The sequence below is a fragment of the Variovorax sp. Sphag1AA genome (assembly GCF_014192575.1).
In the GTDB taxonomy this organism is placed as follows: domain Bacteria; phylum Pseudomonadota; class Gammaproteobacteria; order Burkholderiales; family Burkholderiaceae_C; genus Variovorax.
Map to the genome: position 1 here is coordinate 281,224 of NZ_JACHYC010000002.1, position 56,835 is coordinate 338,058.

Here is a 56,835-nt window from a genome sequence, read left to right on the forward strand (position 1 = left end):
GAGGATCGCGACTTCGCTTTCGATCCAGCCTGATTCGCGCAACCGCCGCACCCGGCGCAGGCAAGTCGGCGGGGAGATGTTGAAGCGCTCGGCCAGCGACTGGTTGCTCAGCGAGGCGTCGCGTTGCAGGGCATCCAGAAGGCGGAGGTCGGTTTCGTCGATGTTTATTTCTTTCACAAAAGAGGATTGTTACGGAATAAAAGCGCATTCGATAGCGGTTGTGAAATCAATCTTGGTGGACCAATAAAAAATAGACTGCAAATTTCATTTCCATGCTCCTACGATCGGACCAACTTCCAACCGGAGCTTCTCCTATGTGTGGCATCGTCGGCGCCGTTTCAGGGCGCAACATCGTTCCCGTTCTCGTGCAGGGCCTGCAACGCCTCGAATACCGCGGCTATGACTCGTGCGGCGTGGCGGTGCATGCCGATGGGTTGCAGCGCGCGCGCACCACGTCCCGCGTGGCCGATCTGCTCGCGCAAGTGCAGGAAGACCACATCGAGGGACTGACCGGCATCGCGCACACGCGGTGGGCGACGCACGGGGCGCCGGCGGTCCACAACGCGCACCCGCACTTCAGCCATGGCCCCGGCGCGGATGCCGCAACGGCCCGGCCCGGCCGCATCGCGCTGGTCCACAACGGCATCATCGAGAACCACGAGACGCTGCGCGAGGCGCTGCAGGCCAAGGGCTATGTCTTCGTGAGCCAGACCGACACCGAAGTCATCGCGCACCTCATCGACAGCCACTACGACGGCGATCTCTTCGAAGCCGTGAAGGCGAGCGTCAAGCAATTGCATGGGGCTTATGCGATCGCCGCGATCTGCCGCGACGAACCGCACCGCGTGGTCGGCGCGCGAGCGGGTTCGCCGCTGATCCTCGGCGTGGGCAAGGAGCAGGGCGAGAACTTCCTCGCAAGCGATGCCATGGCACTGGCCGGCGTGACCGACCAGATCGTCTACCTCGAAGAAGGTGACGTGGTCGACATCCAGCCCGGCAAGTACTGGATCGTCGACCGCGCCCACAAGCCGGTGACCCGCCCGGTGCGCACCGTGCAGGCGCACAGCGGCGCGGCCGAACTGGGGCCCTACCGCCACTACATGCAGAAGGAGATCTTCGAGCAGCCGCGCGCGATCGCCGACACGCTCGAAGGCGTGGAAGGCATCGTGCCGGAACTCTTCGACGGCATCTCCAGCGACGGCACGCCCGGCGCAGCAGCCTGGCGCGTCTTCAAGGAGATCGACAAGGTGCTGATCCTCGCCTGCGGCACCAGCTACTACAGCGGTTGCACCGCCAAATATTGGCTGGAGTCCATCGCGAAGATCCCGACGCAGGTCGAGATCGCGAGCGAGTACCGCTATCGCGAATCGGTCCCCGACCCGAAGACGCTGGTGGTGACGATCAGCCAGTCGGGCGAGACCGCCGACACGCTGGCCGCGCTCAAGCACGCGCGTTCGCTGGGCATGGAGCACACGCTCACGATCTGCAATGTCGCGACCAGCGCGATGGTGCGCGAATGCAAGCTGGCCTACATCACGCGCGCCGGTGCGGAGATCGGCGTCGCGTCGACCAAGGCGTTCACCACGCAGCTTGCGGGCCTCTTCCTGCTGACGCTCGCGCTGGCGCAATCGAGAGGCCTGCTGAGCCAGGAGGACGAAGCGCGCTACCTGAAGGAAATGCGCCACCTGCCGGTCGCGCTGCAATCCGTGCTCGCGCTGGAGCCGCAGATCATCAGTTGGTCGGAGGACTTCGCGCGCAAGGAAAACGCGCTCTTCCTCGGCCGCGGACTGCACTTCCCGATCGCGCTCGAAGGCGCGCTCAAGCTCAAGGAAGTGACCTACATCCACGCCGAGGCCTATGCCGCGGGGGAACTGAAGCATGGCCCGCTCGCGCTCGTGACCAGCGAAATGCCCGTCGTCGCGGTCGCGCCCAACGATGCGCTGCTCGAAAAGCTCAAGAGCAACCTGCAGGAAGTGCGCGCGCGCGGCGGCGTGCTGTACGTGCTGGCCGATGGCGACACGCGCATCGACAGCTCCGAAGGCATGCACGTGATCCGCATGCCCGGGCACTACGGCGCGCTGTCACCGCTGCTGCATGTCGTGCCCCTGCAGCTGCTGGCGTATCACACCGCCTGTGCACGCGGAACCGACGTGGACAAGCCCCGGAACCTGGCGAAGAGCGTCACGGTCGAGTGAGTCAGACAACGCCTGCGGCGGCCAAGGCTGCCCAGGCGGTATGCGGATGAGCGATGTCGCTGTGGGCGCCCGAAGGCAGGCCACCGTGAACGATCACCGTGTTGCCATCGAGATTGAGCCACTTGCCCTTGGCGAACGGGTACTTCTGCCCGGGCTGGGAAAGGGGCTGCACCACGGCATTGACTGCCTGGGCGCCGTCGAACCCCATGCCTCCCCATCGCTGCACCTGGTCCTGAGCGGCGGCGGAATCGTCCTGATTCGCAAAGCTTGCGACAGGGTAGGAGCGGCCGACGGCGAGGTCCTTTTGCGAGAAGGTCGTCATGAGCGGACCGTCCACTCGCACGGCCATGCCTTTCAGTGCGCCAGATCGGGCCTGGTCGTGAGGCAACTGGTCGGCGAACGCGAAGTGTGAGAACGCGCCCTGGAGCAGGAACAGCGACTTCACGGGAGAACGGTCCTTCTCTAACGTGGAGGGCATGCCCAGGAGCGAGAACGACACCAGCCGCGCACCGAAGGAGTGGCCCAGCAAGTGCACTCGCGTCCGGCCGGCCTTTGCAGCGATCTGCGCGAGCAACTGGGCGCCAAGCCCCTTTTGCCCGACAACGCCCGCGCGCTCCTTCATCTGCCAGTAGGTGCCGACTCGCAGTGCGTCTTTCGCTCCGGCCCACAGCTTCTTGAAAGGATCGCCGAAGCCCGCGGCACCGCCGGCGGGGGCCTGACCACTCATCGCACGCTCGCCGAGCACTTCGAGCAGTTGGCGCCACTTCATGTCGCTGAGGCCCGCAATCGCACCTTCGGCGTTGTCCGGTTGCTTGCTGTCCAGAGCAGGAGCCGACTCGGACGCCAGAAGCTTGCCGAGCTTCGAGCGAAATTCCTTCAGCGCGTCTTCCGACTTGGGGCTCGCTTCGAGCGCCGCCGTCAACTCGGAAAGCAACGTCAGTTGACCGGGGTCGTCATAGCCCTTGCGCAGCTCCTTCAGAACCTGCGCGGGGGTGGCCTGTGCGGCGGGGACCGGTGGACCACCGCCTATCGAGGCGCTACCGCCACCGCCGGTCATCACATGGTCCATCGAAGCGTTCTGCGCATCGTCGGGCCACAGGATGGACGGCCAGACGATGCCGACAACGCCCATGCGCGTGTCGGCACTCTTGGGAGGCGTTGCGTCCAGAACCTTGCGCACCTCGCCGAAGAAGCGGTCGTACAGCGCCAGCGCCGCCGCGTGGTCGTTGTTCCACCCATGCGAGAAGACGAAGAGATCGGTGATCTGCTGCGAAGCGAGATCGGCTGTCAGTCGATCGATGGCCCCCGCGTCTTCCAGTGCGCCGAGCTTGTCGAAGGCGATCAGCCAGAAGGGGAAGCCTTGCAGTTTGTCGGCCATCCTGTGCTCCTTCAATCGGTTCGGTATCGCTTACACACTCTGGATCGCGCGCATGAGATCCACAAGACCATGTCCTTCGAAGTAGCGCTCGCGTCCCAGGGAGGTTGCGCTCTCCAGGAAGATTCTTTTGACCTCTTCCGGGCGCTGGATGAATTCGCGCCGGATCGACAGGAATGCGGCGATGGCGCCCGACACGTGCGGCGCCGCCATGCTCGTGCCGCTGTCGTCGACATAGGCCGCCACGCCGTCATCGACCTTGATGCCGAGCTTCTCGCATTTGGCCTTGGATGCACACGACGTGATGCGTTCACCGGGGGCGACGAGATCAGGCTTCAGGCGCCCATCGCCCGTGGGCCCCTTCGAAGAGAAGAACGAAACGCCGTAGGTGTGCGGCGCGTCGCGATGCGTACTGCCCACGGTGATGGCGAGCGAGGCATTGCCAGGATCGTTGATGGTGTTCGACAGCCCGACCTTCGCTTGTCGCTCGGCGGCATTGATGCTTCCGTAGCCCGTGTTGCCGGCCGCTGTCACCACCACCACGCCGCTTCTCACGAGCCGGTCGACCTCCACGCAGAGGGGGCTCTGGCCGCACGCGAACATCTGTGCGTCGAAGTCGTAGCCGACGCTCAGGTTGACGCCGTGGATTCGCAGCATCTTCGGATCGTCGTTGAGTTGCTCTCGCACATAGACGAGCGCACGCATGATGTCGCTCACCCGCCCATTGCCATCGGCGTCGAGCACCTTGAGGCTGACGAGCAGACATTTCGGCGCAACGCCATGCAACGCTTCCGGATCCGGGACATAGCGCTGGACGGGTCGCTTGTCGCTCCAAAGGCGATCGCCTTCGATGTTGGCTTCGAACACCTGCTCGAAGGCGCCGAAGCGCAGGCCGTCCGTCGCAGTCGATGTCGAGAAATCGGTCGCTTCCTTGGGAAGCCCTCCGGCGATGATGCCGGCGACGTGCGTTCCGTGCCCCAGACCGTCGACGAGGGCGTTGGCCGCGCTGGCCCGACGCGCTTCCTGCGACTCGCCGGCAAAGCCCGGGCCGACCGCATCGTCCGGCGTGAAGTCGTAATGCAGCTCTTCGACGTTCGGATGGTGAAGCACGCTTCTCAGCCGCTGCTCTTTTGTCAGGTTCGCGCCGAAGTGAGGGTGCGCGCCATCGATGCCGGAGTCGATCACCGCCCAGGTGATCCCGGACCCGGTCGCCGAATAGGACCTGTAGGCAGCATCCGCCTTGACCGTCGCGACCGAGCGATCCATCTGTGCCTTGACCTTGAAGTCCGGCCAGAGCTTGTAGATCACGCGAAGGCCTGAGTCGGCCCGCGCATTCTCTTCATCTTGCCTGAGGAGTTCGCGCCATTCCTTCACGCTGATCCGGAGCTGCATGTAGCTCTTGGAGATTTCGATCGGTTGTCTCTTGACCTTCTCATCCCCGCTCAACATGCCGTCCCACAACGCGCGGAAGGCATCGGCCGCGGCTCGCAACCCGCCGCGGTACAGGATGTTGAGTTCGACCATGTAGCGGCCAAGCTCGTTCTCGTCTGCCGGCAATCCCATGTCGACGCGTCGTTCCGGGTCGTTCAGCAACGGCGGCACGACCCCGCGCCCGATCAGGTGCAACATGTCGGAGTTACCGGGCGCCTGCGATGCCGATGCTGCGCGCGCCTGCTTCGGCTTGCGCGGTGCCTTCTTCGAAACGGTCATGGTCTTCCTCTGTCCGTCGAAAGCATGTACTGCGATCGCCCGGAGTGTCAATCCGCCGTTCGTCGTGTGAGGCTCAGCGGCGTGCCTTGAATCCGCGCAGCAGTCTTCGCCGCAGTTCGTTCACGTACGTGTCCACTTCGTGATCGAGAATTTCCACGCCGCATTGACGCCAGTATTCAATGTTGTCTTTCTTGAGCACGACCGCCCATGACCGCGGGCCGGTGTGCTCGCGATGTGCGAAGCGCACCAGCGACTCCACATCCTGCGCCGCGAGGCCGTGCCCAAGAAAGAGCAGTTGCCGCCCTGTCAGTGTTCGGCGCAAGACGTCGGGAAGGACATCCGGGATCCGGGAGGCAAGGTCCCAGAAATCAAGGCGGGTGGTCACGAAGCTTTCCGGGATGAGCCCCCGTCGGTCCAGGCCGCCGTTGAGCTTGACCAGCACGAAGGCCTCTTCCGAGAGCGATCGAATGTTTTGCGGTCGCTCGATGATGCGCAGCGCCTCGCAGTCCGACTCGTGAAAGAACAACCCTTTGTGAGGCCCATCGGCCTGGTACGTGAAGAGATGGAAGGGCAGTCCCGCCTCACGCAGGTGGTGTTCGAGGATGTCGTCGTAGTTGGTCGTGAAGATCGTGGGATACGGAACCGGCTTGCCCGCCGATGTTCGATAGTGGTTCCATGCGGCGAAGAACTCATGGGTGTGCGTCGGCGCCAATCGCGCGCGGCTGAACTGTTTCTTGATCTCTGCGTCGAGCGTCGCGCGCCCGTGCCGGTCCGCGATGTACTGTGCGACCGCGAATCGCTCATCGGTCATTGCCTCGCATTCGAAGACACGGGCCAGTTCGTTGTAGAACTCCCGGGCCATGAGATTGGCTTGCGTGTGGATCGCCGAGCCGAGAAAGAACGTCAGGCGACCATCCTCGACAAGACGTTCGATGCGATCGAAATGCGCGGTCGGTGCGGTGGGTGGCGGTCCGGCTGGCGGAGGCACTGGCTTCCCTGCCGCTTTGCTGCGCGTGGGTGCGGTGCTCGCGCTCTTCAGTGTCTGCACCGAGCTTCGCTCGACGATCTCGGCGACGAGTCTTTCGACTTGCTGGCCGTGTTCGGATGCTGTCGCTGCGCGATACCAGAGCGGCAGGACCCCGCAGTCGCGCAGGTCGCGTTCCTTCTTTTCGAATGCGTCCCGTGAGTTGGGCGCACTCATGATCGCGAAGTGCTTGACGCCCGCGTGTTTGCCTTGAACCTTCTTTAGCAGGTCGACGGTGCGGTCGGGTCCGAGGCTAGCGCCTATGAACAGAAGCGATCGACTCGAGAACAGCAGGCGCTCCGCACCGGTCAGGAGTTCGCGTTTGCGCTCCGGTTGGGCCTCGCCGTAGTGCGCGTCGTAGTCGGACTTGGCGAAAGTCCGCCCGACCCGGTCCTGCCAATCTCCGTGAAGCTTGATCAGCACGCGCCGATGGCCGTGCAACGCGTCGACGATGAGATCGGGCCTTGGACCGGACACCACCGATTCGAATGGCGCTCCATTGGCCGCAAACGCGCGTTCGAGGATGCGGTCGAAGTTCGTCGTGATCACGGGGCCGCTTGCCAGCTGGGGCAGCAACGACACAGTCCCGGTGGTGAAGTCGAAACGCTCGAGCTGGCGATCGCCAGCCGCGGCGGTCACCATGTTCTGGAAAGCGTCCGGCCCCAGTGCCTGAAGGATCAGTTCCGCTGCCTGCTCATATTTGTTCCTTCCCAGCAGACTCTCGACATCGCCCAGCAGGCTCGGCGGACAGGCTCCGATCAGGAGGCCCTTCCAGTCCTTGAATCCGAAGGACGTCGAAACGCCGGCGCCGATGAACGGGATCAGGCCAAGGGTCGAACGTCCCTGGCGCTCCAGGTGATAGAGGGTCTCGGCATTCGAGCGGTCGACCCACTCGGCGTTCTCATGGTCGTTCATGGTCGGGCGGTAGCTGCAAGGTTTCCCGGCGGGCTTGGCCGGGCGTGCGCGACTTTGACGGGAACGATCTGGAAGGTCAAGAATGCGGCCGATGAACTTCCTGCGTCGCCTGGAGCACTTCTTCTCTCGGCCGCGGTCGCAAATCCCTCCTCTCGATCGTCTGCAATCCATCCTGCCTCGATCCGCCGGATCGTTGGCCTTGCTGGCGGGTGCCGGCATCTCGGTCGATGCCCCTTCCAATCTGCTCGCCGGCTGGCACTTCATGGACGCGATCCTCAGCCGGGTCATGCCAGCCGAAGTCGACTCCGAGATGACGCGATCCTTGATCAGCGTGCCGCGGAATCAGCATTTCCGGCCCGGAGAGTTCATCCGTTTCGAGACGCTGATGATGGAGCTGTCCTCGGGCCTCGATCCGCAGCTGCATGTGCTCGACTGCCTTGACGAATGCGAGCACCCTAACGCGAACCACTACGTCATTGCCGAGCTGATACGTCGCCATGCGGTGGTGATGACGACGAATTTCGACCGGCTCATCGAGGTGGCCTATCACCGTTCCATGAAGCCCGGCGACGCACCGCTACGCGTTGTGCATCTGGACGACGGGTTTGCACTGGACCACGCTCCGGGCCCGGGCACGCCGCCCACCCTCTGGAAGCTCCATGGCAGCCTGTCGGTCGATGGCAGATCGACTCGCGAATCGGTGCAGGCCACGCTGGAGCAGGTGATGTGGCCTTCGATGAGGCGCAACAAACGCGATTTCCTGCGCAGCGTCATCGAGTCGAGGGACATGGTTCTCGTCGGGTACTCGGGCAGCGATGACCTCGATCTCGTGCCGGTGCTTGCCGAAAGCAAGGGTGAGCGTGCAATGGCATGGATCGACCACGCGCCGAACGGGGCCGACACACGGTTCGAAGACGCACACGAGGTGGTGAAACGCCAGAAGGCCCTGACGGAGTACGAACTCGTGGGTCGCGATCGGGTCTTCTTCGTTCGTTGGTCCGGCCAGACGGAAGAGCAGCGCGAGCGGACGGCGCTGGTTCGCGCCAGCACCGCCGACGTCTTGCAACTGATGGGACAACGCTACTGCCCCGGGCTCGCCGTCCCCTCGGACGCCGCGGCCTACGAGTTTGGCGCTTCGCACCCGGACGCGGTTCGTCGTTACTTCGATCATTGGTTCGAACAGTGCGCACCTCGTCCCGCCGCCAGGTGTGGGTTCGCCATCAACCTGCTCACCAATCGGCGCGTTCGCCCCGGCTTCCGCGAGGCCAGGGCGCAGCTGCAGGAACGACATCGAAGCCTCGTATCCGGCGAAGCGGCTACACCCGAGGAGCGCCTGGATGGCTTGATGGAGTCTTTCAATACACGCATCCACGATGGGGCGGGCGCTTCCGACTCATGGACGGCGGACCGCACGTTGTTCGACGAACTGCAGAAGCTGGTGCCACAACTCCAGCCCAGGGCGCAAGGTGGGGCTCACCGGCTCTCTGCCTGTGCCTTGTGGAATCACCAGGAGCACCGCGGCGAGGCCGAAGAACGATTCCGTCTTGCCTGGGAAGTCGACAGGTCGATCGGCCACTTGCGAGGCGAACTGGCGACGCTGACCACATGGCAACGGGCTGCCGGGTCGCTGCGAGACCATCTCTCGGAGAAGGACCACCATGACCACAACGCGTTCGCCAGGATGATGGGCGATCCCATCTTTCCGGACGATGCGTTCTACCGGCTAAGAGCGTTGTCCCAGGAAACCGGATACCAGTTCAATCTCTGGGAGCACCTGCTGGCCACCTTCGACATCGGCTACGTGGAAGAAGACCCTGCGCGACGGCAACTGGTGCGCGTGGAGGCGCGCAACATGGTGCGCGCGGCGGTCGACATGGGTGACATCGTCGGAGAAATGAAATCCCGCCTTCTGCTCGCGGCGTCGTTGCAGGAAAGTGGGGATCTGGATGAAGCGGCGCAACACCTGGTGTGTCTGATCGAACTCGAGAAGGCGTTCGATCTCGACGGTTTCGGCGATTTCGGCCTGCGTGCCCGGGCGATGCTGGCGCAGGTCGATCATGGCGACTTCGCGCGAAGGGTGCGGCCGGCGCTGGCGGCTTCGATGTGGGTGGTGTGATCGGCTTCGATTGGTCGAACTCAGCGGTATTTCCATCGGACCTCGCTGAATTCGATTTGCCCGCGTTCGGATAGCCTAGCTCTCATCGAAAAGCGGGGTCCCCGAGGCAATTGGATGCCGTCGGAACGGACCCCGGAAAAGCTGATGGAGCGAGGTTGCGCATGTTGAATGCTTCTTCTGATACGACACTGGCCGGCCCCCGGAGCCTGCTGAGATTCCTGATGGGCGAGGGATGGCTTTTTTCAAGGCCGTCGCGGGCGTCCCGGGGCACCGTAACGCCGGCGCGTCCGCCGTCCGCGCGCAGCGCCCTGCACGCGCATCTGCTGGCGGGCACCGACTGGCCGCCGACGAAATCGCAGGCGCCGTTCTCGCGCGCGCTGGCTGCAAGCCGCCCGGTGCTGCCGAAGGCCGAAGGGCTCGAAGCGTCCGCCTTCATGGACCGTCTGCTCGAGCTCGACCGCATGCGCGGCAGGGGCAACGCGACCACCGCGAAGCGGCACGAGTTGCTGGACTGGCTCGGGGCCAAGCTCTTCAGCCGCATGCGCATGCATCGCGAACTCTTCCGGCCGCAGTGGCTGGCTGCCGGCAATGGCGAGCACTACGACACGCGGTTCCGGCCGCTCGACCCGACGCGCGACTCGCTCTTTGCCTGCCGCGTCGAGGGCGACGAACTCGTTGCCGTGGTCGAACGCCGGGCGCGCCGCGCGGGTTCGCGCGTCGTCACCCGCACGGTGCGCTTTCCGATGCGCTTCCTGGCCGACGAAGGCGAGAGCCGCATGTGGTCGGATGCCAGCCAGCGCCTGCGCCGGCTGCGCGTGGAGCGCGAGGAGGCGATCGCGCGTTTCGACGAGGTCGAAACCCAGGTCCAGGCACTGCTGGAGCGCTACTCGACCGCCGTGGCCTGAGCGAGCGCCACGGCTCTATCGGAAAGGGATTGCAGCGCGTGTAGTCGATATCGCACGCGGCGCGCGCGGCGGGGTGTTCAACGTGAGAGTTCCGGAGTTCGCTTTCACGGAGAACCGCCATGAACAGTTCCGATCCCTTCCCCTTCCCGACTTCCGAGCGGCATGAACCGCCGCACGTACAGCATGTGCGGCCTGTCGAACAACCGCTGACCGAAGACGCACTCGATCACGGCATCGAGGAGTCCTTTCCCGCGAGCGACCCGGTGTCGGTGAACGTCACCAAGGCCGCACCCGCGCCGAAGCCGGCAGTCAATACGGAAGGCGCAAACCGCGCCGCCGATGACGCGCACACGCATCTGGCGCTGCGAACCGGTCTCGCCACCGGCACCTTCGCGGGCATTGCCTGCTCGATCGCCCTGGCCGCCCTGGGGCGCCGGGATGCGAAACGCTCGATGGCCTGGGTGTGCGGCGCTTTCGCGGCCGGACTCGCGCTCGGTTGCGCGACCGGCGACCGTTCGATCCGCCTTCGTACGCGGAAATCGTAGGAACCGCCCTACGCCACTCAACAACATCGCGCGAATGGCGGCGGCGGGGGCGGCGTGCTATTTTTTTCGGGTCCCCATCGAGGAAAGGACCCGACCTTGTCCCAGCACGACGAACCCCAATCGACAACAACGCCACTTCAGAAGATGGGCGTGCCTGGCCTCGACGATGTGCTGGCCGGCGGACTCACCCCCGAGCGCCTCTATCTGGTGGAAGGCGCGCCCGGCGCCGGGAAGACCACACTGGCCATCCAGTTCCTGCGTGAAGGCGCGAGCCAGGGCGAGCGTTCGCTCTACATCACGCTGTCCGAGACGTCCGTCGAGCTCCTTGAAGTCGCGCGCTCGCACGGGTGGGACATGCGCGGCATCGACGTGCGCGAGATGCTGCCGACCGAGGAGGCGCTGGCACCGGATGACCAGTACACGATGTTCCATCCGTCCGAGGTCGAGCTCAGCGAAACCACGCTGCGCATCCTGGCCGAGGTCGACAAGATCAAGCCGAGCCGGGTGGTCTTCGATTCGCTGTCGGAACTGCGCTTGCTGGCCGGGGGGTCGCTGCGCTATCGGCGGCAGATCCTCGCGCTCAAGCACTTCTTCACCGGCCGGCAGTGCACCGTGCTGCTGCTCGACGATCTCACCGCCACCGAGCAGGACCTGCAGGTGCAGAGCATCGCGCACGCGGTGATCCGGCTGGAGCAGATCAGCCCCGACTATGGCTCCTCGCGGCGCAGGCTTCTGGTCAGCAAGTACCGCGGCAAGGACTTCCGCGCCGGCTATCACGACTACAAGATCGTGCGCGGCGGCCTGCAGGTCTACCCGCGGCTGATTGCGGCCGAACACACGCCTCCGTTGACGCAGACGAGGATCCCCAGTGGCCTGGCCCCGCTCGACGCACTGCTGGGCGGTGGCATCGAGAAGGGCACCAGCACGCTCTTCGTCGGCTCCCCGGGCACCGGCAAATCGAGCATGGCAGTGCAGTTCGCGGTCGCGGCGGCGCGGCGCGGCGAGCACGCGGCGCTCTTCATCTTCGACGAAAGCGTCGGCACGCTGCGAACCCGCTGCGAGGGGCTCGGGATGGACCTCGGGCCCTTCATCGATTCGGGTTCCATCCGCGTCCGGCAGGTGGATCCGGCCGAGCTGTCGCCGGGCGAGTTCGTCCACGAGATACGAACCTCGGTGACCGACTTCCACGCCACGGTGGTGGTGATCGACAGCCTGAATGGCTATCTCAACGCGATGCCGGACGAGCGCTTTCTCATCGTCCAGCTGCACGAGCTGTTGACCTTCCTTGGTCAGTCCGGCGTTGCCACCATGCTCGTCGGCGCACAACAGGGGCTGATCGGCGCACAGATGCAGGCACCGGTCGATGCGAGCTACCTCGCCGACTCGGTGGTGCTCCTGCGCTACTTCGAGGCGCATGGCGAAGTGCGCCAGGCGATATCGGTCGTCAAGAAGCGCGGCGGCGCGCACGAGCGGACGATTCGCAGCTTTGCACTGGGCTCCGATGGCATCCGCATCGGCGAGCCGCTGCGGAACTTCCGCGGCATCCTCACCGGTGTCCCGGTCATGGTGGGCGGGGAGAGCGCTACATCGTGAGCGAAGACGCCTGGGCGCTCGGTGAGCGCATCCTTCTTCGGACTGCGACCACAGGCGATGCGCGCCTGGCGAAGGATGTGCTCCAGCGTGCGCACTTCGTGGCCCACGTGTGCAATGACATGCATGCCCTGGTGCGCGAGCTCCCGCGCGGCGTCGGCGCGATCATGCTGGCCGAAGAAGTGATCGGCGAGATGGCCACATCCGAGCTCGCCAGTGCGTTGGCCTTGCAGCCGCCCTGGTCGGACATACCGGTGTTGGTGCTGGCGCGACGAGGCGCGGACTCGCGGGCGATCACCAACGCCATGGACGAGTTCGCCAACGTCACCGTGATCGAGCGGCCGATGCGCGTTGCGGCGCTGGTGACTGCGCTGCGCGCCGCCCTGCGGGCACGGCACCGGCAGTACGAACTTCGCAGCCTGCTCGACGGCCTGCGCGACGCGGACCAGCGCAAGACCGAGTTCCTCGCCACGCTGGCGCACGAGCTGCGCAATCCGCTTGCGCCACTGAGCACTGCGCTTTCGCTGCTCGCGCGCAAGAAGCCGTCGCCTGCGGAAGCCGGCAAGTACTACGAGCTGATGACGCGGCAGGTCGACCACATGGTGCGCCTGGTCAACGACCTCATGGAGGTGTCGCGCATCACGCGCGGCAAGATCGACCTGCAATTGGGGCAGGTGCTGCTCGATTCGGTGATCGACGAAGCGGTCGAGCTGAGCCGCCCGCTGTTCGAGCGCGGCGGCCACGCGCTGGTGCTCGACCTCCCGTCCGAGCCTCTGGTGGTGCGGGGCGACGCGGTGCGGCTGACGCAGGTGTTCTCGAACCTTCTCAACAACGCGGCGAAGTACTCGCCGCAGCCGGGCAAGGTCAGCGTGGTCGCACGCCACGAGGCGCAGCATGCGGTGGTGCGGATCATCGACACCGGCACAGGCATCGCGCCGGACATGCTGCGGTCCATCTTCGACATGTTCGTGCAGGTGAGCGGCACCGCGAAAGCAGCGCAGGGCGGGCTCGGCATCGGGCTGACGCTCGTCAAGAGCCTTGTGGAACTGCACGGCGGCACTGTCGAGGCGACCAGCGACGGCCCGGGCCGCGGCGCCGTATTTACCGTGCGGCTGCCGCTCGCGCGGCTGATCCATTCGGCCGCCCGGCCGATGTCGCGCGGTGTGCTGGAGACGGAGATCGACGGCACCGTCCTCGTGGTCGACGACAACCACGACGCCGCCGACAGCCTGGTCGAGCTGCTGGCTTCCCTGGGCGCGACGCCCATCGTTGCCTACAGCGGCGAAGAAGCACTGCAGATCGCAAACGAGAAGAAGCCCGCGCTCGCTCTGCTGGACATCGGCATGCCCGGCATGGACGGCTGCGAGCTGGCCCGCCGCCTGCGCGCCGAACCCTGGAGCAGTGCATTGCAACTGATCGCGCTCACCGGCTGGGGACAGCAGGGCCTGCGCGAACGTATAGCCTCCGCAGGGTTCGACCATCACCTGCTCAAGCCGTTGAACCTGCCCGAGTTCATCAGGCTAGTGCGACTCGACCGGCCCGTTCGCGATCGCGAGGCGGCGGCGAACATCATCAACACGCCTGCCCCATGAAGAGAACGATCATGACCGCGCTGGCCGCGACTGCGCTCGGTACGAGCGCCCTGGCCGAACCCATCAAGCTCCCGGTCGACAGCGACGACAAGGGCACTGTCTATGTCGCGCCGAATGTTCAGTCCACCGAGAAGTCGGCCGAGACGAAGGGCGCGTCCATCGGCGTCCAGAAGCCCGACGGCGCCGGCGCCCATGGCGGCGTCGACACCAGCGGCGAGCGTCCGACCTATTCGCTGGGTGCAAGCACCGGCGGCAAGACCTCGTTCTCGGCCGAAGCGACTTCCGACGGCAAGAACAACGCCGGCGTGAAGGCGGGGGTGACCATCAAGTACTAGCCTTTGTTGCCCTGGAGGATTTGATGCGAGGATCGGGCCCATGCGTCTGCGGCTCGCGTTCCTCGTCGTCTTCGTCTGTCTGCTCGCCACCGGCTGTGCATCGCTGCCGCCGGCCAGGGAGACGGCTCCTGTGCACGCGATCGAGGGCACGGCCGCCACGGCCCTCGGCCGTATCGCACGCGATTCACTGCCCTCGGGCGATCCGTCGTTGTCCGGCTTCCGCCTGCTGCCGGAGGCCGAGACCGCCTTCAACACGCGCATCGCGCTCGCGCGCCGTGCGCAGAAGTCGATCGATGCGCAGTACTACCTGATCGGCAACGACAACATCGGCCGCCAGTTCCTGCGCGAGCTGCGTGATGCCGCCGCGCGCGGCGTGCGGGTGCGGCTGATCGTGGACGATCTCTACACCGCGGGCGAGGATCCGCTGCTCACCGGCCTGGCCGCGTTCCCGAACGTGGAAGTGCGTTTGTTCAACCCGCTGCCTTCGCGGTCGGACTGGTTCGCGGGCAGGGTGCTCGCGTCGCTCAACGACTTCGATCGCATCGACCACCGGATGCACAACAAGCTCTTCATCGCGGATGGCGCTTTCGCGGTCGCGGGCGGCCGCAACATGGCCGACGCCTATTTCATGCAGAGCACCGCGCTGAACTTCATCGACTTCGACGTGCTTGGCGCGGGGCCGATCGTGCACGAGATGTCGAAGGCCTTCGACCTCTACTGGAACAGCCCGCATGTGTGGCCGATCGATGTCGTGGCGGGCACCCGGCCCTCGGCCGAAGCGCGTGCGCGCTTCGACGCGCTGATCGCGCAGGCGGGCGAGCGCATCACGGAGCGGTCGCTCGATGTGCTCGGGCAGACGCCGGTGGGGGATCAGCTCGACGCCGGCCGTGTGGCGCTGGTGCCGGCGTCGGCGCAGCTCTTCGTCGACAGCCCCGACAAGGTGGATGCGAACGGCACCGCCGACAAGCAGACGGTCACGACACAGACACTGGGCGTGTTCGCGAAGGCGCGCGAGAGCGTGCGCATCGTCTCGCCGTACTTCATTCCCGGCGAGCGTGGCATGGCGATGATGGAAGCGGTGCATGTGCAGCCGGGCGAAGAAAGCCCGATCACGGTGATCACGAACTCGCTCGGCTCGACGGACGAACCGCTGGTCTATGCCGAATACGCGAAGTACCGCATGCGCATGCTGAAGGCCGGCGTGCGGCTCTACGAGATCGGGCCGCAACTCGCGCCGCGCAGCGAACACCTCGGCAACTTCGGCCACTCGGAAGCTGGGCTGCACGCGAAGATGGCGACCATCGATGACCGCTGGGTCTTCATCGGCTCGATGAACCTCGACGGTCGCTCGGCGGTGAAGAATACCGAGCTGGGTCTGGTGATCGACAGCCCCGAGCTGGTGAAGCCGCTGCGCCGGCTGTTCCACGACGGCGTGGTCGGCGGTGCGTACCGCCTGCAGCTTTCGCCTGATGGCTCGCGCATCGAATGGCAGGAGCATCGAGCCGATGGCCGGGTCATCGTCCACACGCAGGAGCCGCACGACAGCGCCTGGCAGCGCATCAAGTTCTGGCTGATGCTCCCGCTGGTCAACCAGAACGAGCTGTAGCCGGAAGCCGATGAGGACGTTCAACCGCTTCCACCGCCGCCTCGGCACCGATACACCCGTGCCGGGGCAGGCGCGCGCGGCGGCGATCGCGCTCGGCACCGGTGCGCTGATGGCGATCGGCAAGACGGTGGCCGCCATGTACACCGGCTCGGCCTCGATGTCGGCGGAGGCGGTGCATTCGTGGGTCGCGACGGTCACCGAGATCTTCCTCATTGCCGCTTATCTCGCGGCGCGCCGTCCAGCCGACAGCGGGCATCCGCTGGGCTATGGCCGCGAATCGTATGTGTGGTCGCTCTTCGCCTCGATCGGCATGTTCGTGGTGGGTGCGCAGGTGGGCTTCTGGCGCGGCCTGCGGCAGCTCGATCTGCCGGATGCGACCACTGACTATCGCTTCGGCTACATCGTGATCGCGATCTCGTTCGGGCTGCAGTTCGTGTCGTTCATGCAGGCGATCCGCTTCGTGCGCGAACGGGCGGCCGAGCGCGACCTCGGCGTGTTCAAGCATGTGTTCGACACCTCGGACTCGCAACTGCGCGCGGTGGTGACGGGCGACTTCATCGCGCTGGTCGGACTCGCCGTGGCCGGCATGGGCATGGCGCTGCACCAGATCACCGGGCAGGTCGCTTACGACGCGGCGGGCTCGATGCTGATCGGCCTGCTGATGGGCGTTGCGGGCCTGTTCCTCATCAACGTGAACCGGCACTACCTTGCGGGCATGCCGCTCTCGAAAGAGCGCAGTGCGGCCGCGGTGAAAGCGCTCGAGGCGGTGCCGCTGGTGGAGCGCGTGACCTTCTTCTTCGCGGAGTTCGTCGGGCCCGACCGGCTGATCGTGGTGGTGCGGGTGGTGATCGCGGGCGAGCACGACCAGGCGACGCTGTCGCGCATCCTTCATGGTCTGGAGACGCGGATCATGGAGCACAAGTCCGTGGCGCGCGCGATCGTGGCGCTGGCGACTCCGGAGGAAATGGAACGCGTGCGCTGAGTGCGCTGTGCGCTGTGCGCTGGGCGGGGTCAGGACGTTCGCGCGGGCGGCTCGACCGAGGCGAGCTGTTGCTCCAGCCGCTGCCGGTCGGCCAGCAACCGGCCAGCCACCAGCTTCACCACCTCGAAGCCAAAGGCCGGGTTCTGGTAGTAGAGCTGGCGGAAGGTGTTCTCGTCGATCTGCAGCACGGTGCAGGGCGTGACGCAACGTGCGGTGAGGCTGCGGCGCTTGTCGGGCGCGAAGAAGGCGATCTCGCCGAAGAGCCGCCCGGCGTCCATGATTTCGCCGATCTCCACGAACTCGATCTGCCCTTCCGCCAGGAAGTACAGGTGCGTGGCCTCGTCGCCCTTGTGGAAGAGCACGCTGTTCTTGCGCATGCGCTTCTTGCGCATGTAGGGCCGCAGCCAGACGCCGGAGAGATCGCTGGAGTCGGCGGACGCGCGCACCCGCCGCGTGAGGCGCACCATCTCGGCCGTGCGGTAGAGATTGATCGGCAGCATCGTGCCGTGCAGCAGCACCATGATGAACGAGGGATGGAGCGCGCCGTAGATCAGGAAGCCCAGGTTGCCGCCCACCGCCAGGCAGCGCAGCGGGATCATGGTCTTGACGAAGGCGCTCACGATGACGAGCGCCCCGGCAATGCCCGCCGAGCAGAGTGCGACGATGCCGACGGGCGTCTCCAGCGCCTTGTAGAGCGAGGTGATCGCGGTGTCGAGCAGTGCAATGGCGGACATGGGGCTCCTAGTTCAGCCGGGCGAGAGCGTAGCGTATCGAGGGCGCGCCGTGAGGGTAAATCAGGGACATCCCACGCCATGCCGGGAGCAAACTCCGTTCCGGGTCCGGCCCGGGACCCCCGGTACGACAAAGGACAGGCACGATGAAGAACTTCGATCTGGGCGCGCTGGTCGAGCCAGACCGCGTCCACAAGACCGTCTACACCGACCCGGCGATCTTCGATGCCGAGATGGAGAAGATCTGGGAGCGCACCTGGGTCTACTGCGGCCACGTCTCGCAGGTGCCCAATCCCGGCGACTACTACGCAGTGACCATCGGCAGGCAGCCGATGTTCATGGTGCGGCAGCCGGACGGTTCGGTGCGGGTGCTGCACAACCGCTGCCCGCATCGCGGGGTGCAGCTCGTGGGCAACCTCAAGGGCAACACCGGCAGCAGCATCGTGTGCTCCTACCACGCGTGGAGCTTCCATCTCGACGGCAGCGTGCGGGCGATCCCGCTTGCGCAGGGCTACGAAGGCACTCGCATGACGCGCGACAACCCGGACTGCGGCGTGAAGCACGCTGCGCGGGTGGACAGCTACCGGGGCTTCGTCTTCGCGAGCCTCGCGAAGGAGGGGCCGACGCTGCTGGAGTTCCTCGGCGAGGCGAAGGTCGCGTTCGACGACATGTGCGACCGCTCGCCGGTCGGCGAAGTGGAGGTGGTGCCGATCTGCCATCGCGTCATCCAGCATTCGAACTGGAAGTTCTTCATGGAGAACCAGCTCGACGCGCTGCATCCCTCGGTCACGCACCAGTCGACCGGCATTGCGGCGGGGCGCGTGGAGAAGCGCCTGAAAGCGCAGCAGGAGAAGGTGCCGCTCTACTACCACTACCTCTCGGCCTTCGCGTCGAGCTTCGAGCAGTGGGATTCGGTGCAGACCATCAACTTCCCGCACGGCCACGGCATCCTCAAGGCCTACATGGGGCTGCGTCCGCAGGACCCGGACACCCTTGCGCACGAGGCGCTGCTCAAGCAGGCCTATGGCGAAGAGCGCACGGAGGAATACCTGTCGCGCAGCATTCACCACGTTCTGGTCTATCCGTATCTCTCCGTGCAGTCGCCGCTGCAGCAGTTGCGGTGCCTGCGGCCGATCTCGCCGGACAAGACGCTCTCGGAGATCTGGCACTTCCGCCTGAAGGGTGCGCCCGAGGCGATCTACCGCCGCAGCCTCTGGTACTACAACCTCGTGAATTCGCCGGCCACGATGATCAATGCCGACGACCTCGAGAACTGGACCAAGGGCCAATGGGGACTGACGTCGAACGGCGGCGACTGGGTCAGCTTCCACCGCTACTTCGGCGACGACCGGGAGGAGGGCGGCGTGACCTACTCGAACCACGGCACCTCCGAAGCGGTGATGCGAAGCCAGTTCCGCGCATGGTCGACCTACATGTCGGCCGAGTGAGGGGAAGGTCATGACCGCAAGCAAGACGCCCTCCGCGATCCCCGACGCCGGCCCGGACTTCGAACACCTGCTTGCGCAGGACGTAGTGATCGAAGGCGGCCGCAGCGATGCGCCGACGGGCGCGCAGGCGCTGGCGCCCGACCACTCGCCGCGCGCACCCGTGCCCTTGGCCACCGATGTGCCGCGCGCCGGCCTCGTCGCCGGCAACGACCTGCAACGCGAGGTCGAGCAGTTGCTCTACCTGCAGGCCGAACTGCTCGACCGCAAGCTCTGGCAGGCGTGGATGGACCTGTTCGACGAACGCGGCATCTACTGGATGCCGGTCACGCCGGAGCAGACCGAGTGGGAAGGCTCGCCATCCATCTTTGCCGAGGACAAGCTGATGATGGAGATCCGCAAGGGCCGCGTCTCGCATCCCAATGCGTGGTCGCAGGCGCCGATGTGGGAGACGAATCACATCGTCGGCAATGTCGCGATCGAATCGGCGAACGGCGGGACCATCCAGGTTCGTTCGCGCTTCCAGATGATGGAGCTGCGCCGCGATGACGTGCGACACTTCGGCGGCACCTACCGGCACACGCTGGTGCGCGATGCCGGCGGCGCACTGCGCATCTCGCTGCAGCGGGTCGATCTCTTCAACGGGCAGGCGCCGTTCGACTACGTGTTGCAGATCTGGGTGTAGCGCGCTGAAACCCTGAAAGCCTTCATGCAGATCTACTTTTCTCAGTTCTCCCCGTACGTGCGCAAGTGCCTCGTCACCGCGCATGAACTCGGCCTCAACGATCGCGTGCGGCTGTTGCCGTCGAACGCCAACCCGGTCACGCGCGATCGCGAGATCATCGCGAAGAACCCGCTGGGCAAGGTGCCGACCTTCATCACCGACGATGGGTTGGTGCTCTATGACAGCCGGGTGATCTGCGAATACCTCAACGATCTTGCGAAGGGGAGCCTGTTCCCCGCGAGCGGCAACGACCGCTGGCGCACCCTGACGCTGCAGTCGCTCGGCGACGGCATCCTCGACGCTGCGCTGCTGGCCCGCTACGAGGACGTCGCGCGCCCCGAGAACCTGCGCTGGGCGGACTGGCGCGCGGGACAACTCGACAAGGCAACCACGTCGCTCGACCATCTCGAAGCCGAACCGGCGCTGCTCGGCGGCCCGCTCGACATCGGCATCATCGCGGTCGCCTGTGCGCTCTGGTATCTGGACGTGCGTTTCCCCGACTTCAACTGGCGCGCGGGTCGGCCGAAGGTCGCTGCCTGGTACGAGGAAGCGCGCAAGCGTCCTTCGCTGAGCGCGACCTGGGCGCTCTGATCGCTCAGTCCAGCGAGACGTTCGCCTTCTTCGCGAGTGCGGCGTAGCGCGCCGCCTCGCTGCGGAAGAACTTCGCGGCTTCTTCCGGCGAAGTGGGCTTGATCACATTGCCCTGCTTGTTCATCGCTTCGAGGACGTCGGGGCTCTCGAAGGCCTTCACGAAGGCATCGTGCACGCGCTTCGTGTCGGCGGGCGTCATCTTCGCGGGGCCGACGACGGCGAACCAGCCTTCGATGTCGTAGTCAGGCAGGCCCTGTTCCGCGATGGTCGGGATGTCCGGCGCGGCTGGTGAGCGCTTGGCGCCGCAGAGGCCGATCGCCTGCACTGCACCGCTCTTGAGGTGCTGCTGAATGGCCGGAAGCGCCACCACGCCGAACTGCACCTGGCCGCCGATCAGGTCCGTCACCATCGGGCCGGTCCCTTTGTACGGAATGTGGCGTGCCTTGACGTTTGCCTGATCGAGGAACAGCTCTGCAGCCAGATGGATCACCGTGCCGTTGCCTGACGAGGCGTAGTTGTATTCCTCGGGCTTCGCGCGCAGCAGTGCGATGAGCTCCTTGACGTTCTTCGCCGGCAGGCTCTTCGTCGCGACCAGCACCAGCGGCGTTGCGCCGATCACGCTGATCGGCGTGAAGTCGTTGACCGCGTCGAAAGGCATCTTCTTGTAGACCGCCGGGTTGATGACGTGGTTGTTCGAGAACAGGCCGAGCGTCAGTCCATCGGGTGTGGCCTTGGCAACGGCTGCGGCGCCGGTGATGCCGCCTGCTCCGGGCAGGTTGTCGATGATCACCGGCTGGCCCAGGGTCTTCGTCAGCGCCGGGGACGCGGCGCGCGCAATCACATCGACGCCCGAGCCTGCGCTGATCGGCAGGATGATGCGCACCGGTTTCTCCGGCTGCGCGAAAGCGGGAAGGGCGGCGCCAGCCAGTGTCGATGCAGCGAGTCCCAGCAGCGAGCGGCGAGAGATCGAAATCGTGGGGGTCATGTCTTGTCTCCGTGGTCTTGTGTTGTGTCTTCTGTCCGTGTCAGGCCGGCTGTCGTGCCGACGCGAGTCTCGAGAGGATTTCCTCGTTGTGCTCGCCGGGCTTCGGCAGCGGTGATCGCACGCCGGGCCTGCGGCCACCCATCAGCAGCGGCAGCAGCACGACATCGGTGACGCTGCCGTCTTCGGTCGTCATCGGTGCGAGACCGCCGCTGGCCTTCAGATGCGGGTCCTCGACCAGTTGCTCGGGTCGCATGATCGGCGCGTAGGGGATGCCTGCGGCTTCGAGCTTGGGCGTGAGTTCCTCGACGCGATGCTGAACGAGGATCTCGCCCAGCGTCGCAAGCAATGCGGGCCGCACCGCGACGCGCGATGCGTTGTCGACGAACTCCGGGCGCTGCAGCAGGTCGGTCCGCTCCAGCACCTGGCACAGCGTGTTGAACTGCTTGTCGCTCACTGCGCCGATGAAAAGCTGTTCGCCTTCTGCGAGCGTGAAGACGTCGTACACGCTCCAGGCCGACACGCGCGAGGGCATCGGCGGCGGCGGCTCGCCGGTCATCAGGAACTGCTGCATGTGCTGCGAACTCAGGAACACGCAGTTCTCGAACAGCGCGCTCTGCACTTCCTGGCCACGGCCCGTGGCGTCGCGCTCGCGCAGGGCCGCCAGCACACCGATCGCGCCGAACATGCCGCCCATGATGTCGTTGACCGAGGTGCCCGCGCGCAGGGGACGGCCCACCGGGCCGGTCATGTACGAGAGGCCGCCCATCATCTGTACCACCTCATCGAGCGCGAGGCGGTGTTCGTACGGGCCGGGCAGGAAGCCCTTGTGCGTGACGTAGATGAGGCGCGGGTACTTCTTCGACAGCGTCGCGTAGTCGAGGCCCAGCTTTTCCATCAGCCCGGGACGGAAGTTCTCCAGCACCACGTCGCAATCGCCGATCAGCTCCGTCGCAGTGGCGCGGCCTTCCTCGGTGGTGATGTCGAGCACCACGCTCTTCTTGTTGCGGTTGAACGATCTGAAGAAGCCGATGCCGAGCCCCGGCAGCTTGCGCGTCTTGTCGCCGCCGGGCGGCTCGATCTTGATGACTTCGGCGCCGAGGTCGGCCAGGATCATTCCGCAGGTCGGGCCCATGACCATGTGGGTGAATTCGACGACGCGGACGCCGGCCAGCGGCAGGGGAGATGTATCGCTCATGTGGATGCTCTGAAAGGTGGGGCGCGGCTCAAGCGGCCAGCGCTTGCGGGAAGGTCTTCGGCAGATGCGCCTGCCAGAGCGAACCGTGCAGCGTCTCGTTGGAAAGCCAGCCGGCGACGCGTTCGCGCAGCGCGAGAAGACGGCCGATGTCGATGCCGGTGTCGATGTGCATGCTGCCGAGCATGTAGGCAAGGTCCTCGGTGGACACATTGCCGCTTGCGCCCGGTGCATGCGGGCAGCCGCCGATGCCGGCGAGACAGGCGTCGAAGCGGCTTACGCCGACTTCCAGCGCGGCATAGACATTGGCCAGCCCGAGGCCGCGCGTGTCATGGAAGTGGCCGCACCAGAAACGATCGCCGGCGATCTTCATCGCTTCTTCGAACAGCTCCCGGACCATCGCCGGGTCGGCGTAGCCCACCGTGTCGGCGAGGCTCACGCGATCGGCGCCTGCGTCGAGCAAGGCCTGCATCAGCCGCAGCACCTCGGACTTGTCGACATGGCCCTGGATGGTGCAGCCGAAGGCGGTGCCGACGCCGCCTTCGATCAGCGTCCGTGACCCTCCAGAGTCGCGTGCGGCGCGGATGCGCGCCACTTCGGCGACCACCTCGTCGGGCGTCTTGCGCAGGTTCGCGAGGCTGTGTGCGTGGCTTGCGGAAAGCGGCACGATCATCAGGTCGGCTTCGGCCGCGATCGCGTTTTCGGCGCCGCGCAGATTCGGGACGAGCACGGAGACGAAGAGGTCGGGCAACGTCTTCGCGAAGGCGACGAGTTCCGCGGTGTCAGCGAGTTGCGGCAGCAGCCGCGCCGGCACGAAGGAGCCGACCTCGATCTCGCGCTGGCCGGCGGCATGCGCCGCGCGGATCCATTCGCGCTTGTGCTCGGTGGGGAGGATGGTCGCGATGCTTTGCAGGCCGTCGCGCAGGCCGACTTCGCGGATCACCGCGTGCGCCGGCAGGTGGGGGTGTCTCCTGGTCATGGGCGAACTTTAGAGATTCCCGGTCAATCGCTAAAGCGGTATTCTGGAACGCCAGACGTTCCGATCCGGAACGTCACAAAGGACCGCCATGCACGATCTCGACCTCACGACCCTGCGCCTCTTTGTCGCCGTGTGCGAAACGCGGAACATCGCGCGCGCCGCCGAGCAGCACCACATCGTGCCCTCGGCGGTGAGCAAGCGGATCGCGCAGCTCGAAGGCGTGGTGGGCAATGTGCTCGTCGAGCGCAAGCGCCGCGGCGTGGTGCCGACCGGCGCGGGCGAGATCCTGCTGGAACACGCGCGCGCGATGCTCGCGGGGCAGGACCGCGTCTCGCGCGACATGGCGGCCTATGGAAAGGGCATCAAGGGGCAGGTGCGGGTGCTGGCGTCGGTGTCGTCGATCGCGGAGTTCCTGCCGGACGACATCGCGGATTTCCTGCAGATGCCCGCGCATCGCGACATCCGGGTGGACATCGAGGAATCGCTCAGCCGCGACCTGGTGCGCAGCATTCGCGAAGGACTTGCGCCGGTGGGCGTGTGCTGGGATGCGGCCGACCTGGAGGGCCTGCAGACGCGCCTCTATCGCAACGACCACCTCGTCATCGTCGCGCACCCCGAGCATCCGATCGCACGCAGAAAGCGCTGTGCCTTCGAGGACACGCTGGACTTCGATCACGTCGGGCTTCCCGCCAACACGGCGGTGCACACCATGCTCGGGCGGGCGGCGGCCATCATCGGCAAGCCGCTGGGCTACCGCGCAGTGGTGTCGACCTTCGATGCGGCGCTGCGCTGCGTGCGCGCCAATCTCGGCATCGCGGTGGTGCCGCAGGAGGTCGCGCAGCCGATGGCGACAGCCTATGGATTGAAGGTGCTTGCGCTCACCGACCGCTGGGCGCGGCGGAGCTTCACGATCTGCTTCCATGACGAGCGCCAGCTGTCGCCTGCCGCGAAGCTGCTGGTGGCGCATCTGGAGGCCCGCGCAAAGAGCGGACGCCGGCGCGACATGCAACGCGCATAAGATCGGACGCCATCGCCGACCGACGAACAACCCGAGGAGCTGCGCCAAAGATGGATCACCGATTCCAAACCTTCGTGTATGGCACCGCCATTGCGCTGATGATCGGTTGGGTGTTCTACATCGGCCGCGATGTCTTCGTGCCGATCATGTTCAGCGTCTTCGTGGTGTACGTGATCCTCGGCATCGCACGGCTGATCCAGAGCATCCCGGTGGTGGGCCGCAAGCTGCCGCAGTGGGTCATCTCGCTGCTGTCGGTGTTCATCATCGCCTTCGGCCTGTGCATGGTGGTCTACACCATCATCGCCAACAAGGACAGCGTGATCGCACAGGCGCCGCGCTACCAGGAGTCGCTGCTCGCCGCGGTTCAGAAGGTGGCGGTGTGGCTGCGCTTCGAGTCGGAGCCCACCTGGACAACGCTGCGCCGTGACCTGTTTGCCCAGGTGAGCCTGCAGCGCATCGTGGGTTCGGCGCTGTCGTCGGTGTCATCGCTGGTGGCAACGTTCGTCGTTGTGGGGCTCTACGCTTGCTTCCTGCTGGTCGAGCGCGGCCACCTCGAAGCCAAGATCAACGCGATCGCCCAGAGCCCTCAGCACGCGCAGCGCATCAAGCAGGTCATCGCCGACATCAACGCGCGGGTCGGCGCCTATCTGGCGCTCAAGACGCTGCTGGGCGTGCTGCTCGGCGCATTGAGCTGGGTGATCATGCGCATCATGGGGCTGGAGTTCGCGCCGTTCTGGGCGGTGGTCATCGCGCTGCTGAACTACGTGCCCTACATCGGCTCGGTGCTGAGCGTGCTGCTGCCCGGCGCAATGGCGATGGCGCAGTTCGGAGACGCGAACCATGTGCTGTCGATCATGCTGTGGCTCACGGTGGTGCAGTTCGCGATCGGCAACTTCCTTGACCCCTACATCATGGGCAATTCGCTCAACCTGAGCCCCTTCGCGATCCTCGTGAGCCTCGCGGTATGGGTGGCGCTTTGGGGCGTGCCGGGTGCCTTCCTCGCGGTGCCGATCACCGCGATGCTGACGATCATCTTCTCGGAGTTTCCGGGCACGCGGCCCGTCGCTGTCCTGCTGTCGCAGAACGGCAAGCCGTAGCACGCTCTTCTTCGATCGCGTTGCGCGGGTTGCGCGCTGCGTGTTAAATGCAGCGCGTTGGGTGGTGTCGTAAGGCACGAGGAGACATTCGAGATGATCGAAATCCGTACCGTGCACGCGCTGGTCGTGTCGTCCGCGTTGTTCGCGAGCGTTGCCTTTGCGGCAGACCCGGACATCGCTCGCGCGCAGGAACTCGTGCGCAGCGGCAAGTACCAGGACGCCTACAGCCTGCTTTCCCCATTCGAGAGTGCCAGCGCGAGCGACGCCGATTTCAGCTACCTGCTGGGCCGGGCGGCGCTCGGCACGCAGCAGCCGGAGAAGGCCAAGGCGCTCTTCCAACGCAGTCTTGCCGCACGGCCGGACTATGTGCCCGCGCACCTCGGGCTTGGTCGGGCCTACTTTGCGCTCGGCGAGTACGCGGACGCGAAGATCGAGTTCGAGACCGTGCTGCGCTTCGAGAACCTGCCGCCGGATGTGCGCTCGCAGGCGGAGGTCTACGACCAGGCGGCGCGGCAGTCGCTGGACGACGGCAGGCCGCTGTCGGGCTTCGGCTATGCGGAGACGGGCATCGGACAGTACCGGGTGAACAACACCGTCGGCACGAACGCGCTGGGTGGCGGTGATCGTCGCGACACCTTCTACAACGCACGCGGGGGCGGTGGCTTCAACTACGCACTGCAGAACGGCTATGCGGTCGATGGCACGCTGGACTTGCGGTATCGCTACTACGACAACTCGGACAGCCGCAGCGACCAGGACCTTCGATGGCGGCTCGCGGGCAGCAAGGCGCTCGGCGAGAACAACCTCTCCGCAGGCTTCAGGGGACGCACCAGCTACCGCGGCGATGGCAACTACCGCAACGACGTGTCGATCTTCACCGACTACCGGATGCGCTACGACCCGGATAACCAGTTCACCTTCGGTGGCGACATCCGGCGGCGCAGGTACCCCGAAGGCCGCGAGCGTGATCTGAGCCGGACCACTGCGCTGCTGTCTGCCGGCTGGGTGAATTCGTTCATGGATGGCAAGGGCAGCTTCTCGCTCACCGGTCATGCGGGGCGCAACTACGCGACCAGCCGGCCCGATGGCGATTCCAATGTGTTCGGCGCCACTGCCGCGCTGGACTTCACCGTCAGCAAGACCTTGAGCTGGGGTGGCTTCGTCTGGTGGGAGCGCGATCTCTACGCCTCGGACAACATTCACTTTCATCCGGACACAGTCGATAACACCGTGTTCCTCCGGCGGCGCGACAACCTCTACGAAGTCGGTGCCTATCTGGTGTGGGAGTTCATTCCCACATGGAGCCTGCGGCCCGAACTGCTGTGGATCCGCGACCAGAGCAATTCGATCGGCTTCAACTACAGCTCGACCGAGTTCTGGTTGAACGTGCGCAAGAGCTTCTAGCGCGCGTCGAGTCATCGACACGTCATTCGCGCGTCATGCAGGCGCGCGTGCAATGGTGGCCGAATGGCCTATCTCTGCTGATCTCGTGCTGGCTTGACAAGCTTTCACCCCGGTCCGATGCTCAGCCGCGATCAGTCATCGGCTGTGCCTCCTCATAACAACGCAACGGAGCGAGGATTCAATGGCAACAGAACAGAAGATGTCCCGCATGCAGCTCACCGCGATGGTGGTGGGCGGGATGGTGGGCGCGGGGATTTTTTCGCTGCCGCGCACCTTCGCCGGTGCGACGGGGCCGCTGGGTGCGGTCATTGCGTGGATCATCGCGGGCACCGGCATGTACATGCTCGCGCGCGTGTTCCAGGCGCTGGCCGAGCGCAAGCCCGACCTGGACGCGGGCGTGTTTGCCTATGCCAAGGCGGGCTTTGGCGACTACCCGGGCTTCCTGTCGGCCTTCGGCTACTGGATCAGCAGCTGCATCGGCAACGTCTCGTACTGGGTGCTGATCAAGTCCACCCTGGGGGCGTTCTTCCCGGTCTTTGGTGACGGCAACACCGTGGTGGCCATCGTCGTGGCCTCCATCGGCATCTGGCTGTTCCACTTCATGATCCTGAAGGGCGTGCAGCAGGCGGCGTTCATCAACACGGTGGTCACCTTCGCCAAGATCATCCCGATCCTGGTGTTCATCGTGATCCTGATCTTTGCCTTCAGGGTCGACCTCTTCAGCGCCAACCTGTACGGAGGCGACCTCACGGGCAACATCTTCGAGCAGGTGCGCGCGACGATGCTGGTGACCGTGTTCGTCTTCATCGGCATCGAGGGGGCGAGCGTGTATTCGCGCTACGCCAAGGAGCGCTCCGATGTCGGCAAGGCCACCATCATGGGCTTCATCGGTGTCACGGGCCTGATGGTGCTGGTGACCATGCTGCCCTACGCGGTGCTGCAGCGCGCGGACATCGCCGGCATGCGCCAGCCCTCGATGGCGGCGGTGCTGGAGGCGGTGGTGGGGCACTGGGGTGCGGTCTTCGTGAGCGTGGGGCTGATCGTCTCGGTGCTGGGGGCGTATCTGGCCTGGTCGCTGATCTGCGCCGAAGTGATGTTCACGGCGGCCAAGACGCGCGACATGCCGGCGGTCTTTGCGCGCGAGAACGCCAACAAGGTGCCGGCCAATGCGCTGTGGCTGACCAACATCATCGTGCAGCTGATCGTCATCACGACCTACTGGTCGCGCGATGCGTTCGCGCTGATGCTGAACCTGACGAGTGCGATGTCGCTGATCCCGTATCTCTTCGTGGCGGCCTATGGCGTACTGCTGTCCAAGCGCGGCGAGAGCTACCAGGTGCGCCCGCAGGAGCGTGGGCGGGACTTGTTCATCGCGGCGGTGGCGGCGCTGTACACCATCTTCATGATCTGGGCGGGCGGGCTGAAGTTCATCCTGCTGGCCGCCATCCTGTACGCCCCCGGCACGGTTCTGTACGTGTGGGCGCGGCGCGAGCAGGGCAAGCAGGTTTTCAAGCCGATCGACTGGCTCATCCTTCTCGTCGTCGTCATCGGCGCGGTCGTCGGCATCTACGGCCTGGCAACGGGCCTCATCACCATCTGACAGGAGACATACATGGCCAAATCTAGTGCGGCGAGCGACACCAAGACCCCAGCTCTCGGCGTTCACTCCGAAGTCGGGCAACTGCGCAAGGTCATGGTGTGCGCCCCCGGGCGCGCGCATCAGCGACTGACGCCGAGCAACTGCGACGAGCTGCTCTTCGACGACGTGCTGTGGGTAGAGAACGCCAAGCGCGATCATTTCGACTTCGTCACCAAGATGCGCGACCGCGGCGTCGAAGTCGTGGAGATGCACAACCTGCTGGCAGAGACGGTAGCGGTGCCCGAAGGCAAGAAGTGGATCCTCGACAACCAGGTGGTGCCCAATCAGGTGGGCCTGGGCTTTATCGACGAGCTGCGCAGTTACCTCGAAGGTCTGAGCAATCGCGACCTGGCCGAGACGCTGATCGGCGGCCTCTCGACGCATGACTTCCCTGAGTCCCATGGCGGCCAGGCGCTCAAGGTCGCGAAGGAAGCCGCGGGCGGTACCGAGTACCTGCTGCCGCCGTTGCCCAACACGCTCTACACCCGCGACACCACCTGCTGGATCTATGGCGGCGTGACGCTGAACCCGCTCTACTGGCCCGCGCGGCACGAGGAAACCATCCTCACCACCTCCATCTACAAGTTCCATCCCGACTTCGCCGGCAAGGTCAATGTGTGGTGGGGCGACCCGACGCAGGACCATGGCCTCGCCACGCTGGAAGGCGGCGACGTGATGCCGATTGGCAAGGGCGTCGTGCTCATCGGCATGAGCGAGCGCACGTCGCGGCAAGCGATCAGCCAGCTGGCCGCCACGCTGTTCAAGAAGGGCGCGGCGAAGCGCGTGATCGTCGCGGCCATGCCCAAGATACGTGCGGCGATGCACCTCGACACCGTCTTCACCTTCGCCGACCGCGACTGCGTGCTGCTCGCGCCGGACTTCATGAACAAGACCACCACCTTCTCTTACTACCCCAGTGAGCATCCGAGCGGTGTCGAGCTGCGCAACGAGAAGAAGCCCTTCGTCGACGTGGTCACCGAAGCGCTGGGCCTGAAGAAGATGCGCGTCGTGGAAGCCGGCGGCAGCGACTACCAGCGCGAGCGCACCCAGTGGGACAGCGGCGCGAACCTGGTGTGCGCATCGCCGGGCGTGGTTTATGCGTATGACCGCAACACGTACACCAATACGTTGCTGCGCAAGCAGGGCATCGAAGTGATCACCATCGTGGGCGCCGAGCTCGGACGAGGCCGCGGCGGTGGCCACTGCATGACCTGCCCGATCATCCGCGACGCCGTGGACTACTAAGTCGCCCGATCAACCAACGAGAGAGGACGAGTGCCCGTGCCTGAAAAACTTGCCAGCCAGCATTCCGGGTATCTGCCCAGGGTCACGGCGCTCGTCGCGCTCGCCGCGCTCGCCGCGGTTGTTTCGCTCTCGGCCTGCAGGCGCGCCGAGGAGGCACCGGCCGCCGAGATCCGTCCGGTCCGCGTGATGAAGATCGAGACGCGCGCGATCGGCGACGTCGTCACCTTGACCGGCAACGTGCAGGCACAGACGGAGATCAACCAGTCGTTCCGCATCGATGGGCGCCTGATTGAGCGCAGTGTCGATATCGGCGACCGCGTGAAGCAGGGCCAGTTGCTGGCCCGGCTCGATCCTTTGAACGAAGAGACGGCACTGCAGGCGTCCCGTGCGCAACTGGCTGCGGCGCAAGCGCAGAACGTCGAGGCGCGTACCAACCACACGCGGTTGCGCGATCTGCTCGCCGAGAACGCGGTCTCGCGCGCTTCCTTCGACCAGGCCGACTCGTTGCTGAAGGTCACGCAGTCGCAGGTCGAGACCGCGCAGTCGCAGGTGACGCTTGCGCAGAACCGCCTGAACTACACGCGGCTGTATGCGGATGCGAACGGCGTAGTGACCGCTCGTGGCCCCGAAGCCGGCGAAGTGGTGCAGGCCGGCCGCATGGTCGTGCAGGTCGCGCGCGAGGGTGCGCGTGACGCGGTGTTCGACGTGCCGGCGCAGGTCAAGAACAGCACGGCGACGAACCCAGAGATCACTGTCTCGCTGACCGATGACCCGAAGGTCACCGCGAAGGGGCAGGTGCGCGAGGTATCGCCGCGCGCCGATCCGGTGACCGGCACCTTCAACGTGCGCGTGCGGCTCATCGATGCGCCGGCGGCGATGCGCCTCGGCACCACCGTGACCGGACGCATGAAACTCGACAGTTCGCCCGCGATCGACATTCCCGCCGCCGCACTCAATCGCTCGGGCAACAGCGCCTCGGTGTGGGTCGTCGATGCGAAGACGGGCGTCATCGCGGCGCGTCCGATCGAGGTGCGCGCCTTCGACGCCGCGCGCGTTCAGGTCACCTCCGGGCTGTCGCCCGGTGATCTCGTCGTGACGGCCGGCGTGCAGGCGCTGCGCCCCGGCCAGAAGGTCCGCATCCTCGAGGCTACCCAGTGATCGGCCCGAACCTGTCGGAATGGGCGCTCTCGAAGCGCTCGCTGGTGCTGTTCCTGATGATCATCGCGGTGGTCGCGGGGACGCTGTCGTTCCTGCGGCTCGGGCGTGCGGAAGATCCGGCATTCACCTTCCGGACCATGATCGTCGCGGCCGGCTGGCCCGGCGCGACGGTCGACGAAACGCTGGAGCAGGTCACCGAGCGCCTGGAGCGCACGCTGCAGGAGACGCGCCATCTCGATCGCGTGCGCAGCTACACCGTCGCAGGCCAGACCACGATCTTCGTCGACCTCAAGCAGTCCACGCCGCCGGGCGAGATCCCCGACATCTGGTACCAGGTGCGAAAGAACATCGGCGACATGCGGCAGACGCTGCCGCAGGGCGTGGTCGGCCCGTTCTTCAACGACGACTTCGGCGACACCTTCGGGATCATCTACGCCTTCACTTCCGACGGCTTCAACTTCCGTGAGCTGCGCGACTATGTCGAAGCGGCGCGCTCGCGCCTGCTGCAGGTGCCGGACGTCTCGAAGATCGAGGTGCTCGGCGCGCAGGACGAGCAGATCTTCATCGAGTTCTCCACGGAGCGCCTCGCCGGCTTGCGGCTGGACTACCCGAGCATCATCAATGCGCTGCGGGCGCAGAACGTGATTCGCCCCGCGGGCACGATCCAGACCGACCAGGAGCGTGTCTTCATGCGCGTGAGCGGCGCCTTCGATTCCGAGCGCGACATCGAAGCCGTCACGCTGGTGCTCGGCAACCGAATGATCCGCGTCGGCGATATCGCCACCGTGCGACGCGGCTTCGTCGACCCGCCGCAGCCGATGTTCCGCGTCAACGGCAAGCCGGCCATCGGCCTGGCCATCGCGATGCGCGAGGCGGGGGACATCCTTGCGCTCGGCGCCAACATCAAGAAGGAGATGGCGGACTTCACCGCGAACCTGCCGCACGGCATCGAGCCCACGCTGGTCGCCGATCAGGCGGTGACGGTGGACGTGGCGATCAACGACTTCATGTCGTCGCTGTGGCAGGCGATCATCATCATCCTGGTGTGCAGCTTCGTGAGCCTGGGCGTGCGGCCTGGCATGGTCGTGGCGCTGTCGATTCCGCTCACGCTGGCGATCGTGTTCGCGCTGATGGACATCCTGCACATCGACCTGCACCGGATCTCGCTCGGCGCGCTGATCATCGCGCTCACGCTGCTGGTGGACGACGCGATGACCACGGTCGACGCGATGATCAACCGCCTCGCGGCCGGCGACACCAAGGACCAGGCCGCGACCTTCGCCTACAAGACGCTCGCGGCGCCGATGCTGATCGGCACGCTGGTCACCATCTCCAGCTTCGTGCCGATCGGCTTCGCGCGCAGTTCGGCGGGCGAATACACCTTCTCGATCTTCAGCGTGGTGGCGCTGGCACTGCTGGTGTCGTGGCTCGGCGCGGTGATCTTCTCGCCGCTGGTGGGCAAGGCGATCCTGAAGGCACCGAAGGCGGATGCGCCGGCCGCCAAGCCGAGCAAGGTCACGGCGATCTACGGCCGCTTCCTCGAAGGGGCGATCCGCGCGAAGTGGATCACCTTCGCGGTGACGATCGCGGCCTTCGTGGCGACCTTGTTCCTGGTGCGCTTCGTGCCGCAGCAGTTCTTCCCGGCGTCTGATCGGCCGGAGCTCACGGTGGACATGACGCTGCGGCAGAACGCATCGATCCATGCCACGGAAGCGCAGGCCGAGCGCCTGGAACAGTTCCTCAAGAGCGATCCGGACGTGGATCACTTCAGCACCTACGTGGGCCGTGGCGCGATCCGCTTCATCCTCACGCTGAACGTGCAGCTCGCGAACCCGTTCTTCACGCAGTTCGTGATCGTCGCCAAGGACGTCGACGCCCGCGAGCGGCTGCAGCTCAAGCTCGAGAAGGTGCTGGCGGAGCAGTTCCCGGACGTGGTCGCGCGCGTGTCGCCGCTCGAGCTCGGCCCGCCGGTCGGATGGCCGCTGCAGTACCGCGTGAGCGGCCCTGACGCGAACGAGGTCCGCAAGTACTCGCTCGACCTGGCCGGCGTGCTCGGCTCCGACTCACGCGTGCGGCACGTCAACTTCGACTGGATGGAGCCTGCGCGGCAGGTCAAGATCCGCATCAACCAGGAAGAGGCACGGCAGCTCGGCGTGAGCTCCGCGGCGCTCGCGGGCATTCTCAACTCCGCGATCACCGGATCGGTCATCACGCAGGTGCGCGACGACATCTACCTGGTCAACGTGGTGGCCCGCGCCACCGACCAGCAGCGGGTGTCGTTCCAGACCCTGAGTTCGCTGCAGGTGCCCACGCCCGCCGGCCGCAATGTGCCGCTGAGCCAGTTCGCCAGCTTCGACGAAGAGCAGGAGCTTCCGCTGATCTGGCGTCGCAACCGGGTGCCGACGCTGACCGTGCGCGCGGACGTGACCCATGGCGTGCTGCCGGACACGGTGGTGGTGGCCATGGCCGACCGCATCAAGGAATTCAACGCCAAGCTGCCCAAGGGCTACAAGGTCGCGACCGGCGGCCTGTTCGAGGAAAGCGCGGTGTCGAGCGACTCGGTCTTCGCGGTGGTGCCGCTGATGATCGTCCTCATGCTCTTCTGCGTGATGTTGCTGCTCGTGAGCTTCAGGCGGCTGGCGATGGTGGTGGTGATCCTTCCGCTGGGGCTGATCGGCGTGGTGCTTTCGCTGCTCATCTTCAACCGGCCGCTGGGCTTCGTCGCGATCCTCGGCATCCTGGCGCTGATCGGGATGATCGCGAAGAACGCGGTGATCCTCGTGGTGCAGATCGAGACCTACCGCAGTGAAGGCCACAGCGTGTTCGACGCGGTGATGATGTCCGGCACCTCGCGGCTGCGACCGATGATGCTGACCTCGATCTCCACGGTGCTGGGCCTGATCCCCATCGCACCCACTGTCTTCTGGGGTTCGATGGCCTTCGCGATCATGGGCGGCCTGCTGGTGGCGACGCTGCTGACGCTGGTGCTGCTGCCCACGATGTACGTGGCGGTGTTCGGCAAGGAAGACCAGGTGCCGCCCGGGGAGGGCGCGCGACCGGCGATCGACGCCGCCTGAGCGCAAGGAGGCATTGCCTTGACGCTGAACCATGCCTTCGCACCACCCACCGCGCGAGTCGCCGATGGACACGCGGCGGCCGGGCCGCGCGAGGTGCTCGATCTGCATGTCGCGGAGTTGCGGCAGCTCTTCAACTCGATGGACCCGGCGCCCTTCCGGGAGCGTGACCTAGATCCCGAGGCGGAGGCCTACATCGTCGACTGGGCACGCGAACTCAAGGGACGACCGCCGCTGTCGCTGCGCGTGCACATCGACAGCGCCGCCATCCGGCCGGAAGACACGGCGTTGGCGCGCGAGGCCATTGGCGAGTATTTCCGCCGCCGGGCGCAGGCCACCAAGAGCCGCTTGCAGCAACTCTTCAGGGTCGGGCGCGTCAGCCTGCTCATTGGCTTGTCGTTCCTTGCCGTTGCGCTGGGCATCAGCGAAGTGGTGGCCTCGCTGTTCGAGAAGTCGCGTTTCGCAAGGCTGGTGCAGGAAAGCCTGGTGATCGGGGGCTGGGTGGCGTTGTGGCGGCCGATGGAAATCTTTCTCTACGACTGGTGGCCGATCCGCAGTGAGGTGCGTCTGTACGAGCGTCTCGGCGCCATCGAGGTCAGCCTGTTGTCCAGGGCGATGGAAGGGCGCCCCGCCCCATGAAGGCGCCAGCCGCAACGGTCGCCCGCACCGTCCTGAGCCGGGCGGCGCTGTTCTTTGGTCTCTGGCTGGTGCTATTGCCGAGCCTCAAGCCTGCCGACCTCGCGGTCGGCCTGCTCGCGACGGCGGCTGCGACCTGGACCAGTGCACGCCTGATGCCGCCTGAAGTGGGCTACGTGCGATTGCTGCCGCTGCTGGCCTTCGTGCCGCACTTCCTGTGGCAATCGGTGATGGCCGGCGTGGATGTGGCGCGCCGCGCGATGTCGCCGCGCATGCCGCTGAAGCCGGGCTTCGTCACCTGCCCGGTTGGCCTGCCGCCGGGGCTGGCCCGCAACGACTTCGTCTCGATCATGAGCCTCATGCCGGGCTCGGTGCCCGTGGGCGAGTCGCAGGACGCGGTGGTCTATCACTGCCTGGACACCGACCAGCCGCTCGCGCAGACGATGGCGAAGGAAGAGCAACTGCTCATGAGCGCGCTCGTCGTGGTGGAACCGGGCGGGTGAACCATGGATGACTTCCTCCTCAGCGCCTGTGCCTTCGTGCTCCTGATGGTGGCGGTGAGCCTCGTGGTGGTGCTGCGCGGCCCGGGGAGCGTGGAACGCATGATGGCGGCGATGCTCTTCTGCACCGGCGGGATCGCGAGCCTGCTGCTGCTGGGCACGATCCACGGCATGGAGATCGTCATCAACGTGGTGCTCACGCTGGCGGTGCTGGCGCCTTTCGCGACCATCGCATTCGTGCGGGCCGGCTCGGTGCTGGTGCGCGACGAGTCCTCTCCGGATGCGGGAGGAAAGCCATGATGCGCACGATCGCCGACATCTTCACCGTCGTGGCTGTTTGCGCTGGCGCGTTCTTCTTCCTCGCCGGCACCGCGGGGTTGCTGCGCTTTCCAGATGCCTACACCCGGCTGCACGCGCTGACCAAGGCGGACAACCTCGGCATCGGCCTGATCGTGCTTGGGCTTCTGCCGCAAGCGGGCAGCGTGAGCCTCGCGCTCAAGCTGATCGCGATCTGGTTCCTGGTGCTGCTCGCATCGGCCACCGCGTCGCAGATGATCGCGCGCGCGATTCGCGAGACAGAAGAGAAGAGCGGTGCGCCCGCGCAAGGCCCGGGGGAAGCACCATGATGGGCGTCCTGCTGAACGTCGCGCTCGTGCTGCTGTTCATTGGACTCGCAGGGTGGACGGTCTTCGCGCGCGACACCTTCGCGTCGGTCGCCGGTTTCATTCCCTACGGCCTGCTGCTGACCGCGGTGTGGCTCCGGCTGGTCGCGGTCGACGTCGCGATCACCGAGGCTGCGATCGGCGCCGGCCTGACCGGTGCGCTGCTGGTGGGCGCGGCCGCGCGCCTGCGTGCCACCGAGGCGAAGGTGAATCGCGCGCGGCCCGGCGTCACGACACGAATGCTCGCGGCCATTGCCTCCATCGTGGTCGCAGGAATCGTCGCAGTCTGCGTGCTACTGCTGCCCGATGCCACGCCGACGCTCGCGCCGGCCGTGATGGAGAACATCCACACCACCGGCGTCGGCAATCCGATCACGGCCGTACTGCTGTCCTTCCGGGCGATGGACACGCTGCTCGAAGCGATCGTGCTGGCCTTCGGCCTGCTGGGCGTCTGGTCACTTGCCCCCGACCGTGCCTGGGGCGGCCGTCCGAGCCTGCAGCCGATCGCCGCGCCCAACAGCATCCTTGCGCACTTCGCGCGCATGCTGCCGCCGATCGGCATCGTGATCGGCATCTACATCCTCTGGTACGGCGCGGACCACCCGGGCGGCAAGTTCCAGGGCGCCACGATCCTCGCGGCGATGTGGCTGCTCGCGATGATGGCGGGGCTGGCCGACGTGCCACGCGTCGGGCGCATTGCGCTGCGCTTCTGGCTGGTGGCGGGGCCGCTGGTGTTCATCGCCGTCGGCTTCGCGGGTGCGGTGCTGGCGGACGCATTCCTTGCCTATCCGGAAGGCCGCGCCAAGCTCTGGATCGTCGCGATCGAGTTCGCGCTGATGCCTTCGCTCGCACTCACACTCGGGCTCCTGCTGGCCGGCGCGCCACACAGGGCATTGCAGAAATGATGGACCCGACCACGCTCTTCGGGCTCTGCGCGGCGGTGCTGATCGGGCTCGGCCTCTATGGCTTCATCGTCAACCCGCAGCCGCTGCGCAAGATCATCGCGTTCAACCTGATCGGCAACGGCGTGTTCCTCATCTGCGCGGTCATTGCGCGGCGGGGCACCGCGGCGGGGCTGGGCGGGGATCCGGTGCCGCAGGCCTTGCTCATCACCGCGATCGTGGTGGCCTTCGCCGCATCGGCCCTGGCGGTGGCGCTGCTGCTGCGGCTGTACGAGGAGACCGGCGATGCCGCATTGACGACCGAGTCGTCCGCGGGGGATCACTAGGTGCCCGTGGCCGATGCGATGAACACGACCACGCCCGGCGGCCTGCTGCTGGTGCTGTCGGTGCTTTTGCCCTTCGTCGGCACGATGCTGGGCTTCGTGCTCGGCGGGCGAAACGCCCAGCGCGTCGCGTTGATCACCTTGCTGCTCGGGCTTTGCGTCGCGCTCGGCATTGCCGATGCGGTCGTGGGTTCCGGCCAGCCCGTGGTGTATCTGCTGGGCGGCTGGACGCCGCCACTCGGCGTGGCGCTGCGCGCCGATGGGCTGTCGGTGGTGATGATCATCGCGATCGCGGTGGTGATCGGTGTCATCGGCATCTATGCCTGCGGCGACTTCGGCACGCCCGATGGCGTGCACGAGGCACGGGCGCCCTACACCTTCTGGCTGCTGCTCCTCGCGGTGTGGGGTTCGCTCAACCTGGTGTTCGTGAGCGGCGATGTGTTCACGCTCTATGTCGCGCTTGAATTGCTCACCTTCGCGGGCGTGCCGCTGGTGAGTCTCGACGGGCGTGGAGAGACCCTGCAGGCGGCGTTGCGCTATCTGCTCTTCGCGCTGCTCGGGTCGATGTTCTACCTGCTCGGCGTCTTCCTGCTTTACGGCGCCTACGGCACGCTCGACATCGCATTGCTTGCCCAGGGCATCCGCGCCGAGCCGATCACCTGGACTGCCGCGGTGCTGATGACGGTCGGCTTGCTCGCGAAGACCGCGCTCTTCCCGCTGCACCTGTGGTTGCCGCCCGCGCATGCCGGCGCGCCAGCCGCAGCGAGCGCGGTCCTGTCGGCGCTGGTCATCAAGGGCGGATGGTTCCTGGTCGTGCGCCTGTGGCTCGATGTGTTCGCCGACATCGTCACCCTGCCTTCGGCGCAATTGCTCGCCGCATTGGGTGCGGCGGCGATCCTGGTCGGCAACGTGGTCGCGCTGCGGCAGGTGCGGCTCAAGCTGCTGATCGCCTATTCGACGGTGGCGCAGATCGGCTACCTGTTCCTCATGTTCCCGCTGGTCGCGGGCCTGGAAGCCGCGCAGATCGACAGCGCGCCGGCGATCAACGGCGGCATGCTGCAGGCCATCTCGCACGCCACCGCGAAGGCCGCGATGTTCATGGCCGCAGGACTGATCTATTCGACGCTCGGGCACGACCGCGTGGCCGATCTCCGCGGCGCAGGACGTGCGTTGCCGATGACGTTGGTGGCCTTCGCGCTCGGCGGTGCGTCGCTGATCGGCCTGCCGCCTTCGGGTGGCTTTCTCGCGAAATGGCTGCTGCTGTCGTCCGCGATCGCGACTGCGCAGTGGTGGTGGGCGCTGGTGATGCTCGCCGGCGGCCTGCTCACCAGTGCCTACGTGTTCATCGTGGTGGTGCGCGCGATGGCACCTGCCGAACCCGGCTGGATGCCGAAGAAGGTGGTGCCGCGCTACCAGCAGGTTGCGGTGCTGGTGCTTGCGCTGTGCTCGTTCCTGCTAGGCGTCGCGGCGCTGTGCCCCATCGATGTGGCGATGATCGGCCGGCCGCTGCTGGTGTGGGTGGAGGGACCATGATCGCCGCGAGTGCCCTGTTTGCGATCCTGCTCAGTGTGGGCGTGATGGTGCCGCTCGCGATCGGCTTGCCGCTGGTGCTGCTCGTCGCCTGTGCCTCGAAGCGGCTGCGCCGCCACATGCCGCGCGTCTTCGCGATCGCGCCGGTGCCTGCCTTGCTCGCCGCGCTGTTCGACGCCGACGCGGGCAGCTTCGAACTGGGCAACGATCTGTTTTCGCTGAGCTTCTCGCTCGACGCGCCCGGCGCGATGCTGCTTGGCGTGGCGGCGCTGCTGTGGATCCTGTCGGGCCTCTATGCGGCGCGCTTCCTGCGCGACCAGCCCGAGCCCGACGGCTTCATCGTCTGCTGGTTGATGACCTTGACCGGCTGCGTCGGTGTGTTCCTCGCGGCGGACGTCATCGGCTTCTACTTCCTGCTCGCGGTGCTGAGCGTGGGTGCGAGCGGCCTCGTGCTGCAGGGCCAGGGGCCGGACGCGATGCGTGCCGGCGCGCTGTACCTCGCGCTCGCGCTGCTGGCGGAGGCCTTCCTGCTCGCGGGCCTGATCCTCATGGTGAATGCGACACCCGACGGCAGCCTGCTGATCCGCGACGCGGTCGCAGCGTTGCCCGATTCGCCGACGCGCAATCTCACCGTGACCTTGCTGCTCATCGGGCTCGGCATGAAAGCCGGTCTCGTGCCGCTGCATTTCTGGATGCCGCTCGCCTACACCGCCGCGCCGATTCCGGCTGCGGCAGTGATGAGCGGCGCGGTGGTCAAGGCGAGCGTGATCGCACTGGTGCGCTTCCTGCCGCTCGAGGTCGCGATGCCGGACTTCGGCCATGCACTCGCGGTGGTCGGTCTCTTCGGTGCGCTCTACGGCGTGCTGGTCGGCATCACGCAACTCAACCCGAAGACGGTGCTCGCGTATTCGAGCGTGAGCCAGATGGGGTTCGTCGTCGCGGTGATCGGGATGGGGCTCGCGGCAGGCGATGCCGCGACACCGATGGCCGCTGCGTTCTACGCGACGCATCACCTGCTGGTGAAGGGCTCGCTTTTCCTCGCGGTGGGCGTCGTCGCGCTCACCGGCCGGCGACACCTGTGGCCGATGCTCATCCCGGCCGCGGTCATCGCGCTCGGGCTCGGTGGGTTGCCGCTGACGGGCGGATCGCTCGCCAAGTACGCGGCGAAGGACCTGCTCGGCAGTGGGCTCGCGGGCACGGTGGCCGTCGTGTCGTCGGTCGCCTCGACGCTGCTGATGATCCACTTCACCCGCCGCCTCGCCGAGAACAGCGCGAGCAATGCAGACGCACGCGCTCCTGGCACGCTCGTCTTCGCGTGGATCGCCATGGCGCTGGCATCGCTGGTCATTCCATGGCTGCTTTATGTGGACTTCCCGATCGAAGAATTGCCGAAGGCGCTTGCCCCGGCGGCACTCTGGGATGCGCTGTGGCCGGTGCTGGTCGGCGCGGTGCTCGCTTTCCTGCTCGACCGCCTCCGCAGCGTGCCGCGCATTCCCGCCGGCGATGTCGGCATCGCGCTGGGTGGCCTCAAGGGCGTGGCCCTTGCGGCAGGCGCGGGGCTCGAACACGCCGACACCTTCCTGCGGCGCTGGGCAGTGGCCTGCGTCGTGATGCTCGTGGTCTCGCTGCTTTTCGTCTGGGCTCTTCTCTGATGTCTGATCCGATGTCCCACTCCACACTCCTTCCCGCGCGTACGCGCATCCGGACGAGCACGGTGGCCGCGCTGGCCGCCCTGGCCGTCGCACTCGGCGGCTGCACCGTCGGCCCCGACTACAAGCGCCCCGAGGTGCAGGCGCCCGCCGCATGGCGCATCGACTATTCGACCGCCGCCGACGTGGCGAACACCAAATGGTGGGAGCAGTTCGGCGACCCGGTGCTCAACGAACTCGTCGAAACCGCGCTGCGCGACAACCTCGACGTGCGCGTTGCGGCAGCGCGGATCGACCAGTTCATCGGCACGCTGGGCTCGGTGCGCTCGCAGTTCTACCCACAGCTGGCTTACAGCGGTGCGGCGAGCCGCAGCCGTGCGAGCCGCGTCGGGCAGCCTCCGGTGCCGGAGCCGGCCGATCCGTACTTCACGCTCTACCAGGCGGCGCTCGGCGCGAGCTGGCAGATCGATCTCTTCGGCCGTGTGCGGCGGCTCAGCGAAGCCGCGCAGTCGCAGGTCTATGCCAGCGAGCAGGCACAGCGCGGCGTGGTACTCACGCTCGTGTCGGGCGTCGCCACGAGCTACATCACGCTGCGCGGGCTCGACCGGCAGCGCGAGATCGCAGTGGCGACCGCGGGCAACTTCGGCGAGACGGCGCGCATCTTCGATTTGCGCTTCAAGTCCGGCATCGTCTCGAAGACCGAAGTAACGCAGGTGCGTTCGCAATGGCAGCAGGCGCTCGCGTCGATCCCGGTGATCGAGCAGCAGATCGCCGCGGTGGAAGGGCGCATCTCGATCCTCCTCGGGCGCGACCCGGGACCGATCCCGCGCGGCAAGACCATCGACCAGCTGGTCGCGCCGCTGATCCCGGAGGGTCTGCCGTCGAGCCTGCTCGAACGCCGGCCCGACATCCTGCAGGCGGAGCAGAACCTCGTCGCAGCCAACGCCAGCATTGGCGCGGCGAAGGCGCTGTACTACCCGAGCATCTCGCTGACGGGCCTCTACGGCTCCACCAGCACCGCGGCGGGCAGCTTCCTGACCGGTCCTGCGACCGCATGGCAGGCCGCCGCGAGCCTGACCGGGCCGATCTTCACCTTCGGCGCGATCGAAGGGCAGGTCCGCTCCGCCGAAGCGCAGAAGGCGCAGGCCGAGCTTGTCTATCAGTCGACCATCCTCAACGCCTTCCGCGACACGAACGACGCATTGATCGGCACACAGAAGACCATCGAGGGTGCTGCGCTGCAGCGCGAGCGAGTGATCGCTTTGCGCGAGTTCGCCCGGCTGTCGCGGCTCAAGTTCGAAAGCGGCCTGATCGGCTATCTCGAAGTGCTGGTGGCCGACACCGAGCTTTTCGCGGCCGAACTCGCACAGGTCGGGCTGATGACCGACCGCTACACCCAAGTGGTCAACGTCTACCAGGCGATGGGCGGGGGCTGGGTGGATGTCGCCGACTCGATGACGCCACGGCCGGTGGGGTCCGTCAAATAGACGCTCAAAAGTAGCACTCAAGTTTTCCTGCGGACGGCCGATAGCCCTTGTGCGGCAGGCGCTCGCGGATTCCGGCGAGCCTGCCTCGTGAGGAGCGGGTGTGAGTTTGGGAATCGGAATCGCGGGCGCCGGGGTGCATGCGGCGCTATCGGGCTTCAATGCCTTCGAAGTGCTGGCGACCGCAGGGCCCCTGGCGGGGTTGATCGCTGTCGTGCACGTGCGCACGCGGCGACAACGCCAGCGCATGCTGATGGCCGAAGCGGCGTGCCGCGCCACCCGGACGGTCTTCGTCGACGTGCCGGGCACGGGCGTGAACGGGCCTGATTCCGTCAGCTTCGAGCTCACGCCGCAGCTGCTTGGATGGCTTTCGGCGGCCCAGAGCGGCGCGTTGGCCGGCATGGACACGCCCGACGCCGTGATGCTCGCGTTCGACGTCGGCGCCACCTGGCTCGGGCCGGAGGGCGATGTGCAGCCGCACAGCCAGCTCGTCGCGACGCGCGAGCGCTTCTATGTCCGCTGGGTCGAAACCCGCTGCCACAGTGCGGACATCTCCCTGCAGGCGATGCTTGACGCGCACAGGAGCCTGCCGGAGGGCGAGCCGCTGCATTGCGCGATGGACGGCAAGTTCCGGACTGCGCCGCCACGCCGGCTGCGTGCGCCTTCCATGCCGGTGGCCCCGAAGACCTTCTACTGGGTGCGCGCCGGCGGCGGCGAGCAGTGACCCGCGTCGGGCAGGCCCTCTCCAAACAGCGCTAGGATGCGCGGTGCGTCCGGCGCCGCCTGCGGTGGCGCGGCCTCAGCCGGGTTCGATTCGCTCGAACCGGCACACCCCTCTCACCGATTCAAGGACCCAGCATGACTTCAGCCAGTTATCCCGACACGCGCCTGCTCATCGACAACGAATGGTGCGACGCCGTCAGTGGCAAGACTTTGGATGTGATCAATCCCGCGACCGGCAAGCCGATCGGCAAGGTCGCCCACGCGGGCATCGCCGACCTCGACCGTGCGCTGGACGCGGCGCAGCGCGGTTTCCAGGCCTGGCGCAAGGTGCCGGCCAACGAGCGCGCAGCGATCATGCGCAAGGCGGCCGGCCTGGTGCGCGAGCGCGCCGCCGACATCGCCCGCGTGCTCACGCAAGAGCAGGGCAAGCCCTTCGTCGAAGCGCGCGGCGAAGTCCTGGCCGGTGCGGACATCATCGAATGGTTCGCCGACGAAGGCCGCCGCGTCTATGGCCGGATCGTGCCGTCGCGCAACCTGAACGCGCAGCAACTCGTCATCAAGGAGCCGGTCGGCCCGGTGGCGGCTTTCACGCCGTGGAACTTCCCGATCAACCAGATCGTGCGCAAGCTCGGCGCGGCGCTCGCGAGCGGCTGCTCCTTCCTGGTGAAGGCGCCTGAAGAGACGCCCGCATCGCCGGCCGCGCTGCTGCAGGCCTTCGTCGACGCCGGTGTGCCGAAGGGCACCGTCGGTCTGGTGTTCGGCGACCCGGCCGAGATCTCCAGCTACCTCATTCCCCACCCGATCATCCGCAAGGTGACCTTCACCGGCTCCACGCCGGTCGGCAAGCAGCTCGCCGCGATGGCCGGCGCGCACATGAAGCGCGCCACCATGGAGCTGGGTGGCCATGCCCCCGTGATCGTGGCCGAGGACGCCGACGTCGAACTCGCGGTCAAGGCCTCGGGCGGCGCCAAGTTCCGCAACGCCGGCCAGGTCTGCATCTCGCCGACCCGCTTCCTGGTTCACAACAGCATTCGCGACGCCTTCGCGAAGGCGATGGTGAAGCACGCTGAAAGCCTGAAGGTCGGCGACGGCCTTGCAGAAGGCACCACGCTCGGCCCGTTGGCCAACGCACGCCGCCTGACCGCGATGGCCAAGGTGATCGACGACGCCCGCGCCACCGGCGCGACCATCGCGACTGGCGGCGAGCGCGTGGGCTCCGAGGGCAATTTCTTCGCGCCGACCGTGCTGACCAATGTGTCGCTCGAATCCGATGTGTTCAACAACGAACCCTTCGGCCCGATCGCGGCCATTCGCGGCTTCGACAAGATCGAAGAAGCCATCGCCGAAGCCAACCGCCTGCCGTACGGCCTGGCCGGCTATGCCTACACGCAGTCGATCAAGAACCTGCACCTGTTGTCGCATCAGCTCGAAGTGGGCATGCTGTGGGTCAACCAGCCGGCGACGCCGACACCTGAAATGCCCTTTGGCGGCGTGAAGGACTCGGGCTACGGTTCCGAAGGCGGACCCGAAGCCATGGAGGCCTACCTGGTCACCAAGGCAGTGTCGATCACGGCGGTCTGACACTTCGGGACGGAGGGGCCCGCGCTCTTGCACGGCGCGCGGGCTCGTTCCGCTCCGACAGAAGCAGGCGGCACCCGCCTGCGCGCCGAGCTCCCTGCCGTGCGGAAAGAATGCCTTTCATCATGAAGCACTCGATATTCCGCCGCCTGGCGCTCTGGCTGTTCATTCTTTTCGTACCGGCCGCGGCGCTGGCCGCCTCGCAGGCACTCGGCAGTGCCGAGGCGCTGCAGGCCAAGCACGCCGCAGTCAAGCCGCAACTTGCGGAGAACGTTTTCGGGCGCCCCCTGGCACTTGAATCCAAGGAATCGTCCGCGCAACTGAGCGGCAGCATCTTCGCGGTCCTGAACCATCCTTTCAGCGAGGTGAGCGCCTCGTTGAGTCAGCCGGCGGTCTGGTGCGACGTGCTGATGCTGCACCTGAACACCAAGTACTGCGCCGTGCGTCCATCGGGCAATGCCACGCAGCTCGACGTCGCAGAGGGCCGCAAGTTCGACCAGCCGCTGTCGCAAGCACAGCGCATCTATTTCGACTGGCATCCGCCGAAGGTCTCGGCGGACTACCTCGCCGTGTCGCTGACGGCGGAGACGGGGCCGATGTCGACGCGCGACTACGACATCGACCTTGAAGCCACACCGCTCCCGGACGGCAAGACCTTCATCCATCTCGGGTACTCCTACGCCTACGGCACCGCTGCGCGGATCGCGATGTCGGCCTATCTCAAGACGCTCGGTGCCGACAAGGTCGGCTTCACTTCCAGCGGCAAGGATGCGCAGGACCAGCCGCAATACATCGGCGGCATGCTCGGCGTCGTCGAGCGCAACACCATGCGCTACTACCTCGCGATCGACGCCTACCTGGAGCGGCCCGCCAAGGCCCAGCTGGCCGAGCGCCTTGCCCTGTGGTTCGACAGCACCGAGCGTTACGCACGCCAGTTGCACGAGGTCGAGAAGCAGGACTACCTCTCGATGAAGCGGAATGAATACAAACGAATGAGCTCCGAGTAGCCTTCGCGCGCGAACTGCTGGAAATCCCTAGGAATCACCCTTGCGTAATTTTCAGATACACATGTATCCTGATGTGTCTGAAAGGAGGGTGACCTCTTGGACCTCGATTTCCATCTTCACAAGATCCAGGCGCTGAGCCCCAAGGCCGCCAAGATCGCACTACGCACGCTGGATCGCGATCCGCGTGTTCCCACGGAATGGGTGACTGCGCTGCGTCCGGCGCTGGTCGATCGCAGCGGGGATTCGCCCTCGTTCGGCGGCACCGACTGGATGACCCTCGCCGCGATCGAACGGCCGGGCATACGCAAACTCACCGAACGCTTCGAGAGCCGCGAACAACGGCATGCGCGGCTCTGGGTTCTGAGCCTGCGCAGTGCCTCGAAGCGTCACGATCGCGCGTCGTCCGACGAAGGCACCTACGGCGGGCTCTGACCCCGCCGCGGCTACCTCGCCGCCTTGTGCGCGCCGCGCGAGGACTTGAGCAGCGCACTGCGGCTGCTTCGCAATTCATCGAGCTGCTTGATCTGTGCCGGGCAATCCGCCGGTGCGGCCACGAGCACGAACGGACTGCGGCGCAGGGCGGTGATGGTCTTCTCGACATCGGCGGGCGGCCGGTTCTTCGAGACCAGGCCGGCGGCGACTGCGGCCTTTGACTGGTTGAAGAACGCCTTCTCGTAGGCGGGTGTGCCGCAGCGCGCGGCGACCACGCGGTAGTCCGCTTCCTGCTGCTCAGGGGACAGGCTCGCGACCGCCTCCGCGTTCGCCGTCAACGGCACTGCGATGGCCACGGCGGTGAGAAGCGACTCGATCTCGAAACGTGTCTTCATACGGGCCTCCCTGCCTCGATACGCTGGTTGCGCGATTCATCGTAAGGCGCGCTCGACGCACTGCGCTATCGCACTTGTGAACTATTGCGCCTAAAGTGTTGGCGTGCATCAACCGATCCACCGCGACGCGTCGCTGCCCGCCAACGCCGAAGCTGACATGTTCAACGGCGGCCCGCCGTTGCGCCTGTTGTCCTTGTGGGGGCGGTTCGATCCGACGCACCAGCATGTGCTGCGGCGCGCGACGATCGTGGTGTGCGTCGGCTGGCTGCCCCTGCTGTTGCTGGCCGTCGTGTCCTACGTGAACGGGCACGAGGATGTCTGGCGGGCGTTCTGGAGCGATGCATCGGTGCATGCGCGCTCGCTGATCGTCGCGCCGTTGTTGATCCTGGCCGAGGCGATCTGCATTCCCAAGCTGGGTGCCACCGCACAGATCTTTCGCCAGCGAGCCATCGTGCCGGACTCAGAGGTGCCTGCCTACGAGAAGGCGGTGCGCTCGATCCTCTGGCTGCGCGACTGGTGGGTGGTCGAGGCGGCTGCGGTCGTGCTCGCCTACGTGATCGCGGCGCTGGTCATGCGCAATGTGCCGCCGACCTTCCTGCCGGACTGGCATCGCGGCGATGGAACGCTGCCGCTGGGCCGTTCGTCAGCCAGCTGGTGGAACGGGCTCGTCAGTCTGCCGCTTCTGTTGGTGCTGCTGCTCGGATGGCTCTGGCGGCTGTTCCTGTGGGCGCGCTATCTCCTGCTGGTGTCTCGGCTGAAGCTGCGGTTGGTGGTGGTGCATCCGGAAGGGGCGGCGGGGCTGATGTTCGTCGGCTACTCCCTGCGTGCCTTCGGCGTGCTGGGCGTGGCCATCGGCACGATCGTGGCGGCGACCGAACTGGCGCATGTCTGGGCAGGCGCGCCGGTCGGTCCCGACCAGCTCGGCTTCGTGGCACTGGGCACCATCGTCGCGGTGGTGCTGGTCTTTGCCGCGCCACTGCTGGTGTTCTTCCGCCCGCTGCTGCGTTGCTGGGAAGAGGGTGTGGTCCTCTACGGCGAGCTGACCCAGCGCGTGGGCGCGGCGCTGGAGGACAAGTGGATGCGCGGGCCGCCGTCCGAAGAAACCGCGGAGCCGCTGTCGACGGGCGATTTCTCGGCGACGACCGATCTTTTCCAGTCGGCGGGCAATCTCTACTCGCTGCGATTCGTGCCGATCGACCTGAACAGCGTCATCGCGCTGGCCGTGGCGACCGCATTGCCCTTCGGCGTGGTTGCATTGGCGCTGGTGCCGTTCGACAAACTGTTGCAGCACGTGCTGTCGATGTTCCTCTAGCGCGTATGGCGTGGGCGGTCTATTGCCCCAAGGGGCATGCGACGTTGCCCGTGGGGCCGATTTGCAGCCCGCACGGCGCACCCCAAGATGGCTGCAACACTGCCCGATGGACTTCGCGCTGCGGGCGGGCTACAACACGATCCGTCCATATCAATCTTCCAAAGCAAAGGGGCGAGGATGCACAGGAGCGAGGGAATCAGATGGCTGGTGGCCGCTGCGGCGGCACTGGTCACGATGGCGGCGGACGCGCGTCCGCTGGACTTCTACAACGGCATGCGCGACCAGCCGATCACGCGTTTCAGCAAGGCCGACGTCGACGTCATGACCAAGACGATCAACAAGGCGCTGGACGGCGATGACGGCGTCACCACCAAATGGGAAAGCGGGTCGAACGCCAGCGGCAGTGTCACGCCCTCGAAAGATCCGAAGGGCCGCCCCGGCTGCAAGCTTGCCCGCGTAGAGAACCGCCACGGCTCGTTGCAGAACTCGGGCGACTACATCTTCTGCAGGAACAAGAGCACCGCCAAGGGCGCGCCGCCGTGGCAGGTGGTCGGGCCCTGGTCGGGCAGCTGACCGGGTGACCGGGCCGATTTCCATTCCCCAACATCACGAGGAGCTTCGTTCATGAAAAAGCGCATTGTGGGTTTCATGCTGGCGGTGTCCGCCACGGTGGTGGTTCCGGCCTGGTCGCAGGACAAGCCCCAGGCCGCACCGCCGCCGGATGCCGGCGCGGTCGTCATCGGCCGCGAGCCGGGCGAGGCGGTCGCGGGCGGTGTGCGCACGCGCTCGGCCGTCATCACCAAGATCGATTCCGCAACGCGCGACATCACCCTCAAGCGGCCCGACGGCAACGAGGTCACGATCCGGGCCGGCGATGCGGTGAAGAATTTCGACCAGCTCAAGGTCGGCGACGTCGTGACGCTGAAGCAGGGTGCGGCGCTGCTGCTCGAACTGCGCAAGGTGGAAGGCGGCGGCATCCGCCAGCGGACCGACTGGGTCGAGGTGTTCCTTTCGCAGCCCGGGCAGAGCCCCGGCGTGGCGGTGAAGCACACGGTCCACGCGGTGGTCAATGTCTTCGCCATCGACCGCAAGAAGAAGACCGTGACGCTGCGCGGCGTACGCGAGACGCGCAAGTTCGAGGTCGACGATCCGAAGGTGCTCGACTCGCTGAAGGTCGGCGATCAGGTGGAAGCGACGCTGATCCAGGGCGAGGCGCTCTTCGTCCAGCCGGCCGGCAAGGCCGCCAAGAAGAAGTAGGCACGATCCATCCGATGGGAGATCCGCCATGAACCTGCGCCTGGTCCTGCTGTTTCGGGGGGTGGTCGGCCTGCTCTTCGTGGCGTATCTGTTGATGGTGCCGCTTTCCGGACAGGCGCAATCCGTCTACGAGCGCAACGGCTACTACGCGGCTTTCGACGGGATCATCGGCATGGCGCTGTGGTTCGCGGTTTCGAAGGATCCTCCTGCGCGATGGCTGTCCACGCTCGTGCTCGCGGAAGCGGTGATGCGTCTCGTGATCGGCGTGTTCGGCCTTGCCAATCCGGGCATCCAGTCGCGGGTGCTGGGCTCGGTGGCCTACTACGGCGTGATCATCGTGTTCTGCATCGTGCTGGGTGCGATCGGGATGATCTATGTCTTCATGAAGGGCAGGCAGCCCTCGCCGACCGGTGCACGCAGCGGTGCGCTGAGCGCATTCATCGTCAGCCTGGCGACGATGCTCTTCGGCGTGGCGGTGATCTTCGGCCTGCCCGACGAGGAAAGCCGCCGCCTGATCGTGGCCGGTCTGACGGTGGTGCTGGGCCTGACCTACCTCATCACCGGGCTGCGAACGAAGCGCTAGCGCCCTTCACAGGAAGGGCAGCGTGAGGCTCACGGCCACGCCGTTGCCCTTGGGCCGGTTCTTCGCATCCACGTCATGCACCCAGCGCGCCGAGAAGGCCGCGGCCTGGTTGCCGATCTTTCCGCCCCAGGTCACGATCGGGCCGAGCCCGACGGAGCGGCCCTTGAAGCCGTTGAGCTTGTCGGCAGTCGGGCCGGAGTCGTCCTGCAATTGCTCGATCCAGCCGCCCACCACGCCGAGCTTCCATTGCGGGGCGATGGGTGTGGTCCACATCGCGTCGATGCGGAAGACCGCGCCGTTCTTGTAGTCGGTGTCGTCGTTGCGCGTGTAGAAGTCGATCGCCGCGAGGGTGCTGAACTCGCCGCCATCCTTCATCATCTTGGTGAAGGCGATCGTCGGCGAAAAGGTCCAGGTGTTCTGTCCTGCGTTCGCGAGCCGGTCGGGGTTGTAGGCGCCGGTCGGCGCGTAGATCGGCAGCGAGAGCGCCATGTGCTCGGTCTCGCTGAAGTGGTAGCTCGCGACGATCGGGTTGATCCACACATCGGCGAACTGCGTGCCACTGTCGGTGTTCGACAGGCCCGGCCGCAGGTTGCTCGATGCACTGACCTCGACCTTGGTGTATTGCACCGGAATGCCGATGCCCGATGCGAAGTTCCAGCGCCCCGGTCCGGTGTCCCAGATGTAGGTGAGGTTGGCGATGTTGTAGATCGCCGTGGCCTCCATGCCTGCGCTGAGCACGCGGCCGACCGACACCGGCCGAGAGCTTTCGATGTCGCCTTCGAAGTAGATGCTCGCGAGCGAGAGCACGAGGCCCGGCGTCGGCGGCACGATGCCTGCGTTCGAGTTCACCTGCTGGCCGGTGATCGGGCGGCCCATGCCGCCTTCGGTCGCCGCGGCGCCGAGCGGCATCAGCATGATCGCGGCCCAGATCGATCGACGAAGAAATCTGCTGTCGCTCATCGTGCTTCTTCCTCTCATGAGGCGGCTTGTGGTTCGCGGACGATGCAGCGGAACCCGAGGTGGCTTGTCGCGGTGTCGATGGGTTGTGCCATGCGCGCCGCCGGCCTGTAGCGATGGCAGTAGTTGGGCGCGCACAGGTGCGATCCGCCTTTCATCACGCGGCGCGGTATCCGGGTCTGTGGCGAGCGCAGATCCCAGCTGTCCTCGGCGCGACCACCGCGCGGGTTGTCGAGCGTGCAGCAGGCGTGCGTGATCTTCCCGTGCTCCTGGTACCAGTCGGTGGTCCATTGCCACACGTTGCCCGCCATGTCGTAGAGGCCGTAGCCGTTGGGCGGAAACACGCCGACCGGCGAGGTGCCTTCGTAGCCGTCCTGCACCAGGTTCTGCCACGGGAACTCGCCCTGCCAGGTGTTGGCCATCAGCTTGCCGCGCGGCGCGAACTCGTCACCCCAGCAGTACTGCTTGCCTTCGAGGCCGCCGCGCGCCGCGTATTCCCATTCGGCTTCGGTCGGCAGTTCCTTGCCGACCCAGCGCGCGTAGGCCTCGGCATCTTCAAAGCCCACGTGCACCACTGGATGCTTCCAAAGGCCTTGCAGCGAGCTGCCCGGCCCCCGGGGATGACGCCAGTCGGCGCCCGGCACATAGGTCCACCAGTTGTGCGTGTTGCGCATGTCCACCGGGCCGGTTGTCTTGCGGAACACCACCGAGGAGGGCACGAGCATCGACGGGTCCGCGCCCGGGTAGTCCTCCGGATTCGCGGGCCGCTCGGCCAGCGTGACATGGCCGGTCGCATCGACGAAGCGCTTGAACTCGGCGTTGGTGACGACGTGGGTGTCGATCCAGAAGCCCTGCACGGCGACCTTGTGGGCCGGCGCTTCTTCCGGGTAGTGCTGGTCCGAGCCCATGAGGAAGGTGCCGCCAGGCACCCACACCATCCCGGCGTGGCCGGAGCTCTTCGAGGCGTCAGGCGCTGGCTGGGACATCCAGCTGAACGACTGCGCGGACCAGATCGGCAAGCGAGCTCACGCCCATCTTCGCCATCACGTGTGCGCGATGGGCCTTGACGGTGCGCTCCGCCGCGCCGAGCTCGGCGCTGATCTGCTTGTTGAGCGCGCCGCTCACCACCATGTCGAGCACCTGCCGTTCACGCGGGCTCAGCCGCGAATAACGGTTCTGGAGATCGGCGAGATGCCGGCGCGTCTTGCGCCGGGCAGCGTCCTCGGCCACCGCCCTGTTGACGACCGAGACCAGCGTGTCGCCATCGACGGGCTTGAAGAGGAAGTCAGCAGCCCCGGCCTTCATCGCGCGCAGGGTCTCCTGCACGGTGGCCTCGGCGGTCACGAAGATCACGGGCAGCGGCTCGGGCTGCGTTGCGATCATCTCCTGAAGGTCGAGTCCGCTCGGCCCGGGCATGTGGATATCGAGCACCAGACATCCCGGCGCACTGCCGATGCCCTCGAGCAGCATTGCACCCACCGAGCCGTACTCGGCCACATGATGGCCGGCCGCCTGAAGCAGCCGGCGTACTGCGCGCCGGAAGGCTACATCGTCATCAATGAGCCGCACTACCGGCAATTCCTCCGCTGGGTTCAAGGTCGGATCGCTCATTCCTTTTCTCCAGTTGCGCGCGGCAATTGTTCTTAATGCTTCGTTCAGCCACGCCCGGAGCATTGAACACGCAGCATTGGTGCATGGCAACCTGCCCTTCGGTGTAGTCCGTTGTCAAAAGCTTGAAAAACTAATTGTTTTGTACTAAGTGATGCCGCTTCCGGTGTCAGCCCACAGTCAGCCCGCGAACAAAGGCGCCGGGAGGCCTTCCGCATCGAGCCGTACCGCGAAAAGCCCGCCAGCCAGCGGCTCGGCTGCGCGCTGCTCTGCCGTGAGTCCGCTGGTCGCGCTCGTGATGTAGAGCGTGCGCAAGTCCGGGCCGCCGAATGCGCAGTTCGTGATGTGGCTTGTCGGCAGCTTGATGCGCAGAAGCTCGGCGGCGGTTGCTGGATCGTGGCAACTCACGCAGGCGCCGCCCCAGTGCGCGATCCAGAGCCGGCCCGCCGCGTCGGTGGTCATGCCGTCGGGATAGCCGTCGTCACGCTCGAAGCGATGCCACTCGCGCTTGTTCGACAGGGTGCCGGCGGCGGTGTCGAAGTCGTAGGCGTGGATGCGGCCCTTCACCGTGTCGTTGAAGTACATCGTGCGTCCGTCGGCCGACCATGTCGGCCCGTTGGTGACGGCGAAGCCTTCGTCGTGCCTCGTGCAGACGCCACGCGCATCGAAGCTGTAGAGCGAGCCGGTCGGCGCCTGGCAGTCGAAGTCCATGGTGCCTCCCCAGAAGCGGCCCTGTGCGTCGCACTTGCCGTCGTTGAAGCGGTTCGACGTCAACTCAGGTTCAGGCTGATGAAGGTACTGCGGAGGCGCATTGCGCGACGGATCGAACAGCGCAAAGCCGCGTCGCAGCGTCACGATCAGCCCGGGCTCGCTGGCGCGTTCCGCAACTGCTGATATTTCCTCGTCGAAGTCCCAGGTCGCGCGCGCGTCGCTCGCCGGATGAAAGCGGTGCAGCCGCTTCTCGAGGATGTCGACCCAGTACAGCGCCTCTTCGCGCCGCGACCAGAGCGTTCCTTCGCCGAGTGTGGCGGCGGCGGGCCAGACGCAGCGGGGCGCTTCGAGGACTTTGGGGATGCTCATGCATGTCTCCTGAGTGTTTGGGTCCGATACGCCATGTTATGGCTCGATGAGCACATAGTCCGTGTTTGCCGGGTGGCGCCGCTGCCCCTTGCCCGCCTTGACGCACAGTGCGTCGCCGCATCGCGTGATCGCGCGCGACTGCATGGCCCGCGCAATATCGAGTGCGAAGCCCGACTGCTCGATCTTTTGCATCTGGTCGCGCGCCACGTAGATGCTGCCCCCGAGTGCCAGTAACGAGCCCAACATGAGCGCTGCCAGACCTTTCCATACCAGCGAGGTCTGAGCCCGAGTCAACAGTCGACGCTGCTCGGCCATCGCGTCGCTTGCCCACTTCATGCGTTCCGCGCTCTGAGTGGCGCGGCGTTCGAAGTCGCCCAGCGCCCGCGATAGTCCCTGAGTCGCGGCCTGTTCGGACCGGGTTCCGATGATCGTCAACGCTTCGCTTGCGAATCGATCGGCACTCCCGTGGAGGCGCCGCGACGCCTCGTCCATCTGCGCGGCGCTGCGTTGCGCCTGTTCCAAGGCGCGCATGCTGCGCTCTCCCGCATCGTCGGCGATGGCCGCTAGGCGGATTGCGAGCCCTTTGAGTGCATCTTCGCGATCGATTTCATTCGTCATTTCTGGATCTCCCTGCGCATTCATTTCACATCTGCATCGAAAGTGCAAGTGCGAGGTGCTTGTGCTTGTGCTGATGCGCTTGCTCTTCTTGCGCTTGACGCTGCTGCTCTTGTTCCAAGGCGGCTTGCTGCTCGCGCTGGTAGTCACCGACTTCCTGCATCCAGGACCGCCCGTCCGGTGTGCTCAGGTACTGCTGCGTTGCCGCGTGCGTCTCTTGCCGTCGATACGCCTCGTCGTTGCTGATCGCTGCTTGATACAGCCGCTCGACCAAGCGGTCGAGGTCGGTCACCGGAACCCAATCCTTCTGGTCTTCACGCGCCGGGGTAGCGGGTACTCCGATACGGGCTTTGTCCCTGTCGTCCAGGCGCCAAACGGTTGCGGGCTTGCCGGTATCCGGGTTGCTCAGCACGTCACCGTTGCGCGCGGTCTGATAGCCCTCGGTGTAGATCGGGGCGGGGTGCGTCGGGTCGAATCGAAGCGATGCGGGTACGGGTGCGATGTCGACTCCGCTGTTGCGCAGATAGGCCGTGGTGCCTTCGAGCACTACTGCGGCAGTGCCTCGCAGGTCATAGCCGCCGCCGAGACCCGAGTGGTTGCCGGGCAGGCTCACCACGTGCACGCGCGGGTCGGCGCTGTAGTCGGCTAGGCGAAAGTCGGTGCGGTGCTCGTCCTCTGCGCGGAACACGAGCACATTGCCCTGCACATTGGGTGGAAGCGACAAGTCATCCGTGATGAAGGTGTGTACCGGGTCGATCATGACCATGGCCGTGACCCGGACGGCACCCGGAGGGGCGACCTGAGTGCCATCGGACAGGACGAGGCCGCGCTCCTCCAGTAGTTGCGCGAATATGACTTCGCTGGCTGTGCCGCGGGAGAAGCCGATGGTGGCTACTGAGAGGTCGGACGGGGTCACCGTGGGATGGTTTCGTAGGTAGGCGTGCGCTCTTCCCGAAAGATCGCTCAATGCTCGTTCGGCCGTTGCTCGGACAGGCGCGGTCGGGAGGAACGCGGCGTTGAGCAGGTTGCCGGCTTCGCCGCCCGTCCCGACGCCGGGGTAGTACGCGCTGATAAGGCGACGCGTTTCGTTGGCTTCTGCTTGATCGTAGAGATTGGCAATGTTGGTCTGATACGGGCTGCCCGAAAGGGCCAGATTGTTCTTGTCGTTGTTGGTGCCGTCGAATGCGGCGAAGAAGACGAACTCGCCGGACGCAGCGCCGGGGTTCATCTTCTCGATAGCTTCCTTGCTGTCCTGCAATCGCGCGATTTCTTTGGGTGACAGGTGGCGCGTAACGGAGGTTCCCATTTGATTTAGCTCCCTGGTTGATGACTATTTCTTGGCGTAGGTATTTGTCGGATAGATCTCGTAGGTCACGTTGAACCACGACAGGTAAGTTTTCAGAATCGGCGGATCCTTCACTCCCTTGGGTTTGGGCGTGACCAGATAGACGTAAAGCTGCCGGCCCTCTATGACGAAGGTCAGGTCGTGCTTGGTCATGTCTTTGGGCAGCAGTGCTCGCAGATCGACCCGGTCCTCCACGACTTCTCCAGTCGCCTTGATACGCCACCTCACATACAGGAAGTCACCTACGGGCATGGTGCCGGCGACGCCTGCCTGAGGACCCAATCTCTCCCGTGGTGGCGCGACCTTCTTCCGAACCATCCGGTACTGATCGCCATAGCTGTACTCGAGCAGGTCCACGGTGGCCGCCCATTTGTCGGTGTCGTCCCAGCCGTCGAAGGAGAACGAGTGAAAAGCGAACTTCGGCTGCGGCGAGGTCATGCCCGCACAACCGGCAAGAGCCAAGGAAATCAGGATCACCATCCAAATCCGAAACAGCAACACAAGCGGTCTCATGGATCGACGCCCTCCCGCGTGTTGATCGGGTAGATCTCGTAGGTCACGTTGAACCACGACAGGTAGGTTTTCAGAATCGGAGGATCCTTCACACCTTTCGGCGTCGGCGTGACCAGATAGACGTAGAGCTGTCGACCTTCTATGACGAAGGTCAATTCGTGCTTGGTCATGTCCTTGGGAAGCAGTGGCCGCAAATCGACCCGGTCGTCGACGATTTCTCCGGTGGCCTTGACACGCCACTTCACGTACAGGAATTCGCCAACTGGCATGAACCCACCGACGCCGGACTGAGGGTTCAACCTCGTTCTCGGTGGCTCGACCTTCCTGCGCACCATCCTGTACTGATCGCCATAGCTGTATTCGAGCAAGTCGGCGGTGGCCTCCCAGTTGTCGTAGCCGGCCCAACCGTCGTAGGAGAACGAATGAAAGGCAAACTTCGGCTGGGGCGAGGTCATACCCGCACACCCGGCAAGCGCCAAAAAAATCAGGATCACAGGCCAGACCCGAAGCAGAAGCGCAAGCACTCTCATTGCCCGCCCCCCTCGGTCTCATCGCCCGAACACGCAATCGCCTGCCGACGATCGACAAAACGCCCCATAGCAGTCCTCCCTGGTTCGCCGACGTCGAAGGCGCATCGGCAGTCCGTGGATGCTGCCACCGGCCCGTGCGGCCCGGGGCTCTGAAGCGCTAGAGAATCGTCTTAGTCGTCCAGCCGCTTGCCATAGGCGGCAAAGCTCTCGGCCTTCAACGCCTTCATCATCACCTTGGCCGCGGGCGAGAGCAGCCGGTCGGTGCGGGTGATGATGCCGAAGGCGTCCATGTGGCAAGGCATGTCCACCGGCAGCAGCGCGACGATGCCGTGCGCCGCGTAGTAGCGCGCCACATCGGATGCCAGCACCGCAACCATGTCGCTCTGCTGAAGCATGCGCGTGATGAAGAGCAGCGCCGCGGTCTCGATGACGTTGATCGGCGGCGCGAGCCCTTCCTCCTGGAACATCAGGTCGAAGCGGTGCCGAAGCACGCTGCCGGCGGGCGGCACGATCCAGCCGGCCGAGACGAGGTCGCGCAGCCCCAGGCCGGTCATCTGCAACAGCGGATGGCCCGGGCGCACGAGCGCGCAGACCGGCTCTTCAGTGAGCGCCTCGTAGCGCAGGTTCGTCTTGTCGTGCTCTGCAAAGAGGCGCGCGACCAGCAGGTCGAGCTTGCCCTGTTCCAGCCTTTCGAGCAGCACCGGGCTTGTCTCGATGTCCAGCGACACGCGCAGGTTGGGATGCTCGCGCTTCACGGCCGCCACGGCCGGCGGCAGCAGGACCAGGCCCGGCGCGGTGATCGCGCCGATGTTGACCTGCCCCGCACCGCCCGCCTTGAGCGCCATCAACTCGTCGTGCGCCTGATTGAGGCTCGCAAGCGCAATGCGGGCGTGGCGGATCATCGTCTCGCCGTACCAGGTCGGCTGCATGCCGCGTGGCAGCCGCTCGAAGAGCGGCACCTGGAGTACGTCCTCGAGGTCCTTCAGCAGCTTCGAGGCAGCCGGCTGGGTCATGTTGAGCACCTGCGCAGCACGGTGGATGT

Annotated in this window: 54 protein-coding genes (2 of these 54 cut by a window edge); 36 read left to right on the forward strand and 18 right to left on the reverse strand. The window is 65.9% G+C overall.

What is annotated here, in order from left to right; translation table 11 throughout:
- Positions 1 to 177 carry the start of an Lrp/AsnC family transcriptional regulator gene (locus FHW64_RS07815; protein ID WP_184524783.1) on the reverse strand. It extends 303 nt beyond the left edge of the window, so 177 of the gene's 480 nt are visible here — the first part of the coding sequence; the start codon lies at positions 175 to 177; the stop codon falls past the left edge of the window.
- Between the two features lie 137 nt (positions 178 to 314).
- On the opposite strand from FHW64_RS07815, the gene glmS reads away from it, so the two are divergent.
- Positions 315 to 2,195, forward strand: a complete 1,881-nt coding sequence (gene glmS / locus FHW64_RS07820) for a glutamine--fructose-6-phosphate transaminase (isomerizing) (RefSeq protein ID WP_184524785.1) — start codon at positions 315 to 317, stop codon at positions 2,193 to 2,195.
- Position 2,196: 1 nt separating this feature from the next.
- On the opposite strand, the gene FHW64_RS07825 is transcribed toward glmS, so the two are convergent.
- The 3 genes from FHW64_RS07825 to FHW64_RS07835 all read right to left on the reverse strand — a co-directional run bounded on the left by FHW64_RS07825 (position 2,197) and on the right by FHW64_RS07835 (position 7,219).
- A complete protein-coding gene (locus tag FHW64_RS07825; protein WP_184524787.1) occupies positions 2,197 to 3,573 on the reverse strand; it encodes a serine/threonine protein kinase in 1,377 nt (458 codons plus the stop codon).
- A gap of 30 nt (positions 3,574 to 3,603) precedes the next feature.
- Entirely contained in the window at positions 3,604 to 5,280 is a 1,677-nt protein-coding gene (locus tag FHW64_RS07830; RefSeq protein WP_184524789.1) for a S8 family peptidase, read from the reverse strand.
- A 73-nt stretch (positions 5,281 to 5,353) separates the two neighbouring features.
- A complete protein-coding gene (locus FHW64_RS07835) occupies positions 5,354 to 7,219 on the reverse strand; it encodes an SIR2 family protein (RefSeq protein WP_184524791.1) in 1,866 nt (621 codons plus the stop codon).
- Positions 7,220 to 7,310: 91 nt separating this feature from the next.
- Between FHW64_RS07835 and FHW64_RS07840 the strand changes: the two genes are divergently transcribed.
- The 8 genes from FHW64_RS07840 (at position 7,311) to FHW64_RS07875 (ending at position 16,890) form a co-directional block, all read left to right on the forward strand.
- Entirely contained in the window at positions 7,311 to 9,335 is a 2,025-nt protein-coding gene (locus FHW64_RS07840; RefSeq protein ID WP_184524793.1) for an SIR2 family protein, read from the forward strand.
- Between the two features lie 161 nt (positions 9,336 to 9,496).
- Entirely contained in the window at positions 9,497 to 10,240 is a 744-nt protein-coding gene (locus FHW64_RS07845; RefSeq protein ID WP_184524795.1) for a hypothetical protein, read from the forward strand.
- Between the two features lie 119 nt (positions 10,241 to 10,359).
- Positions 10,360 to 10,785, forward strand: a complete 426-nt coding sequence (locus tag FHW64_RS07850; protein ID WP_184524797.1) for a hypothetical protein — start codon at positions 10,360 to 10,362, stop codon at positions 10,783 to 10,785.
- A 144-nt stretch (positions 10,786 to 10,929) separates the two neighbouring features.
- Positions 10,930 to 12,378 (forward strand): ATPase domain-containing protein, encoded by a 1,449-nt coding sequence (locus FHW64_RS07855; RefSeq protein WP_184526256.1) that lies wholly within the window; start codon positions 10,930 to 10,932, stop codon positions 12,376 to 12,378.
- Complete coding sequence (locus FHW64_RS07860; protein WP_184524798.1) at positions 12,375 to 13,967, forward strand: ATP-binding protein; 1,593 nt, start codon at positions 12,375 to 12,377, stop codon at positions 13,965 to 13,967. The genes FHW64_RS07855 and FHW64_RS07860 overlap by 4 nt, the downstream gene beginning before the upstream one ends.
- The gene (locus FHW64_RS07865; RefSeq protein WP_184524800.1) at positions 13,964 to 14,302 is read left to right on the forward strand and encodes a hypothetical protein; all 339 of its coding nucleotides are present in this window, start codon (positions 13,964 to 13,966) and stop codon (positions 14,300 to 14,302) included. Before FHW64_RS07860 ends, FHW64_RS07865 begins: the two co-directional genes overlap by 4 nt.
- Positions 14,303 to 14,342: 40 nt before the next feature.
- A complete protein-coding gene (locus FHW64_RS07870) occupies positions 14,343 to 15,908 on the forward strand; it encodes a phospholipase D family protein (protein ID WP_184524802.1) in 1,566 nt (521 codons plus the stop codon).
- Positions 15,909 to 15,918: 10 nt separating this feature from the next.
- On the forward strand, positions 15,919 to 16,890 hold the full coding sequence (locus FHW64_RS07875; RefSeq protein ID WP_184524804.1) for a cation diffusion facilitator family transporter: 972 nt from the start codon (positions 15,919 to 15,921) through the stop codon (positions 16,888 to 16,890).
- Positions 16,891 to 16,919: 29 nt separating this feature from the next.
- On the opposite strand, the gene FHW64_RS07880 is transcribed toward FHW64_RS07875, so the two are convergent.
- On the reverse strand, positions 16,920 to 17,624 hold the full coding sequence (locus FHW64_RS07880) for a Crp/Fnr family transcriptional regulator (RefSeq protein ID WP_184524806.1): 705 nt from the start codon (positions 17,622 to 17,624) through the stop codon (positions 16,920 to 16,922).
- Positions 17,625 to 17,767: 143 nt separating this feature from the next.
- On the opposite strand from FHW64_RS07880, the gene FHW64_RS07885 reads away from it, so the two are divergent.
- The 3 genes from FHW64_RS07885 to FHW64_RS07895 are packed head-to-tail and all read left to right on the forward strand — an operon-like array spanning position 17,768 to position 20,381.
- Positions 17,768 to 19,069: an aromatic ring-hydroxylating dioxygenase subunit alpha gene (locus FHW64_RS07885; RefSeq protein WP_184524814.1), complete on the forward strand. Its 1,302-nt coding sequence runs from the start codon at positions 17,768 to 17,770 to the stop codon at positions 19,067 to 19,069.
- Between the two features lie 10 nt (positions 19,070 to 19,079).
- The gene (locus FHW64_RS07890) at positions 19,080 to 19,751 is read left to right on the forward strand and encodes an aromatic-ring-hydroxylating dioxygenase subunit beta (protein ID WP_184524816.1); all 672 of its coding nucleotides are present in this window, start codon (positions 19,080 to 19,082) and stop codon (positions 19,749 to 19,751) included.
- A 24-nt stretch (positions 19,752 to 19,775) separates the two neighbouring features.
- Positions 19,776 to 20,381: a glutathione S-transferase gene (locus tag FHW64_RS07895; RefSeq protein ID WP_184524818.1), complete on the forward strand. Its 606-nt coding sequence runs from the start codon at positions 19,776 to 19,778 to the stop codon at positions 20,379 to 20,381.
- A gap of 4 nt (positions 20,382 to 20,385) precedes the next feature.
- Here the strand turns inward: FHW64_RS07895 and FHW64_RS07900 are convergent, their stop codons facing one another.
- The 3 genes from FHW64_RS07900 to FHW64_RS07910 are packed head-to-tail and all read right to left on the reverse strand — an operon-like array spanning position 20,386 to position 23,537.
- The gene (locus FHW64_RS07900; RefSeq protein ID WP_184524820.1) at positions 20,386 to 21,366 is read right to left on the reverse strand and encodes a tripartite tricarboxylate transporter substrate binding protein; all 981 of its coding nucleotides are present in this window, start codon (positions 21,364 to 21,366) and stop codon (positions 20,386 to 20,388) included.
- A gap of 40 nt (positions 21,367 to 21,406) precedes the next feature.
- Positions 21,407 to 22,561 carry a CaiB/BaiF CoA-transferase family protein gene (locus FHW64_RS07905; RefSeq protein WP_184524822.1) on the reverse strand — a complete coding sequence of 385 codons (1,155 nt, stop codon included), beginning with the start codon at positions 22,559 to 22,561 and terminating at the stop codon, positions 21,407 to 21,409.
- A gap of 28 nt (positions 22,562 to 22,589) precedes the next feature.
- Positions 22,590 to 23,537, reverse strand: coding sequence for a hydroxymethylglutaryl-CoA lyase (locus tag FHW64_RS07910; RefSeq protein WP_184524824.1), 948 nt, complete (start codon positions 23,535 to 23,537; stop codon positions 22,590 to 22,592).
- Positions 23,538 to 23,625: 88 nt separating this feature from the next.
- Here FHW64_RS07910 and FHW64_RS07915 point away from each other — a divergent pair, with 88 nt between their 5' ends.
- From FHW64_RS07915 to FHW64_RS08010, 20 genes are all read left to right on the forward strand, one after another.
- Positions 23,626 to 24,555, forward strand: a complete 930-nt coding sequence (locus tag FHW64_RS07915) for a LysR family transcriptional regulator (RefSeq protein WP_184524826.1) — start codon at positions 23,626 to 23,628, stop codon at positions 24,553 to 24,555.
- Between the two features lie 50 nt (positions 24,556 to 24,605).
- Positions 24,606 to 25,652: an AI-2E family transporter gene (locus FHW64_RS07920; protein ID WP_184524828.1), complete on the forward strand. Its 1,047-nt coding sequence runs from the start codon at positions 24,606 to 24,608 to the stop codon at positions 25,650 to 25,652.
- Between the two features lie 93 nt (positions 25,653 to 25,745).
- Positions 25,746 to 27,056: a M48 family metallopeptidase gene (locus FHW64_RS07925; RefSeq protein WP_184524830.1), complete on the forward strand. Its 1,311-nt coding sequence runs from the start codon at positions 25,746 to 25,748 to the stop codon at positions 27,054 to 27,056.
- Positions 27,057 to 27,237: 181 nt separating this feature from the next.
- On the forward strand, positions 27,238 to 28,656 hold the full coding sequence (locus FHW64_RS07930) for a basic amino acid/polyamine antiporter (protein ID WP_184524831.1): 1,419 nt from the start codon (positions 27,238 to 27,240) through the stop codon (positions 28,654 to 28,656).
- A gap of 93 nt (positions 28,657 to 28,749) precedes the next feature.
- Positions 28,750 to 29,940: an arginine deiminase gene (locus tag FHW64_RS07935; RefSeq protein WP_409350614.1), complete on the forward strand. Its 1,191-nt coding sequence runs from the start codon at positions 28,750 to 28,752 to the stop codon at positions 29,938 to 29,940.
- Between the two features lie 36 nt (positions 29,941 to 29,976).
- On the forward strand, positions 29,977 to 31,098 hold the full coding sequence (locus tag FHW64_RS07940) for an efflux RND transporter periplasmic adaptor subunit (protein ID WP_221210237.1): 1,122 nt from the start codon (positions 29,977 to 29,979) through the stop codon (positions 31,096 to 31,098).
- Positions 31,095 to 34,175: an efflux RND transporter permease subunit gene (locus FHW64_RS07945; protein ID WP_184524835.1), complete on the forward strand. Its 3,081-nt coding sequence runs from the start codon at positions 31,095 to 31,097 to the stop codon at positions 34,173 to 34,175. The genes FHW64_RS07940 and FHW64_RS07945 overlap by 4 nt, the downstream gene beginning before the upstream one ends.
- An 18-nt stretch (positions 34,176 to 34,193) precedes the next feature.
- On the forward strand, positions 34,194 to 34,811 hold the full coding sequence (locus FHW64_RS07950; protein ID WP_221210238.1) for a hypothetical protein: 618 nt from the start codon (positions 34,194 to 34,196) through the stop codon (positions 34,809 to 34,811).
- Complete coding sequence (locus tag FHW64_RS07955) at positions 34,808 to 35,311, forward strand: Na+/H+ antiporter subunit E (RefSeq protein WP_184524837.1); 504 nt, start codon at positions 34,808 to 34,810, stop codon at positions 35,309 to 35,311. The genes FHW64_RS07950 and FHW64_RS07955 overlap by 4 nt, the downstream gene beginning before the upstream one ends.
- 3 nt (positions 35,312 to 35,314) lie before the next feature.
- Positions 35,315 to 35,608, forward strand: coding sequence for a monovalent cation/H+ antiporter complex subunit F (locus FHW64_RS07960; protein WP_184524839.1), 294 nt, complete (start codon positions 35,315 to 35,317; stop codon positions 35,606 to 35,608).
- Complete coding sequence (locus tag FHW64_RS07965) at positions 35,605 to 35,934, forward strand: monovalent cation/H(+) antiporter subunit G (protein ID WP_221210239.1); 330 nt, start codon at positions 35,605 to 35,607, stop codon at positions 35,932 to 35,934. The genes FHW64_RS07960 and FHW64_RS07965 overlap by 4 nt, the downstream gene beginning before the upstream one ends.
- Positions 35,931 to 36,875 (forward strand): MnhB domain-containing protein, encoded by a 945-nt coding sequence (locus FHW64_RS07970; protein ID WP_221210240.1) that lies wholly within the window; start codon positions 35,931 to 35,933, stop codon positions 36,873 to 36,875. Before FHW64_RS07965 ends, FHW64_RS07970 begins: the two co-directional genes overlap by 4 nt.
- Positions 36,872 to 37,198: an NADH-quinone oxidoreductase subunit K gene (locus FHW64_RS07975; RefSeq protein ID WP_221210241.1), complete on the forward strand. Its 327-nt coding sequence runs from the start codon at positions 36,872 to 36,874 to the stop codon at positions 37,196 to 37,198. Before FHW64_RS07970 ends, FHW64_RS07975 begins: the two co-directional genes overlap by 4 nt.
- Entirely contained in the window at positions 37,199 to 38,728 is a 1,530-nt protein-coding gene (locus FHW64_RS07980) for a proton-conducting transporter membrane subunit (RefSeq protein ID WP_221210242.1), read from the forward strand. It begins immediately after the preceding gene.
- A complete protein-coding gene (locus FHW64_RS07985) occupies positions 38,725 to 40,377 on the forward strand; it encodes a proton-conducting transporter membrane subunit (RefSeq protein ID WP_184524842.1) in 1,653 nt (550 codons plus the stop codon). The genes FHW64_RS07980 and FHW64_RS07985 overlap by 4 nt, the downstream gene beginning before the upstream one ends.
- An 11-nt stretch (positions 40,378 to 40,388) precedes the next feature.
- Positions 40,389 to 41,861, forward strand: a complete 1,473-nt coding sequence (locus FHW64_RS07990) for an efflux transporter outer membrane subunit (RefSeq protein ID WP_184524844.1) — start codon at positions 40,389 to 40,391, stop codon at positions 41,859 to 41,861.
- A gap of 100 nt (positions 41,862 to 41,961) precedes the next feature.
- The gene (locus FHW64_RS07995; protein WP_184524846.1) at positions 41,962 to 42,582 is read left to right on the forward strand and encodes a hypothetical protein; all 621 of its coding nucleotides are present in this window, start codon (positions 41,962 to 41,964) and stop codon (positions 42,580 to 42,582) included.
- A 134-nt stretch (positions 42,583 to 42,716) separates the two neighbouring features.
- Positions 42,717 to 44,162: an NAD-dependent succinate-semialdehyde dehydrogenase gene (locus FHW64_RS08000; protein WP_184524848.1), complete on the forward strand. Its 1,446-nt coding sequence runs from the start codon at positions 42,717 to 42,719 to the stop codon at positions 44,160 to 44,162.
- 122 nt (positions 44,163 to 44,284) lie between these two features.
- Complete coding sequence (locus FHW64_RS08005) at positions 44,285 to 45,166, forward strand: hypothetical protein (protein ID WP_260303716.1); 882 nt, start codon at positions 44,285 to 44,287, stop codon at positions 45,164 to 45,166.
- Between the two features lie 96 nt (positions 45,167 to 45,262).
- A complete protein-coding gene (locus tag FHW64_RS08010; RefSeq protein WP_184524851.1) occupies positions 45,263 to 45,598 on the forward strand; it encodes a hypothetical protein in 336 nt (111 codons plus the stop codon).
- 11 nt (positions 45,599 to 45,609) lie between these two features.
- On the opposite strand, the gene FHW64_RS08015 is transcribed toward FHW64_RS08010, so the two are convergent.
- On the reverse strand, positions 45,610 to 45,993 hold the full coding sequence (locus FHW64_RS08015) for a hypothetical protein (protein WP_184524853.1): 384 nt from the start codon (positions 45,991 to 45,993) through the stop codon (positions 45,610 to 45,612).
- Between the two features lie 103 nt (positions 45,994 to 46,096).
- On the opposite strand from FHW64_RS08015, the gene FHW64_RS08020 reads away from it, so the two are divergent.
- From FHW64_RS08020 to FHW64_RS08035, 4 genes are all read left to right on the forward strand, one after another.
- On the forward strand, positions 46,097 to 47,305 hold the full coding sequence (locus tag FHW64_RS08020; RefSeq protein ID WP_184524854.1) for a hypothetical protein: 1,209 nt from the start codon (positions 46,097 to 46,099) through the stop codon (positions 47,303 to 47,305).
- 207 nt (positions 47,306 to 47,512) lie between these two features.
- On the forward strand, positions 47,513 to 47,878 hold the full coding sequence (locus FHW64_RS08025; protein ID WP_184524856.1) for a hypothetical protein: 366 nt from the start codon (positions 47,513 to 47,515) through the stop codon (positions 47,876 to 47,878).
- A gap of 51 nt (positions 47,879 to 47,929) precedes the next feature.
- Positions 47,930 to 48,562, forward strand: coding sequence for a hypothetical protein (locus FHW64_RS08030; protein WP_184524858.1), 633 nt, complete (start codon positions 47,930 to 47,932; stop codon positions 48,560 to 48,562).
- A gap of 28 nt (positions 48,563 to 48,590) precedes the next feature.
- Positions 48,591 to 49,145: a hypothetical protein gene (locus FHW64_RS08035; RefSeq protein WP_184524860.1), complete on the forward strand. Its 555-nt coding sequence runs from the start codon at positions 48,591 to 48,593 to the stop codon at positions 49,143 to 49,145.
- A gap of 6 nt (positions 49,146 to 49,151) precedes the next feature.
- On the opposite strand, the gene FHW64_RS08040 is transcribed toward FHW64_RS08035, so the two are convergent.
- The 9 genes from FHW64_RS08040 to FHW64_RS08080 form a co-directional block, all read right to left on the reverse strand.
- Complete coding sequence (locus FHW64_RS08040) at positions 49,152 to 50,105, reverse strand: transporter (RefSeq protein WP_184524862.1); 954 nt, start codon at positions 50,103 to 50,105, stop codon at positions 49,152 to 49,154.
- Positions 50,106 to 50,119: 14 nt separating this feature from the next.
- On the reverse strand, positions 50,120 to 51,121 hold the full coding sequence (locus FHW64_RS08045; RefSeq protein ID WP_260303717.1) for a formylglycine-generating enzyme family protein: 1,002 nt from the start codon (positions 51,119 to 51,121) through the stop codon (positions 50,120 to 50,122).
- Positions 51,069 to 51,713: a response regulator transcription factor gene (locus tag FHW64_RS08050; RefSeq protein WP_184524864.1), complete on the reverse strand. Its 645-nt coding sequence runs from the start codon at positions 51,711 to 51,713 to the stop codon at positions 51,069 to 51,071. The genes FHW64_RS08045 and FHW64_RS08050 overlap by 53 nt, the downstream gene beginning before the upstream one ends.
- 177 nt (positions 51,714 to 51,890) lie before the next feature.
- The gene (locus tag FHW64_RS08055; protein ID WP_184524866.1) at positions 51,891 to 52,790 is read right to left on the reverse strand and encodes an SMP-30/gluconolactonase/LRE family protein; all 900 of its coding nucleotides are present in this window, start codon (positions 52,788 to 52,790) and stop codon (positions 51,891 to 51,893) included.
- Positions 52,791 to 52,826: 36 nt separating this feature from the next.
- Positions 52,827 to 53,408 (reverse strand): hypothetical protein, encoded by a 582-nt coding sequence (locus FHW64_RS08060; RefSeq protein ID WP_184524868.1) that lies wholly within the window; start codon positions 53,406 to 53,408, stop codon positions 52,827 to 52,829.
- 25 nt (positions 53,409 to 53,433) lie between these two features.
- Positions 53,434 to 54,711 (reverse strand): phospholipase effector Tle1 domain-containing protein, encoded by a 1,278-nt coding sequence (locus FHW64_RS08065; protein ID WP_184524869.1) that lies wholly within the window; start codon positions 54,709 to 54,711, stop codon positions 53,434 to 53,436.
- A gap of 24 nt (positions 54,712 to 54,735) precedes the next feature.
- Positions 54,736 to 55,227 carry a hypothetical protein gene (locus FHW64_RS08070; RefSeq protein ID WP_221220703.1) on the reverse strand — a complete coding sequence of 164 codons (492 nt, stop codon included), beginning with the start codon at positions 55,225 to 55,227 and terminating at the stop codon, positions 54,736 to 54,738.
- A gap of 32 nt (positions 55,228 to 55,259) precedes the next feature.
- Complete coding sequence (locus FHW64_RS08075; protein WP_184524873.1) at positions 55,260 to 55,787, reverse strand: hypothetical protein; 528 nt, start codon at positions 55,785 to 55,787, stop codon at positions 55,260 to 55,262.
- 176 nt (positions 55,788 to 55,963) lie between these two features.
- Positions 55,964 to 56,835 carry the 3' portion of a LysR family transcriptional regulator gene (locus FHW64_RS08080; protein WP_184524876.1) on the reverse strand. Its footprint extends 85 nt past the window's final position, so 872 of the gene's 957 nt are visible here — the last part of the coding sequence; its start codon lies off the right edge, out of view; it ends in the stop codon at positions 55,964 to 55,966.

Coding starts and splice junctions, on each gene's coding strand:
- FHW64_RS07855 (WP_184526256.1), top strand. CDS start 10,930: ATGGGCGTGCCTGGCCTCGACGATGTGCTGGCCGGCGGACTCACCCCC.
- FHW64_RS07840 (WP_184524793.1), top strand. CDS start 7,311: ATGAACTTCCTGCGTCGCCTGGAGCACTTCTTCTCTCGGCCGCGGTCG.
- FHW64_RS08040 (WP_184524862.1), bottom strand. CDS start 50,105: ATGAGCGACAGCAGATTTCTTCGTCGATCGATCTGGGCCGCGATCATG.
- FHW64_RS07960 (WP_184524839.1), top strand. CDS start 35,315: ATGGATGACTTCCTCCTCAGCGCCTGTGCCTTCGTGCTCCTGATGGTG.
- FHW64_RS08015 (WP_184524853.1), bottom strand. CDS start 45,993: ATGAAGACACGTTTCGAGATCGAGTCGCTTCTCACCGCCGTGGCCATC.
- FHW64_RS07865 (WP_184524800.1), top strand. CDS start 13,964: ATGAAGAGAACGATCATGACCGCGCTGGCCGCGACTGCGCTCGGTACG.
- FHW64_RS07975 (WP_221210241.1), top strand. CDS start 36,872: ATGATGGACCCGACCACGCTCTTCGGGCTCTGCGCGGCGGTGCTGATC.
- FHW64_RS07825 (WP_184524787.1), bottom strand. CDS start 3,573: ATGGCCGACAAACTGCAAGGCTTCCCCTTCTGGCTGATCGCCTTCGAC.
- FHW64_RS07875 (WP_184524804.1), top strand. CDS start 15,919: ATGAGGACGTTCAACCGCTTCCACCGCCGCCTCGGCACCGATACACCC.
- glmS (WP_184524785.1), top strand. CDS start 315: ATGTGTGGCATCGTCGGCGCCGTTTCAGGGCGCAACATCGTTCCCGTT.
- FHW64_RS07880 (WP_184524806.1), bottom strand. CDS start 17,624: ATGTCCGCCATTGCACTGCTCGACACCGCGATCACCTCGCTCTACAAG.
- FHW64_RS07915 (WP_184524826.1), top strand. CDS start 23,626: ATGCACGATCTCGACCTCACGACCCTGCGCCTCTTTGTCGCCGTGTGC.
- FHW64_RS07835 (WP_184524791.1), bottom strand. CDS start 7,219: ATGAACGACCATGAGAACGCCGAGTGGGTCGACCGCTCGAATGCCGAG.
- FHW64_RS07900 (WP_184524820.1), bottom strand. CDS start 21,366: ATGACCCCCACGATTTCGATCTCTCGCCGCTCGCTGCTGGGACTCGCT.
- FHW64_RS07920 (WP_184524828.1), top strand. CDS start 24,606: ATGGATCACCGATTCCAAACCTTCGTGTATGGCACCGCCATTGCGCTG.
- FHW64_RS08055 (WP_184524866.1), bottom strand. CDS start 52,790: ATGAGCATCCCCAAAGTCCTCGAAGCGCCCCGCTGCGTCTGGCCCGCC.
- FHW64_RS07885 (WP_184524814.1), top strand. CDS start 17,768: ATGAAGAACTTCGATCTGGGCGCGCTGGTCGAGCCAGACCGCGTCCAC.
- FHW64_RS08005 (WP_260303716.1), top strand. CDS start 44,285: ATGAAGCACTCGATATTCCGCCGCCTGGCGCTCTGGCTGTTCATTCTT.
- FHW64_RS07965 (WP_221210239.1), top strand. CDS start 35,605: ATGATGCGCACGATCGCCGACATCTTCACCGTCGTGGCTGTTTGCGCT.
- FHW64_RS07850 (WP_184524797.1), top strand. CDS start 10,360: ATGAACAGTTCCGATCCCTTCCCCTTCCCGACTTCCGAGCGGCATGAA.
- FHW64_RS07895 (WP_184524818.1), top strand. CDS start 19,776: ATGCAGATCTACTTTTCTCAGTTCTCCCCGTACGTGCGCAAGTGCCTC.
- FHW64_RS08035 (WP_184524860.1), top strand. CDS start 48,591: ATGAACCTGCGCCTGGTCCTGCTGTTTCGGGGGGTGGTCGGCCTGCTC.
- FHW64_RS08060 (WP_184524868.1), bottom strand. CDS start 53,408: ATGACGAATGAAATCGATCGCGAAGATGCACTCAAAGGGCTCGCAATC.
- FHW64_RS07910 (WP_184524824.1), bottom strand. CDS start 23,537: ATGACCAGGAGACACCCCCACCTGCCGGCGCACGCGGTGATCCGCGAA.
- FHW64_RS07970 (WP_221210240.1), top strand. CDS start 35,931: ATGATGGGCGTCCTGCTGAACGTCGCGCTCGTGCTGCTGTTCATTGGA.
- FHW64_RS07830 (WP_184524789.1), bottom strand. CDS start 5,280: ATGACCGTTTCGAAGAAGGCACCGCGCAAGCCGAAGCAGGCGCGCGCA.
- FHW64_RS07845 (WP_184524795.1), top strand. CDS start 9,497: ATGTTGAATGCTTCTTCTGATACGACACTGGCCGGCCCCCGGAGCCTG.
- FHW64_RS07955 (WP_184524837.1), top strand. CDS start 34,808: ATGAAGGCGCCAGCCGCAACGGTCGCCCGCACCGTCCTGAGCCGGGCG.
- FHW64_RS07925 (WP_184524830.1), top strand. CDS start 25,746: ATGATCGAAATCCGTACCGTGCACGCGCTGGTCGTGTCGTCCGCGTTG.
- FHW64_RS07905 (WP_184524822.1), bottom strand. CDS start 22,561: ATGAGCGATACATCTCCCCTGCCGCTGGCCGGCGTCCGCGTCGTCGAA.
- FHW64_RS08030 (WP_184524858.1), top strand. CDS start 47,930: ATGAAAAAGCGCATTGTGGGTTTCATGCTGGCGGTGTCCGCCACGGTG.
- FHW64_RS07930 (WP_184524831.1), top strand. CDS start 27,238: ATGGCAACAGAACAGAAGATGTCCCGCATGCAGCTCACCGCGATGGTG.
- FHW64_RS08050 (WP_184524864.1), bottom strand. CDS start 51,713: ATGAGCGATCCGACCTTGAACCCAGCGGAGGAATTGCCGGTAGTGCGG.
- FHW64_RS07990 (WP_184524844.1), top strand. CDS start 40,389: ATGTCCCACTCCACACTCCTTCCCGCGCGTACGCGCATCCGGACGAGC.
- FHW64_RS07935 (WP_409350614.1), top strand. CDS start 28,750: ATGGTGTGCGCCCCCGGGCGCGCGCATCAGCGACTGACGCCGAGCAAC.
- FHW64_RS08065 (WP_184524869.1), bottom strand. CDS start 54,711: ATGGGAACCTCCGTTACGCGCCACCTGTCACCCAAAGAAATCGCGCGA.
- FHW64_RS07890 (WP_184524816.1), top strand. CDS start 19,080: ATGACCGCAAGCAAGACGCCCTCCGCGATCCCCGACGCCGGCCCGGAC.
- FHW64_RS07985 (WP_184524842.1), top strand. CDS start 38,725: ATGATCGCCGCGAGTGCCCTGTTTGCGATCCTGCTCAGTGTGGGCGTG.
- FHW64_RS07870 (WP_184524802.1), top strand. CDS start 14,343: ATGCGTCTGCGGCTCGCGTTCCTCGTCGTCTTCGTCTGTCTGCTCGCC.
- FHW64_RS08000 (WP_184524848.1), top strand. CDS start 42,717: ATGACTTCAGCCAGTTATCCCGACACGCGCCTGCTCATCGACAACGAA.